The organism is Bradyrhizobium niftali (assembly GCF_004571025.1).
Classification (GTDB): Bacteria; Pseudomonadota; Alphaproteobacteria; order Rhizobiales; family Xanthobacteraceae; genus Bradyrhizobium; species Bradyrhizobium niftali.
In genome coordinates this window covers 1-57,671 of the sequence record NZ_SPQT01000025.1, presented here as the reverse complement: position 1 = coordinate 57,671, position 57,671 = coordinate 1, and the positions used below count along the sequence as shown (strand labels likewise).

General features: G+C 57.3%; 46 protein-coding genes (1 of these 46 running past the window's edge). 17 read left to right on the top strand and 29 right to left on the bottom strand.

The features are described 5' to 3' along the window. Window positions 1–1,169, top strand: the 3' portion of a protein-coding gene (locus E4K65_RS33570; RefSeq protein WP_167771360.1) for an undecaprenyl-phosphate glucose phosphotransferase. It extends 292 nt beyond the left edge of the window; the window shows 1,169 of its 1,461 coding nt (coding positions 293–1,461); its start codon lies beyond the left edge, outside the window; the stop codon is at window positions 1,167–1,169. Between the two features lie 147 nt (window positions 1,170–1,316). Beyond that, window positions 1,317–2,501 carry a polysaccharide biosynthesis/export family protein gene (locus tag E4K65_RS33565; RefSeq protein ID WP_235885818.1) on the top strand — a complete coding sequence of 395 codons (1,185 nt, stop codon included), beginning with the start codon at window positions 1,317–1,319 and terminating at the stop codon, window positions 2,499–2,501. A gap of 343 nt (window positions 2,502–2,844) precedes the next feature. On the opposite strand, the gene E4K65_RS33560 is transcribed toward E4K65_RS33565, so the two are convergent. The 12 genes from E4K65_RS33560 to E4K65_RS33505 all read right to left on the bottom strand — a co-directional run bounded on the left by E4K65_RS33560 (window position 2,845) and on the right by E4K65_RS33505 (window position 16,245). Beyond that, window positions 2,845–3,588, bottom strand: a complete 744-nt coding sequence (locus tag E4K65_RS33560; protein ID WP_135177778.1) for a hypothetical protein — start codon at window positions 3,586–3,588, stop codon at window positions 2,845–2,847. A 10-nt stretch (window positions 3,589–3,598) separates the two neighbouring features. Next, the gene (locus E4K65_RS33555; RefSeq protein WP_135177777.1) at window positions 3,599–6,004 is read right to left on the bottom strand and encodes a polysaccharide biosynthesis tyrosine autokinase; all 2,406 of its coding nucleotides are present in this window, start codon (window positions 6,002–6,004) and stop codon (window positions 3,599–3,601) included. 106 nt (window positions 6,005–6,110) lie between these two features. Further along, a complete protein-coding gene (locus E4K65_RS33550; protein WP_135177776.1) occupies window positions 6,111–6,791 on the bottom strand; it encodes a hypothetical protein in 681 nt (226 codons plus the stop codon). Window positions 6,792–6,858: 67 nt separating this feature from the next. Then, complete coding sequence (locus E4K65_RS33545) at window positions 6,859–8,331, bottom strand: O-antigen ligase family protein (protein ID WP_167771359.1); 1,473 nt, start codon at window positions 8,329–8,331, stop codon at window positions 6,859–6,861. Then, the gene (locus E4K65_RS33540) at window positions 8,331–9,314 is read right to left on the bottom strand and encodes an NAD-dependent epimerase/dehydratase family protein (RefSeq protein ID WP_135177774.1); all 984 of its coding nucleotides are present in this window, start codon (window positions 9,312–9,314) and stop codon (window positions 8,331–8,333) included. Before E4K65_RS33540 ends, E4K65_RS33545 begins: the two co-directional genes overlap by 1 nt. A gap of 4 nt (window positions 9,315–9,318) precedes the next feature. Beyond that, window positions 9,319–10,389: an ABC transporter substrate-binding protein gene (locus E4K65_RS33535; RefSeq protein WP_135177773.1), complete on the bottom strand. Its 1,071-nt coding sequence runs from the start codon at window positions 10,387–10,389 to the stop codon at window positions 9,319–9,321. Window positions 10,390–10,482: 93 nt separating this feature from the next. Next, window positions 10,483–10,935, bottom strand: a complete 453-nt coding sequence (locus E4K65_RS33530; protein WP_135177772.1) for a hypothetical protein — start codon at window positions 10,933–10,935, stop codon at window positions 10,483–10,485. Continuing rightward, window positions 10,932–11,408 (bottom strand): VOC family protein, encoded by a 477-nt coding sequence (locus tag E4K65_RS33525; RefSeq protein WP_135177771.1) that lies wholly within the window; start codon window positions 11,406–11,408, stop codon window positions 10,932–10,934. Before E4K65_RS33525 ends, E4K65_RS33530 begins: the two co-directional genes overlap by 4 nt. Window positions 11,409–11,417: 9 nt before the next feature. Further along, entirely contained in the window at window positions 11,418–11,657 is a 240-nt protein-coding gene (locus tag E4K65_RS33520; RefSeq protein WP_135177770.1) for an acyl carrier protein, read from the bottom strand. A gap of 49 nt (window positions 11,658–11,706) precedes the next feature. Then, window positions 11,707–12,840: a hypothetical protein gene (locus E4K65_RS33515; RefSeq protein WP_135177769.1), complete on the bottom strand. Its 1,134-nt coding sequence runs from the start codon at window positions 12,838–12,840 to the stop codon at window positions 11,707–11,709. Between the two features lies 1 nt (window position 12,841). Then, window positions 12,842–14,281 carry an MBOAT family O-acyltransferase gene (locus tag E4K65_RS33510; RefSeq protein WP_135177768.1) on the bottom strand — a complete coding sequence of 480 codons (1,440 nt, stop codon included), beginning with the start codon at window positions 14,279–14,281 and terminating at the stop codon, window positions 12,842–12,844. Between the two features lie 44 nt (window positions 14,282–14,325). Next, the gene (locus E4K65_RS33505) at window positions 14,326–16,245 is read right to left on the bottom strand and encodes an HAD-IIIC family phosphatase (protein ID WP_135177767.1); all 1,920 of its coding nucleotides are present in this window, start codon (window positions 16,243–16,245) and stop codon (window positions 14,326–14,328) included. A gap of 187 nt (window positions 16,246–16,432) precedes the next feature. Between E4K65_RS33505 and E4K65_RS33500 the strand changes: the two genes are divergently transcribed. Next, a complete protein-coding gene (locus E4K65_RS33500) occupies window positions 16,433–17,533 on the top strand; it encodes a glycosyltransferase family 2 protein (RefSeq protein WP_135177766.1) in 1,101 nt (366 codons plus the stop codon). 34 nt (window positions 17,534–17,567) lie between these two features. Here E4K65_RS33500 and E4K65_RS33495 read toward each other — a convergent pair whose 3' ends face one another. Further along, on the bottom strand, window positions 17,568–18,827 hold the full coding sequence (locus E4K65_RS33495; protein WP_135177765.1) for a hypothetical protein: 1,260 nt from the start codon (window positions 18,825–18,827) through the stop codon (window positions 17,568–17,570). A 92-nt stretch (window positions 18,828–18,919) separates the two neighbouring features. Beyond that, window positions 18,920–20,089, bottom strand: coding sequence for a glycosyltransferase (locus tag E4K65_RS33490; protein WP_135177764.1), 1,170 nt, complete (start codon window positions 20,087–20,089; stop codon window positions 18,920–18,922). A 200-nt stretch (window positions 20,090–20,289) separates the two neighbouring features. On the opposite strand from E4K65_RS33490, the gene E4K65_RS33485 reads away from it, so the two are divergent. Continuing rightward, window positions 20,290–21,111: a glycosyltransferase family 25 protein gene (locus tag E4K65_RS33485; protein ID WP_135177763.1), complete on the top strand. Its 822-nt coding sequence runs from the start codon at window positions 20,290–20,292 to the stop codon at window positions 21,109–21,111. A gap of 3 nt (window positions 21,112–21,114) precedes the next feature. Here the strand turns inward: E4K65_RS33485 and E4K65_RS33480 are convergent, their stop codons facing one another. Continuing rightward, window positions 21,115–21,924, bottom strand: coding sequence for a glycosyltransferase family 25 protein (locus E4K65_RS33480; protein ID WP_167771358.1), 810 nt, complete (start codon window positions 21,922–21,924; stop codon window positions 21,115–21,117). Further along, window positions 21,921–22,211: a hypothetical protein gene (locus tag E4K65_RS47745; RefSeq protein ID WP_167771357.1), complete on the bottom strand. Its 291-nt coding sequence runs from the start codon at window positions 22,209–22,211 to the stop codon at window positions 21,921–21,923. The genes E4K65_RS33480 and E4K65_RS47745 overlap by 4 nt, the downstream gene beginning before the upstream one ends. 27 nt (window positions 22,212–22,238) lie before the next feature. Here E4K65_RS47745 and E4K65_RS33475 point away from each other — a divergent pair, with 27 nt between their 5' ends. Next, entirely contained in the window at window positions 22,239–23,585 is a 1,347-nt protein-coding gene (locus E4K65_RS33475) for a glycoside hydrolase family 16 protein (RefSeq protein WP_135177761.1), read from the top strand. A 72-nt stretch (window positions 23,586–23,657) separates the two neighbouring features. Here the strand turns inward: E4K65_RS33475 and E4K65_RS33470 are convergent, their stop codons facing one another. From E4K65_RS33470 to E4K65_RS33425, 10 genes are all read right to left on the bottom strand, one after another. Further along, window positions 23,658–24,341: a class I SAM-dependent methyltransferase gene (locus E4K65_RS33470; RefSeq protein ID WP_135177760.1), complete on the bottom strand. Its 684-nt coding sequence runs from the start codon at window positions 24,339–24,341 to the stop codon at window positions 23,658–23,660. 130 nt (window positions 24,342–24,471) lie between these two features. Then, the gene (locus tag E4K65_RS33465) at window positions 24,472–26,586 is read right to left on the bottom strand and encodes an acyltransferase family protein (protein ID WP_135177759.1); all 2,115 of its coding nucleotides are present in this window, start codon (window positions 26,584–26,586) and stop codon (window positions 24,472–24,474) included. Between the two features lie 30 nt (window positions 26,587–26,616). After that, the gene (locus E4K65_RS33460; RefSeq protein WP_167771356.1) at window positions 26,617–27,462 is read right to left on the bottom strand and encodes a glycosyltransferase; all 846 of its coding nucleotides are present in this window, start codon (window positions 27,460–27,462) and stop codon (window positions 26,617–26,619) included. A gap of 127 nt (window positions 27,463–27,589) precedes the next feature. Then, window positions 27,590–29,041 (bottom strand): lipopolysaccharide biosynthesis protein, encoded by a 1,452-nt coding sequence (locus tag E4K65_RS33455; protein WP_167771355.1) that lies wholly within the window; start codon window positions 29,039–29,041, stop codon window positions 27,590–27,592. Window positions 29,042–29,402: 361 nt separating this feature from the next. Then, window positions 29,403–30,113 (bottom strand): class I SAM-dependent methyltransferase, encoded by a 711-nt coding sequence (locus tag E4K65_RS33450; protein WP_135177756.1) that lies wholly within the window; start codon window positions 30,111–30,113, stop codon window positions 29,403–29,405. A 16-nt stretch (window positions 30,114–30,129) separates the two neighbouring features. After that, on the bottom strand, window positions 30,130–31,296 hold the full coding sequence (locus E4K65_RS33445) for a glycosyltransferase (protein ID WP_135177755.1): 1,167 nt from the start codon (window positions 31,294–31,296) through the stop codon (window positions 30,130–30,132). A gap of 163 nt (window positions 31,297–31,459) precedes the next feature. After that, window positions 31,460–32,794, bottom strand: coding sequence for a glycoside hydrolase family 16 protein (locus E4K65_RS33440; protein ID WP_135177754.1), 1,335 nt, complete (start codon window positions 32,792–32,794; stop codon window positions 31,460–31,462). A 78-nt stretch (window positions 32,795–32,872) separates the two neighbouring features. Beyond that, entirely contained in the window at window positions 32,873–34,081 is a 1,209-nt protein-coding gene (locus E4K65_RS33435) for an acyltransferase family protein (RefSeq protein ID WP_167771354.1), read from the bottom strand. A gap of 179 nt (window positions 34,082–34,260) precedes the next feature. Continuing rightward, window positions 34,261–35,247, bottom strand: coding sequence for an NAD-dependent epimerase/dehydratase family protein (locus tag E4K65_RS33430; protein WP_135177752.1), 987 nt, complete (start codon window positions 35,245–35,247; stop codon window positions 34,261–34,263). After that, the gene (locus E4K65_RS33425; protein ID WP_167771353.1) at window positions 35,244–36,461 is read right to left on the bottom strand and encodes a glycosyltransferase family 4 protein; all 1,218 of its coding nucleotides are present in this window, start codon (window positions 36,459–36,461) and stop codon (window positions 35,244–35,246) included. The genes E4K65_RS33430 and E4K65_RS33425 overlap by 4 nt, the downstream gene beginning before the upstream one ends. 310 nt (window positions 36,462–36,771) lie before the next feature. Between E4K65_RS33425 and E4K65_RS33420 the strand changes: the two genes are divergently transcribed. Beyond that, window positions 36,772–37,185: a hypothetical protein gene (locus E4K65_RS33420; protein WP_135177750.1), complete on the top strand. Its 414-nt coding sequence runs from the start codon at window positions 36,772–36,774 to the stop codon at window positions 37,183–37,185. Window positions 37,186–37,231: 46 nt separating this feature from the next. Here the strand turns inward: E4K65_RS33420 and E4K65_RS33415 are convergent, their stop codons facing one another. Beyond that, window positions 37,232–38,254 carry a glycosyltransferase family 2 protein gene (locus E4K65_RS33415; protein ID WP_135177749.1) on the bottom strand — a complete coding sequence of 341 codons (1,023 nt, stop codon included), beginning with the start codon at window positions 38,252–38,254 and terminating at the stop codon, window positions 37,232–37,234. Window positions 38,255–38,388: 134 nt separating this feature from the next. On the opposite strand from E4K65_RS33415, the gene E4K65_RS33410 reads away from it, so the two are divergent. The 7 genes from E4K65_RS33410 to E4K65_RS33380 all read left to right on the top strand — a co-directional run bounded on the left by E4K65_RS33410 (window position 38,389) and on the right by E4K65_RS33380 (window position 45,435). Beyond that, window positions 38,389–39,360 carry a UDP-glucuronic acid decarboxylase family protein gene (locus tag E4K65_RS33410; protein WP_135177748.1) on the top strand — a complete coding sequence of 324 codons (972 nt, stop codon included), beginning with the start codon at window positions 38,389–38,391 and terminating at the stop codon, window positions 39,358–39,360. Continuing rightward, window positions 39,357–40,355: a UDP-glucose 4-epimerase GalE gene (gene galE, locus E4K65_RS33405; RefSeq protein ID WP_135177747.1), complete on the top strand. Its 999-nt coding sequence runs from the start codon at window positions 39,357–39,359 to the stop codon at window positions 40,353–40,355. Before E4K65_RS33410 ends, galE (E4K65_RS33405) begins: the two co-directional genes overlap by 4 nt. Window positions 40,356–40,475: 120 nt before the next feature. Beyond that, window positions 40,476–41,495 carry a glycosyltransferase family 2 protein gene (locus E4K65_RS33400; RefSeq protein WP_135177746.1) on the top strand — a complete coding sequence of 340 codons (1,020 nt, stop codon included), beginning with the start codon at window positions 40,476–40,478 and terminating at the stop codon, window positions 41,493–41,495. 104 nt (window positions 41,496–41,599) lie between these two features. Then, entirely contained in the window at window positions 41,600–42,376 is a 777-nt protein-coding gene (locus E4K65_RS33395) for a class I SAM-dependent methyltransferase (RefSeq protein ID WP_135177745.1), read from the top strand. Beyond that, complete coding sequence (locus tag E4K65_RS33390; RefSeq protein ID WP_135177744.1) at window positions 42,373–43,344, top strand: polysaccharide deacetylase family protein; 972 nt, start codon at window positions 42,373–42,375, stop codon at window positions 43,342–43,344. The genes E4K65_RS33395 and E4K65_RS33390 overlap by 4 nt, the downstream gene beginning before the upstream one ends. Next, the gene (locus E4K65_RS33385; RefSeq protein ID WP_135177743.1) at window positions 43,341–44,192 is read left to right on the top strand and encodes an ABC transporter permease; all 852 of its coding nucleotides are present in this window, start codon (window positions 43,341–43,343) and stop codon (window positions 44,190–44,192) included. Before E4K65_RS33390 ends, E4K65_RS33385 begins: the two co-directional genes overlap by 4 nt. A gap of 1 nt (window position 44,193) precedes the next feature. After that, entirely contained in the window at window positions 44,194–45,435 is a 1,242-nt protein-coding gene (locus tag E4K65_RS33380; RefSeq protein ID WP_135177742.1) for an ABC transporter ATP-binding protein, read from the top strand. Window positions 45,436–45,457: 22 nt separating this feature from the next. Here the strand turns inward: E4K65_RS33380 and E4K65_RS33375 are convergent, their stop codons facing one another. Both E4K65_RS33375 and E4K65_RS33370 read right to left on the bottom strand, forming a co-directional pair. After that, window positions 45,458–46,486 (bottom strand): glycosyltransferase family 2 protein, encoded by a 1,029-nt coding sequence (locus E4K65_RS33375; RefSeq protein WP_135177741.1) that lies wholly within the window; start codon window positions 46,484–46,486, stop codon window positions 45,458–45,460. Between the two features lie 91 nt (window positions 46,487–46,577). Next, window positions 46,578–47,639: a glycosyltransferase family 2 protein gene (locus E4K65_RS33370; RefSeq protein WP_135177740.1), complete on the bottom strand. Its 1,062-nt coding sequence runs from the start codon at window positions 47,637–47,639 to the stop codon at window positions 46,578–46,580. 213 nt (window positions 47,640–47,852) lie between these two features. On the opposite strand from E4K65_RS33370, the gene E4K65_RS33365 reads away from it, so the two are divergent. From E4K65_RS33365 to E4K65_RS33350, 4 genes are all read left to right on the top strand, one after another. Continuing rightward, window positions 47,853–48,773, top strand: coding sequence for a glycosyltransferase (locus E4K65_RS33365; protein ID WP_135177739.1), 921 nt, complete (start codon window positions 47,853–47,855; stop codon window positions 48,771–48,773). 24 nt (window positions 48,774–48,797) lie between these two features. Then, window positions 48,798–49,775 (top strand): UDP-glucose 4-epimerase GalE, encoded by a 978-nt coding sequence (gene galE, locus E4K65_RS33360; RefSeq protein ID WP_135177738.1) that lies wholly within the window; start codon window positions 48,798–48,800, stop codon window positions 49,773–49,775. Between the two features lie 677 nt (window positions 49,776–50,452). Beyond that, window positions 50,453–52,036 (top strand): ArnT family glycosyltransferase, encoded by a 1,584-nt coding sequence (locus E4K65_RS33355; protein ID WP_135177737.1) that lies wholly within the window; start codon window positions 50,453–50,455, stop codon window positions 52,034–52,036. Between the two features lie 317 nt (window positions 52,037–52,353). Beyond that, on the top strand, window positions 52,354–57,671 hold a 5,318-nt coding region (locus E4K65_RS33350), incomplete at its 3' end, for an Ig-like domain-containing protein (RefSeq protein ID WP_135177736.1).

The following is a 57,671-nucleotide window of genomic DNA, read 5'->3' as shown; positions in this document are numbered from 1 at the left end:
ATGCGGGTCGGATCTTCGCACAATGGACCCTGGTTATTCTTTTGCTTACGTCGTTGGCGTTCTTGATGAAGAGCGGTGCCGTCTACTCCCGCGGCTCTGTCATCTGTTTCAGTCTGCTTGCGCCTCTTCTGCTGGTCGGTTGTCGGCGGTTTGCCAAGCGCATCGTGGCCGGTGTGGTGGCTGACGGGCAGGTCGAGGGCCAGCGTGCCGTTTTGCTGGGCACAAGCGAGGAACTGGCCGCACTTGGTCTCGCAGAATTGCTGGAAAAATTTGGCTTAACCGAAGTCGAGCGCGTGGCGTTCCCGGCCGGACGAGGCGGGTTTGCGATGAGTGCGGGCGAGGCCGCCACGCTAGAGCACGCGATCGCGGTTGCACGCATTCGAGGGGCCGAAGCAATCGTTTTGGCATTTCCTTGGAGCGATACCCGCAAAGTCGAACTCGTGCGCGATGGGCTTAGGATCTCGCCGCTTCCGGTTCGATTGTTGCCGGACCGGCGAATCCGCTCGCTGGCAGGAAATCCCTCGTTCAGATTGCAGAACTCGCTTTCGGTGGAAATTCAGCGGGGACCGCTGTCGCGGGCGGAACAGGCATCCAAGCGCCTGCTCGATGTCGTCGGAGCCTTGGTCGGGCTGGTCGTGTTCGCTCCCTTGATGATTCTGAGCGCGATCGTCGTCAAGCTGGACTCACCTGGACCGGTCTTCTTTCGGCAGAAACGCAACGGCTTCAACGCGAAGGAGTTTTCCATCTTCAAGTTCAGGACGATGACCGTCATGGAGGATGGTGCCACGGTTGTCCAGGCCAAGCGGTTTGATCCGCGGTGCACCAGGTTTGGACGCCTCCTCCGTCGAAGCAGCATCGATGAGGTTCCCCAACTCATTAATGTCCTGATGGGGGACATGTCGCTGGTGGGGCCGAGGCCGCATGCGCTGGCGCATGATAGCCACTATGGCAGATTGCTGTCGGAATATGCGTTCCGGCACCATGTCAAACCGGGCATTACCGGCTGGGCCCAAGTCAAGGGCTATCGAGGCGAGACCGCCCTCGTGGAGCAAATGAAGGGACGCATCGATTGCGACCTCTGGTATATTAACAACTGGAGCCTCGCGCTGGACTTCAAGGTTCTCTTGCTCACCTGTCTGGAACTTACAAACCGCCGGAATGCGTATTGAGCCTGTGTGCCGAAGTGGCCTTGCGCCCTGTAACTGCAATGCAACAACTTCCGGGTTTCGTCGTCGCGACGGGCCTTTTCAGCCCTCTATTCGTTGACTCACTTGAGGAATTCACTGAGTTTGCGGGCTGATAAATTGGGGACTTGGGTGTTGTTGAAACGGGGCTTCGTTCTGGTGAGTGTGTATACCGCGGTCCTGCTCAGTTCGGCGGGGTGCGCGATTATGCCGATGTCGGGTCCTGAGGACCACGTCATCAAGAGCGAGCAGACGGTCAACGGCCCTGACTACGGGCTGGTGAAGCTAACCCCCACCGTCGTCGACATCGTCAGGGAATACGGTCCTGGGGCCATTGCTGGGTCCTTCCCGGACAATCGTCCGCCGCCCTCCATCAAATTCGGCATCGGCGACGTCGTATCAGTATCGATCTTCGAAGCGGCCGCAGGCGGCCTCTTCATTCCGGCCGAGGCTGGCGTTCGCCCGGGTAACTTTGTTTCGCTGCCCAACCAAAATGTCGATTCTGCCGGATTCATCACGGTTCCGTATGCGGGTGCGATCAAGGCGAATGGCCGTACGCCAAGCGAGATTCAGCAGGACATCGTCAAGGCGATCGGGAATCGTGCCATCGAACCGCAGGTGGTGGTGTCGCTGATCACCCAAAATACGTCGCTGATCAGTGTCCTCGGGGAGGTCAACACTCCGACGCGTCTCACCGCAAACGCGGCCGGCGAGCGCATCCTGGACGTGATCTCCCGGGCCGGCGGTCCGAAGGGGCAGGGATGGGAAACCTGGGTGACGCTTGAGCGTCACGGAAAGCGCGCAACGGTTCCCTTTGGAGCCCTGGTTTACACCCCGGCGAACAACGTTTGGGTGCATCCCGGCGATACGATCTACGTCTATCGCGAACCGCAGATCTTCCTGGCCTTTGGCGCGTCGGGATCACAGGGCCAGTTCCCGTTCGATATGTGGAAAATCAACATGGCCCAGGCCATGGCCAAGGCCGGAGGCCTGCTGGACGCTCAGGCCGAGCCCAGTGGTGTCTATGTCTACCGCCGGGAGCCGCGTGAGCTCGCGGAGCGGCTGGGAGTGGATTGTTCCAAGTTCGTCGGTCCCACCGTGCCGATCGTCTACAACGCGGATTTCAGGGATCCGGCCGCCTACTTCCTTGCGACCAAATTTGACATGCGGGACAAGGACGTGCTCTTCGCGGCCAATGCGGCGACGGTTGATACGGCCAAATTCCTACAGTTCGTTCGTGTCGTGATCGCGACTGCTAACGATACGATCGTTACGGCGAATAACGCCCAGATCCTCAAGCTCAACTTGCGGCAATAGTGAGCCCCGCGCCACGTACCATTTACGTGGCGCTTTGGCTGGCAAATATCCGCAAGCGAACTTGTTGCGGTTGACAGGGGGCAGGTCACGCCTCAAGCCAGCAGTTGCTGGGTAACCCGACTGGCTGCGCGTCTATACTGGTTACCTACGATCGCATAGGTCCACGCGAACTCGCTTCTTTGCGGCTCCGTTTCTCCGGCTCCGTCCAAACGTCCAACAGCTGCAACGTCCCAGTCGCATTCTTCGTCAGGCTGCCGCTCTGTCAAAATTTCTTAGTTGAGGGAGTGGCCGAGTTTTTATTGGCGCCTGAAATCGGCACAGATCAGGCACGGTTCGAGCGCCGCTAGTATCGCCAAGGCCTGAACTCGCGGGGCTCCACGCCCGGAATATCGGCGATCAGCCCTTCACCCCTCAGTGCGCGGTCTAGTTGAAGGCGAAAATCCAGTCTTACTGTTGCAAGGCCGGCCAAGAGCACATCGTGGTGTCTCCATCCGGCCCCTTTCAGCACCTTGACCGCGTCGCGGATCAAGCCCGTTCGGACCATGGCGACAAATTCCTTGCGGGCACTCTCCTGCAGGTCAGCTGGAAGCACGTCATAGATTGCCTGCACATATGGGCTGCGCAAAGCAATCCAGCCCTCATACGGCGCAAGGCGATACGACATCCGCAATTCGTCGAGATGCTCGCTGACCTGGCCGCCCTGATTGATCGCGCTCCAATACTCAATGAACCATAAGAGCCCATCGGTCGGGACGCAGCCTAGGGCTCTTCTTACAGACGAGCGAAGCGAGCTTAGGCGCTCATTCGCAAGGCGCGCATCAAGGGAGCTTACAGCCATCTCATAGAGACGCAGGCGGATAATCGCCGCTGCCCTGATTTCGCGAGGGTTACAGGTTGCCCGATTTTCGGCGGCAGCCAATGCAGTTTCGGCAATCGAATTCCGCTCAAACACCGTCCCGGAGAGAACCGCGTTGGCAATGTTGTCCAGCTGCACGTCCTGAGCTGGACCCAAAAAAAACATTACGGCCCAGCCTGCTGAAACTAGGGCGATCAGTACGAGGATTGATCTGCCAACGGCATTGGCCATTCGCTACCGGTTAGTCCACGTACCCGTATCGCGAGTAATATCGATTGCGGTAATAGCCTCCGCTGTGCGTATCGTAACGGCTCATGGCGGCGACGTTCACCTTGTTGAGAACCGCGCCCATAAGGCGCTCACGGACCATTGGGGTTTCTTGGATGACACGCTCGACGACGTCGACCTTCGATTTCGCCCATTCAATAACCAAAATGTACGAGTCGGCCAACGTACCTGTCGCGCGCACGTCGATAACCGGCGCTAACGGACTGAGGTCCAGGATGATGCGGTCATATTGCTCGCGCAGATCCTGAAAGAACTTTTGCATTTGCGCGGAGGCCAACAGGTCGCTCGAGTTCGAGAACCGTGATGCTACCACGCACGGCAGGAAGTGTAGATTGGTCTGCGGATCGACCCAGAGCGCGTCCTTTAAGCCTACCTTCCCGAACACGACCTCGATGAGACCAACGTCAGCCGAACGACCAAGACGGTGGGTTAGACTTGGATTACGAATGTCGCCATCAATGAGAAGGGTGCGCAGTCCGCTCTGCGCCGTGGTTTGAGCCAAAGCCTCGCTCACCGTCGATTTCCCTTCGTTGGGAAGAGCTGAAGTGATCGCGACGACCTTATGAGGTGAGCCGTAGTTGCTCAGATCGGTCGCCAATTTGATCGAACGGAACGCTTCCGCGAACCGCGAAAATGGCGAATTGATCGCGAAGCGCCCAACGCTGTCGTCGATTCTAAGCTGACGATCGCCCGGGCGGGTCCCATGAGCCGGTCCCGCCTCCATGGTCCAGCTCGGCTGACCCGTGGCAACGGTCGGGCGAGAGCCCGGCATCCTCCAATCGCGCGCGAACGGCAACCATCCCTTGAGGCGGCTCAGCGAGCCATTTGCGCCCTGGTCTGCTCCGAAACCAACGATCGGGACAGAGGCGAGACAATTGGTCTGGATCAGTCTTTCGACCTGATGGACGGTTCGGAATACGCGGTCGAGCATTTCAAGGAAGATCGCAACCATACCTGCGAGAATGCCGCCACCGACGATACCCGCCAAGAGAACCAAGGCCGTCTTGGGGGAAGTCTTCGGCGAAGATAGCTCAGAGGCCTGAGTGATGACCCTCGCCTCCGTCATCGGGAAGGATTGCTGCTGCACCGAGACCATGTAGAGCTGCAGGAAATTATCCGACAAGGCGCGGGCACTTTGCGCGTTGCTTTCCAAATCCCTCAACACGATCTGCGCTTGGCTCGTATCATTTGATACGGCGATCGTATCGTTGAGGCTCTTCTGGCTCGCTGCCTCGCGAGCGTTAGCGATCGCAAGGTCGCTCTTGTAGGCTTCAGCGGTCCGGCGAAGCTCATCTAGGATGGAATGCCGGATCTCGCGCATCTGATTGCGCAAATTCACCACAGCAAGGTGGGTTGGGCCGTATCGGTTGGACCAGTCGGACGCCTTAGCTGCGTAATCAAGATAAGTTCCGCGCAGTTTCGTAATGACCGGATTGGCCATTGAATCATTGACGGTTGCCAAATCATTCAAAATGACCTGAGAGTCGCTCTCATCGGCATTGAGAATTGCGGTGATCCGCTGCAGCTTGGCTTCGGCCTCCGCGCGCTTTCCGCGAGCCTCTGTCAGTCCGCTGTTAATCTCAGCGAGTTGTTGCTCAGTCAGCAGGCGCCCGCCGGCGTCCACGATATTATTCTTGGCCTTATAATCGGCCACCGCGCGTTCGGCAGAGGACGCCTGAGCACGAAGCTCCTTCAAACGATCTTGGAGCCAAACCGCGGCGCGGCGCGAGGCCTGGTATTTTGATTCCAAGGTATCGGTAATGTAGTTCTCTGCGACTGCATTTGCTATTCGAGACGCCAGATCACGCGAGAGTGATTGGTATGATATTTCGATGACGTAACTTTGGGCGACGCGCTTGATGGTCAGCCCGCTTACAATCCGCCCGATCGCCGTTCGCATGAGTTCGTTATCGGAGGGCTTCTCTTCCGGGAAGAGGCTTGCGAAGAGCTGGGTTACTCCGCTTAACAAACCCGCGTCCTCGCGCATAAACTGCGGAGAATCCAAGAGCCGCAAATCCTTGATGACCGCCGAGGCAATGGTCTCTGATTTCAAGACCTCGACCTGGCTATCAACCATGGCGGTGTCGATCGGAATGTCTCCTGACGCTCCGACCTGCGTTTGCAGCCCCTGCATCTTGCGGCTATCCATCAGAAGGACGGCGGTGCCGGTGTAGCGCTTGGGTGCGGTCAACAAGTAAACCCCCGCCATGCCAAGGCACAACAGCACCGTGATGATCATCACCGGGTATTGCCGACTGATCAGGCCAAGGGCTACAGAAACGGTGTGCTCAAACGACGCCGTGTCGTCGCTTTGGATTTGCGTCGAGGCATGAGCATTTGGGATTCGTGTTTGAAGCATCCGGCCGGTCTATCCTGACTGATATTCGTCGCGGCTACTCAAAATCAAAGCGACCGCATCCGAACGCCGAAAAATTCGGATGGATCGTTGGAGGAAGGCCAAAAGCTCAGCACGAACCTGATACGGTACAGACGATCGCCGTGGTCGTTCCGCCCGCTGAGCCCGCCCCGCTAACGCTTGAACTGAAATAATTTGTCGGATTGTTGGACACGCTGTTGGCGACAAAAGTTTGAAAGGACGAGCCGGTAGCCGATGTTCCGCCCGTCGCTGACGTTTGGCCGCCCACGCCGCCCGAGGAACCGGTTGTGGCGCCTGAGAGAGCGACGCTTCGGGTTGGATCGTTTCCGGTAAGCGCCGCGTATTGCGCGTTGGCATCAGCCGATCCTGCGGCACCCAAGTCACCCTGGATCTCCAGGGAAAACGTCAAATCGGTCGTCTTGCAGACGTTCGCCGCCTTTCCGAGGCCGGTGCCAATGGCCTTCTGCAGCGCGGAACTCGAAGGCCCCTTGTTTTCCAGATCCTTCAAAATGGCCAGCACCGCAGGAAGCGCCTGAGGATAGGACGCCACGAAGGTTTGTACATCGGCGGCTACGTCATCTGGGCTACGAGGTCCATTGGGTCCTTCGAGCAACGAGGACGGATTAGTGGTAAAGGCAGCTGCCTTCTGGGCGGTATCAGGATCGTTCACGCAAGCGGCGAACGCGCCTTTGGGCAGACAGAACGCAAACGCACAAAACATGGCCGAAAACATCAGCTTTGACGACAACCGGCGTCCCGTAATGCTCATAATTCCAGCCTCTTCCGACCTGCTAATTTGGTGTTTTTAAAAGAATATTAGGCAAATGTACAGCCGCTCAGGACCTATTGAAAGGATGGGTTAACGCGTTGGCTCTACTCGAAAATGATTGAGCCATGCCCATGCCCAAAATGGGGCAGATTGCCAGAGCAAAGCCCGGAACTTGCAGCGGAAAATCAACCTGCGAATGAAGGATCGCCAATAGGCCAATCCAAAAGGCCGCGGTCGGGAGGATCGCGTCACGGTTACGCCCCAACATTCCTCGGACCAGGACGACCAAGGAAACGAGCCAACCGATCCCCAAGAAAAGGGCGAAGGGAATGCCCATTTCGGCGGCCGCTTCGAGCGTCGAATTATGCGCCTGATCCCAGACCCCATATGACGCAATGTCGCCGCTTCGATATTCTGGAAAGACCCAGCGAAAGGTGCCCAGGCCAGAACCGAGCCAGGGAAAGTCTCTGATTATTTCCATCGTCGATGCGTAGGCCTGCCAGCGACCCGAATCAAAGAATCCTTGCACGCCGAACCTTCGGTTGACCATGGGCGCGAGGATCGAAATGACGCCGACAATCAGAAGCATGGCCGCAATCGGAAAAATCCAGAGCAGCCCCCGTTTCTGCAGCCCCCGGCGAAAGTAGGTTCCAAGCGCACCGGCCAGGCACAGCAGCGCTAGGACCGAGCCCGCGCGCGATCCCGTCAGCATCGTTGTGGAGAGCATTGCAAAGCATGCCAGCAGACCAAGAGTTCTTAGCGGCGAGAAGGTGTGCAGGCGAGACCTGACCCACTCGCGCCACGGAAGCGGCGGTTCGCTGGGGCGATCTCCTCCCATTGCAGCGAAGACAAGAACCCATCCAATGGTTGCGGCCCCGAAATAGCAAGCTGCAACATTCGGATTGATGAAGGTTGCAGTGAGCGAACCCAAATAGTTGTACTTCCGGTGCCATAGCAAATAGTCCGGCCAGAAACTATGGGCGATCAGTCCATAGATAGCATAGGCCAAGGTCGAGCCCAAAAATGACACCAGCAACAAGCGGGCGGTGTGCCGGTTGCGGCCAACTAGATACCCGCACAGCATGGACAGGAGGCAAGCGATCTGCGATCCGGCCGAGAAGAAGGGCTGATTGAGGGCTACAGAAATCGAGCCGCTCAATTGCTCGCCCAGGACTGCGGAAGTCTGCCCCCAAATTGGGGCCGCCAGTCGGCGAGATAGCAGCGACGTTTCACTCAATTGCTCGCTGACGACGAATACCCAAGATAACGAGATCGCGGCGAATCCGCACAGGAAAGCAAGGTCTCGCGAGCCAATCTCCTGCGGGACCGTCAGCAAAAGCACCCCGGAAAGCAACAACACCCAAACCGCGATAATTCGCATATCCATGGATGCGAAGGGAAGCGGTGCCAAGGCAATCAGGGTACAGAGACCCGATGCTGCGAGCATCGCTGGATAACTAGGCTTCTCTTCATCGCCGATTGTACGAACATCCGCTCTGCTCTTGATCAAGGATTGTTGATCGCGACCAAGTAACGACATCAATCGAAGTCCCTTAGAGCCGACTCGCGCTTCCATTCGACAAGCGAGCTCTCCAGATCGTACGAAAATTTGAAGCCGCTTTCGACAAGTCGTTTAGGCAGAATGTTCGTCGAGAACCATAGCTTCCTTACGCGGTCCCGATTGATGCCCGTCTTGAGGCCAGCCGAATGCAGGGCTTCAAAGGGAAGTACGGCGAGATTCATGAACCAGATTGGAATGGTCAGCCGCGGTTTTCTGTAGGCAGCGACGCACGAGAACGCAGCGCAGATTTCGCTGATTGTATATCTGCGCTCAAAAGAGAAATTATAGATGGACACACCGTCATGCTGGTTCGACATGTGCATCATGGACGAGACGAGATCTTTTACGTAGCCGCACGATTTGATCGTGTCTGTCCGCCCCGGATAGACAAAGGAGTTCCTTTTCAGCAGCCGCGAAAGCCTGGTGAAGTTTCCCCGCTCGTGAAGTCCGTAGATGACGGCGGGGCGAACGATCGTGAGCCTCCGATCAAGGGCTTCGGATTGCCAGAGCAGATGGATTTTCTCGGCTGCGAGCTTTGAGCGCCCGTAAGCGCTCACGGGCGCGGGCGTGGCCTCTTCATCAAGGGCTGCTTCGCTTGGTCCGTAGATCGAGATGGAACTTGTGAAGACTATGTTGCTGCAGCCAATCGCGTTGGCGAATCTGCAGACGTTCACGGCTCCAAGAACGTTCGTATAATAGTAATCACCGTCCGGGTGCCCCGGGGTAACATGGATCGCAGCGAGGTTGAAAATGTCGGTGGGGCTCCCGTCCGAAATGCCGGAATCGATGGTCTGCCGCACATCATGGTGCAGGTATTCGACGCCGGCTACATTGGCCCTGGGCTGGCCGATGTCGACCGATACGACGCGCTTATACCTTTGCGATGCCACGAGGCATGTTGCCAGATGGGTTCCAATAAAACCTGCGCCGCCAAAAATGATAGCTTGAGTAGCGTTAGACATCTGATCAGGGCTCATCGCGACTTAGGTTATTCGCCTCGCTACGATAGGCCTCTTTCAGAATGTCGTAGTTGACCGCGCGGGTCAGATCGACCGGTTCTTGTAGGAGACGTCGCTGCAAAAGCTGTGCATGAAGCACGTGAATGCGCCTCTCGTCCAGCTCACCAAACCTTGTCCCATAGGGTCGCAAGAAACCACGCTGCGCATCCATGAGTCGAGCAATCAACGGCCGCGAAAGAGGCGTATCAATAGAGTTGGCGATGATGGGGATTGTTCGCTCGTAGTCGGCGTATGCAGCGTTCCAGCCCGCAGCGGTCGCGATGACGAATTTCTCGAGACTGCGCCGCTTACCGAGGGTGCGCTCTTGAACAAAGTAGACTGGTCCTGCTGCGCGCACGCCATAGGAGGCGGGACTTAGCGTCTTGTACCCTATGTTCCTCCGCGCCAACTCCTGACCTTCAATGTCGAGGCGACCAAGAAGCACGTCTATTCTCCGGTCCAGCAGATCCTGCAAAGGGTCCTCACTTTCGATTGGGAGGAGCTTGCTTTGTGCCAGGGAGTTCTTCGCGACAAACTCGTAGAGAACGACAGAAAGCTCGGGTCCCCTCTTGTACCCTATTCGCTTTCCCTCCAGATCCGATGGCCGCAGCAGCGTGGTGTCGGGCAGGGTAAAAAACTCGACTGGACTCGCCGCATAGCATCCGGCGAAGGCGACTATTGCGAGCCCTTCCGATCGCGCTTTGAGGAACGCCGCAGCCGATGCGATCCCAATGGTATTCTCGTCGACCGCAACTGCACCTATTGCGTCAGCGTCTCCCGAGCCGGCCACCACGCGCACGCTAAGCCCTGCCCGCGTGAACAGACCGTCAGAGGCGGCCAGAATCGTTCCGCCCGACGCGGGCGATATGGCGCGATTGAGTTGGAGGGTATACTCCGCGGCCGGAAGCTCTCCCCCTTGGCTCGGGGAGGAAGTCAGCGACATGAAAATGAACGCGGCCAATACGCAGGCAAGACTAAACCCGGCAACGCCGCGCGACGTGAAACGAGCCGTATAGGCTTTGGGTCGAACTCTCTTCATCAGTGTGCCCGTGCTCGGGGACCCGAGCCAGTGGATATCGCGCGCCACGTCTTAGGCATGCAGGCGAGCCTGAGCGCTGCGGCTGCAAGAAGTTCAGTATAGCTCACGATATTCATATCTGAAGGAAGTTGAGCCGGCCCCAACGCCCAACGTTCTCTGTAACCTCTCATATCCCCCCAAAGGTACATTAATGCAATCGTTGCTGCCGGCATAGCAGACTCGGACTTTGATCGACTGGCCGCATATGTTGTTGATGATAACGATCTGATCAATGATTCTGGGGTTGACGATTTGCGCGCGCGTCATGGGGTGGACCGTGATGCAGGCTCGGCCATCCGGCGTCTTGTGTGGCGGCGCGTACGTTCCGGTCATTCCCTGAAAGGCATTGGGAGGTTGCGAAGCAACTCCCGTGCCACCGGAAACGGGCGCGGTCGTTCTTCCGAGTTGAGCTTGAGCCGATCTGCCGGAGATCGCCAGCGCGATCAGCAGTGCTCCGAAAACAACGCTGGCTTGCGTTGGAATTCTTCGAATGGTCTTGCTTGTCATCGACTGTCCATGCGCCGGACATTTACGGTCCCAGGCGAGCCAGTATGCAAAATCTCGATGAGACCGAAACCTGAAATATGGTGAAACGAAACGTGCTGGCCACCGAACAAAATGGCTGGCGTGGGGGGGCTAACCGTTAGGATCTCCATGCCAGCGGCCGAAAGGGCGGTAAGCGCCGCGTCAGCGTCGGCACATGCGTAGCATAAATGGTAGATCATCGTGCCTGTTTTCTTGATCAGCCTGTCGATCGGAGAGGGGCCATCACCAGGCCAAATCACCTCAACGTCAGGCATCATCGGATGGTGGCGCATGGCAAGGTTGACCCGCTGGAGTGGGTCAAACGCCGAATTCCCCGCGCGATAGCCAAGCGACGCCAGATACCGAAATGCGTCATCCGGAGAGGCGACAGCCAAGCCGAAATGATGAAAGGCGAGGTTAGCCAAGGCCGGAGCAATCTCGCTGGATTCCGACAACTCGGTCTCTCAGCTCTTCTTCTGGATCAGTTCGACGAACTCGCCAACGTTCTTCAATCCGCCGATCTCAGATGCGGAGAACTTCACGCCAAAGGATTTCGAGACCGCCAGAACGAGACGAATGTGAGACAAGCTATCCCAGCCGTCAACGTCATCGGCCGTGGTTGCCGCTGTCAGGGCGAGGTCGTCCTCATCGAGCACGTCGCGGAAGACAGATGTGAGCTTCGCGTAGATTTGAGCTTGATCCATAGTGAATATCCTTAACGTCGATGTTCGCGCATTGACCGTTGGTGACTATTCAATGATCGGACGAGGCTGCCGTAGCCTGTTCGGGAGCTCTCGATGAGACCTTTGGCTTGTTAGTCTTCTCCTGACAGGCAAAAGAACTCAAGATGCCAGCCAATCTTTCCGACCAGATGTTGGCCAAGTGTCGCTTTGCATGCACCTCGTCAGAGTAATCCAAATTTCCGTCAAGATCGCCCATCGATATTGAGATGAAATTTGATCGTTCCTTGAACTGCCCGGACAATTCCTGAAGCTTTTGTTCGTAGCCGAGCTGATACGGACTTGCGTCGCGGTGCCACGACGGGATCGGAAGATCGACGAGTACGACCCGCTCTCCCGAATCAAGTAACGACGCAACCGTGCTGCTCAGCAGGTTGAACTGCGTCTCGGAAATCCCACTCTTGAACCCCATGCTTTCCTGCCAATATTCCAGGGCCTTTTTCTTGTCCTGTTCCGACATCACCGCAGCCTCACGTTCAACCTCGGTCCGTTGTGCGGACCGGCGCCCGGTCAGGAGCAGATTGACGCCCGTTCTGGCTTCGCGTGCAGCCTTCTCGACAAGGAGAAGCGGGCGAATTGCCATGACGCCGGCATCCAGCCACTTGGAAGGTAGGACCGCGACGGGGCCATTGGCGGTCCGGCGGTAGAAGCCGTATCGGTACTTCTCAATATCGAGGTCGGATTCTCCGCGATTCCGATCGGGATCAGCAAATCTGATGTCGGAATCCGCAAACATCCCATACCAGACGCCAATGACGAACGTATTGGGCGCAGCACTGGGCCTGCTCTGCGTCTCACGCACAAGATCGATGACCTGAGCAACCTCCGATATGTTTGCGCCGCCCATCGCGAGATTGCTAACCTTGGCGCACGCCAGTTTCGGCTGGATGAGCTTCTGGATGAAGCCGACGGCCGTGTTGGAGGCTCCTACGATAAGCACCTTGCTGTCCGGCGTGTCGAGCACGCTGCGCCCGAGGAACACGTACTTCGGCACTGTCATGAACAGTGTGCGCTCTGCCACCTGAAAGTCGCGAGGCCCTCCGTGCGAAGGGTCTGGGAACACCAGGTAGGACAGGCCGCCAATCAGAACATAGAGCAACGCGAATGATGCAAAGGTCAGCGCGGTCTGTCGAAGGATATATCTCAACTTAGAACGCCTTGTAGACGAAGTCGGGAGACTTATGGAGCAACGCGGTGACCGCGACGATGACCATCATCTGGCTCGCCAGCGTCAGGTTTCGGCCGACAAGGCTGTCGCGCGCGGTTGCCAGAAAGGCTGGCGCGGCCAGGCGGGGGGCGACCCGATCAGCCAGCCACCAGAACAGTCCAAACGCAAACGCAATCCCGGCAAACGCAGCCGACATCCCGGCAGGGCCAAGCCGGCCAATCAAACGCGTGAAATCGGACAATTCAGGCGTCCACAGGCATGTCAAGGCCAACACGAAATAGCTGATTGTGACGCCGCGCGCAAAATAGACGTAGCCCAAGGTCTCGGTCATCGTCCTGTAGCGCTTCTTTCCAAGGCGTTCCGCGCAGGCGACCTGCCATAGCTTGTTGATGCTAGCGCCAGCCCCCATCAGCAATCCGTAGACGACGAACACGGCCGTGGTCCCGTGCCAAACGCCCATCACGAGAAACGTGACGAAAAAAGCGAAAACGCCAAGATAGGCCGTGAGCGCGGGCGCAGGAAAACAAGACATCAGGAGCATGACGAGCGGATTAAACAGATAGAACTTGAACCACTGTGAGAGCGTCATGTGCCAACGCTGCCAAAACTCGAGGAAGCTGCGGGCAGAGAAAGGTCTGTCGAAGTTTTCCGGCAGGGTCTGACCGAGTAGCACCCCGCTGGCGAGAACTATGTCCATGTATCCGGAGAAATTATAGTACAGATACACGGTGTAGAGCGAAGCGGCGGCAGCATAGAGCATGCACAGCCTCGCGAACGACGGGTCGCCAGCCTGAAATAGCTGCGGCTTCAGGAACGAGAACGCGTACTCTGCCACAGCGGCGATGATCACAAATTTCGCGTAGCCGGCAACCACTCTGGAAAAGGCCCGGAATACGGCGTCTGCGTCGAGCTTGACAACGGCGATCCCATCTGCGGCGCGAAAGTCCTGATAGCGCTGGATCGGACCGGACACAAAGCACAGAAAATTGCACGTGTAGCGGAAGAATGCGGTCGGCCCGATTCGCTCTTCGAGGTCCCCCGAATGGACATCGACCATTATGTGCAGGATTCGGAACAGGATATAGGACAGCCCGATCGTCAAATATGGAAAGGGGAGACGACCGAGATCATCGAAGAAGGAAAACCGCTTCAGGAAGACATAGCAGGCCAGAACGCCAAGGACCGCGAGACCCAGCGCAAGCGAAGACTTCCAGACGGAAAGAATCGAAACGCATGCATAGCCCAAGAGCAGAAAAGCAAGCAGGGGCAGGATCTGGATGTAGTCGGTGAGGTAACTGGCGATGAAGATTGCATTGCCGAATCCGAGCACCAACCTGCGATACGGAACGGACTCGCTGATGTGATAGGCGAGAATGACTCCGGCCAGGAAAGCGAAAAACAGTGGAGATGTGAGGCTCATCGACGATCAGCTCGGGCGTAAAGGCTTGCGGGAAAAGGATTGGCTTAAGCAGGCTGCAGCTGCAGTTGTTCACGCTCCACAGTCATCGGCAGGTCGCCGAGTTCTGCATCGGTTTTCAGCTCCCATCGGCTGCTGCCGTCGGAAGCGGTTTCTATCCGCGTAAATCCAAGCTTTCCATAATGTTCGGCGACCATCTCGTTTCGCTCGGTTGGAACGTAAAGGCCTTCCAGGGTCGAGATGCCTGCAGCGCGTGCACGGAACAAGATCTCAGCAAGCACCGCCTGTTCGACGCACCGTCCCAGCACTCGGCAGCTCATTAGCCAGGTGTCGATGGTCCAGGTGCCCGGGCGGGACGGGCGGCATATGACGACACAAATGATCCCGTTGTCGCCGAACTTATCAAGCAGCCGGACGTGCAGCGTCATCGCATCACCGTCGTGCTCGAGCTGTTCGATCTGGGGCTCGGTATAACGGCGAGTGGTCAGATTGAACTGGTTGCTCTTGTTGATCAGCTGTGTAACGCGCGACCTCGTCGTGCGATCGAAGGAGCCGAACACGATACGCATCTCCAGCGACCGCAGATAGGACTGAAGGTCCGAAGTCTGTCCCTGCAAATTCAAGCGGCGGGCGTTTGCCTGATACATGTCGGCCCGCGCGCGATCTTCATCGGAAAAGGCGATTGCCTCAAAATAGCCTGCTGCCGCGAGGGTGCGGGCGTAGCTGGCGGGATCGCTGTCCAGTTCGGGAACCGCCACTTCAGGGATTTCGCGCCGGATCAGGCCGCGCTCGACCGGATTGTCGTCGAGGAAAACGAAGGAATCCAGACCAAGCGCCAATTCCTTTGCGATCGCACGTATGTTGGTTGCCTTATCATCCCAGTTTGCCTGGAACACGGCGATGTGATCCTCCTTCAGGAGCATGTCCGGATGCTCCTTGAAGGGACGCCGTGCGATCGCATCCGTATTTTTCGAACTTACGGCCAGAACGACGCCACGTGCACGCAAGGCGAGGGCAAGCTGCTGGACCGACAAGAACGCTTCGCCTGTGGCGTCGCCTTGCGCGATCTGAATTCCTTCAAGTCCATCGTCACCGATGATGCCGCCCCAAACTGTGTTGTCGAGGTCGAGCACGAGGCATCGGCGACTCTTGCCGCGCATCGCTCCAATGATCCGGCAGATGTGATCTGCGTAGAGCGGAACGTAATCATCGGAAAATGGCAGTTTAGCCAAATTCCATTGTGCCGGGGAATGCCAGTTTGCAAGGCCAGCCGTTTCAGCAACGCCTGCAACGTCGAGGAGCAGATCATTTGACTGGAGGACCGCCTCGCACACCTTTTGGTTGAAGCGATCAACGAGGTTTCTGCTCGTTCCGCCCAGCGCGCGATCGAAGGATCCGAACAGCCCTTCCGGAGGAGCCGCAAGTGTCTGGACGATGCAGACAGCGCCGCTGTTGCGCGCAATCGCCGCACGAATGGTGTTGAGGAGGCCGATTGCGGCGTCGATGGTCTGAGCGGCAACCTGTTCGTTGCCAGGGCTGGGTTGAAGCGCAAGGCCTCTGTGATCGAGCGCAACCAGGACTGCATCTGGTCGGGATGTGTTGAGACGTGAGTCCGGCTGCAAGGCGTCCTGGAGGAATTGATCGTACGCACCGGTGATGCATTCGAGGGCAAAGCCGTGGCGCGCGGCCGTCGCAATCAGGACGGGGACCATGAGATCCAAGGTGCCGTTTCCGATCAGGCCAAGCCGAAATGGAGCCAACGGTTGCAGGGACCGTCCCTGCTCGCGGGCCGAGACAATCGCGCGTCCCAATCGCGAAAGCTGCCGCTCATCCAGCGCATGGGTCGCGAGAAACCGGATTTGGTCTCCCAACTCGGTCCCGGTCATCAAAAGGTCTTTGCAGCGAGAAGAGAAATCCTCGGGCGGTCTTGGAAGCCAAGACAGTTCCCGATACAGTTCAGCGGACATCGTCACTTCCAAGTCTACTTCGTAGATTTGTAGTTGTGCTAGCAAATCGCGTACCATGCCAGTTAGGTCAGATCCGTGAACACAATTAGACAGTTTCGTGGCACGGCTCTTCACCACACGCGACTCTCCTTCGCCTTGGTTGGGGTGTCCTTATCACAAGACAGCATGAAGGAAGCTGGCGTGGAAAATGGACCGACCAGAATGTTCGTCAGTCAGGATCGAAATGCCCCGGGACCCGAGTGAATTAGCTCTTTCTGTCGTCATCCCGAACTACAACTATGCAAAGTTTGTAGGCGCGGCGATCAGGAGTGCGTTAGGAATTCGATGGCCTAAGGTGGAAGTGGTCGTTGTCGACGATGGATCGACAGACAATTCGCTTGAGGTGATTGGAAAGTTTGCGGACAGAATTACGCTTATCGAACAGGCAAATGCCGGCCAAATGCCCTCGTGCGTGAATGGATTCCGCCGTTCTTCAGGCGACGTCGTCATCTTTCTGGATTCCGACGATGCGCTACATCCCGACGTAATGACCGAAATTGCGGCGGTTTGGTCTGAAAAAGCCAGCAAATTCCAGTTTCAAATGCGAACAATTGATGCAGATGGAGATGCAACGGGCAGTATTCTGCCACAGTATTTTGTAACCCCTACGCCTCAACAAATTCGTGAGTGGGCAATTACTGCGGGCGTCTACCCAACCCCGCCGGGGTCTGGCAATGCTTATCCACGCGAGGTCGTTGATCAAATTTTCAGTTTCAAGACCGACTTCGTGGACAGAGCGCCCGACAGCTATTTGGTGACGGCTGCCCCCGCGTTTGGTGATGTGATCACAATCCCCAAACCGCTCGTGGATTACCGCGTCCACGGCGCAAATCACGGTGCATTTTTGGAATTGGAAGACACCCGCTTCGCCCGAGAAGTGGATGTCACCCGGCGACGGATTGGGTATTTTCGCGAAATTGCCGCCAGTGTTGGGTTGTCTGTCGCCCCTGAGGCGTTGAACAGAAACATGCTGTTTCTTTGCCTGCGCGCTGCGTCATACGCATTGCGGCCCGACCGTCATCCGATCGCGAAGGACAGCGCAAGACGCATCATTGCTGACTTTCTCCGAGCCCTGTCCTATCCGCAGGGTTTTTCATACTCCCAGCGAATGTCGTTGTTATTCTGGACCATAGCGGTGGTGGCTGGCCCCAGGCAGCTTTCCCGCTCCCTCGTAAGTTGGCGCTACGCACCAACAAGCCGCCCCAGATTGATGAGGGTCGCCCTCAACGTTCTTAGGGTGGTGAGGTAGTGCGTTCCACGGTGGGATATCGGCACAAGGGGCGTCATGGCCTGGACAGCCGACGTGCGTTCGGCACGAGGGTCAGAAGCCAGATCAAGAGACAGTAATTTGGCTTGAGCAGAAACGAAAAGCCAATCCAACTCACCAGAAAAAAGTGGCAAGCCTCGACCCTCAGGGAACTCGAATACAGCCGGATCGTGACCAGCGTCAGCAGCAGAACAAATCCAAGCAGGCCGTATTCGTAAGTTACCTTGGCCCAGGTCGGATCGGCCACTTCATAGGTAAATCGGGCCAGCGAGAGGTCCCGGAAGAAGCTGCCGGCGCCCTTGCCGAGCCACGTGTTCAATATCCCGCCGTCGAGGCTGTTTTGTACCATCTCCATTGGGGCCACAAATCGGGCATAAGCGCTCGTTCCGGACTTTCCAAACTCAGACAGGCGGTCAAACCACGGGGCGAGAAACGGGAGCTCCAGATTGTAGAGAATGACGAGCAATAGCACCGCGCCGACTGCAGTGACGATGAAGGCAGGAATGCGATTCGCCGTTTTGGGCAGTAGCAAACCGGCGAACACTGCGATCAATCCTGAGCCGGAGAATGAGCACAGCAAGCCTGCCGCAAGCAGACCCAATACGATCGATCTCTTTCTGGTACGATATTCGATGAGGAGGGCGAGCCCCGTTACAAGCGACAGATCGGCCGCTTCACGAAGAAAGAACCCGTTGGCTTTTACGATGCCTCCTTCTTCACGGAAGAAAGTATAGAAGCCGGCGCCGCGCAATGCTTGGGGTAATACAAAGTAAATGTTCGCGAGTGCCTTGAGGTGAAGGCCATTGACCAGCGCGATTTGCACAACGGCCGTTGCTGCGATCGAGGACGCTACCAAGACATAGGCGTTCAGCGTGTAATCCTGAACAGGTTCAAGTCCGGGGCGGCATTTGAAACGGAAGCACAATGGTAGGTAGAGGACGGTCAGAAGCAGAAGCGAGCTCCAGGACGTGCCGGAAGTTGCGAAGGGAATACGAAACGCGGCGAGCGCGATCACGCTTATGAACACAAACAGGGAAGGAACGCTCGGCGCGGCGTATCCGGAGGCTAACAGGTAGGCTGTCAACAGAGCGTAACAGACCAAGTCGCATGCGAGCGGAAATTCTCCGATGTTGTAAGCAATTTGGCCAAGGAAGAGGACGGAGAAAATCGAGATCGAGACCAGGCGCTTTCCGGTCGAGTTCAGTTCGAAATCCGACTGAAGTTCCGAGATCGGGCCCGACGCCGAGTCCATGGTGCTGGCGGTGGTTGAACTCATCTAGCGTCCGTCGACAGTCTGCGGGCCTCGAAGCCCATCCATTTGGAGCGGCCCCGCTGCGACTTGCCGGCGAAGATACAATGCCGTTCCCCTCACAGAAAGACCTTCGAAAGATAACGGGTTCCGGCTTCCAGGCCGAACCGGGCGGAAAGCAACTCGAATAGTGAATCCTGGTTTCGATTGAGCGTGGCAAGGTCATCGATGTTGCGAATGATGGTCTCGGCGAGGCTGTCCAAGCCGTCGGCAGGGAACATTGCTAATTGTTCCGTGACGGTGGTGCCGGCCAGCGCATTGCGTAAACCGAATATCGGCAGCCGCTGGAACGCATAGTCCAAAACTTTGAGTTTGAACCCGCCGCCAAGCAAATCCGGCACCAGCCCCCCGCGGCAGGAGGCGACAAATGGCGAAACATCGTCGACACGTCCATGGAACGACAAATGCGGGCGGAAGCTGGTGAAACGATCGCGAAAATGCTGCGGGACTGTGCCGACGACGTTGAGGGTAACTCCATTCTGTTGAAGAGCCGGTAGCAGGCTTTCCACGATTAGCTCTAGGTTCCTTTGCTTGGCGCCCCACTCAAAAGAGCCCAGGAGGAGCAATGAGCGAGGGCAGTCGGATTGGATCTGACGGGCAGGGCAGACAGAGCCAAGATAGACCGGTGGAACAATGTGGACCTGCCTCGAGAACCGCTCGAAGTAGGATGCATCCTCGGCAGAGATACACGTGACAGCATCTGCAGTTTGCAGAATCATGTTCTCCAATCTGCGATATTTTTCGGCATCCAGCCGCATGAGTGTCCGGCGCAGCGGGTTGTTGAAGCTGCTAGCGATCCGCGGCCGGATGGCCCCCTCGGCGTTATGCGAGATATAGCAGATCGATGCGCGTTTGCGGTTTTGCAGAATTGCGGAGAGCGGCCCTGCGGAATAGGCGTGATCGATCACGATCCAATCCCAATTTTGCTGCAGTAGTTTTGCCAGAGACCGACTTAGTTCGGGCGTACTCAGATTGAACGCATCTCGCGGAAGGGGCGAAAGCAGACTCCGGAGGCCTGACGAGCGGGTGGGGGGAACGTCGACACAAGTGGTGTTTGGCAGGCTCAGGATATGGTCGCCCACCGGCTCGTCAGTCCTGCGGGTCCCAACCAGAGTGATTGCTGCTTCATTGGTCTGCGCCAACGCTTTCAACAGGCCCGCAGAGTAGAGCGCGTCGCCGGTGAATAACGGTGTAGGCAATCGTCCGCAGATCCAAAGGATGTTCTTCATTGCTCAACCGTAAGGGATTAGCCGTCGAGGCTCCATTGTCCAATATAGATTAGGGCACGGTCATGTCAGCGGCAAGATTTCGAGATTTGCTGAGCCCGCTCTTGGCAACTGGCTGCCTGACCTCTAACTAGCACTCGCCGCATGCTTGGTCTACAGTTCGACCGTCGCACGATTAAGACCCCTGCGTTTTCGGAAGCACGATGGCAAACGAGACCAATATTCCGATTTTCATCATTAATCTAACGCGTGACATGGAGCGTTGGGAGACTATCCGGAACTTTATGGTTCGGGCTGGGCTGCCCTATTGCCGATTTTCGGCAATCGACGGAAAACGCAAATTGTCGTTGATCCGCTCCGTCATCAGAAGGGATTTCATTAATACGAAGATCGGGCGTCCGCTTACTACTGGCGAGATCTGTTGCACGCTGTCCCATATGGGTATTTTGCGTCGGATGGTGCGACAAAACATCGATCGGGCAGTCATCCTGGAAGATGATGCCGAGTTTGCGGACAGCTTTCTGGAGTTCTATCGCACTGAGCTGCCGCATTATCTGGCGCGTTGCGACGTAGTTAAGCTGGAAGGCATTTTCTATGATCACACCTCCCGCACCGGCCCGGTCATATCCAGTGGGAAGTTTACAAAACTCATTGTGCCTTTGAATCCTACGCTTGGTTCGGCCGGATACGCGGTCAACCTGCGTGGCGCGAAAGCATTGTTAAGCCGCCTTTCCATCCTCGATTGGCCGACCGATCACCTTTTGGTTGGCTATGAAGGATACAATGCTACGTTTGGAGAGATCCGGCCCTTGTTGGTTCAGCAAGCGTCCGTTGTCAGCAACATCGAGATCGATCGCCGAAAAGAGTGGAACCAATCCAAGGCTGACACGTCAATGATCAATAGGTTGCGTCGGCGGGCAGGCTGGCTGGGGCGTGCGTTGCACAGGCCAATCGTCATGGCGCGCAATGTCCTGATTGCCAAAGTTGGTCGAGGCTTTCGGCGTACGCCCGCGCGAGCTTTGTGATTGTCAGGCGAGAGACTCTCGCCTCGGCGTGCGCAGCCGGCGCTTGATCAGGAATTTTGCAATGTAGGCAAACCGCAGCGCGGCACGGCTCGGTGCCTTGAGTTTATTCTGCAGTCGCCGAAGCCGCCGGGAGGCATCAACGTCCAGATCGAATACCTTGCGTTCGTGCTCGAGATTGCTGGTGTAGTCGGCTTGCCGCGCAAGAAAGGGTTCCGTCTCCGCGTAATCGATCCAATGGCGATCATAATATGCGAGCTTATGATCAAAGGGTCGGTCAGCGACAGAGAATGCCTTGAGCAAGGCGATGGCGCCCTCTTTGGTTACGGCATAGGCCGCAGCGCCGAGGGTTGGTTTCACGCGAATAACGAGCTCGCTGGTAACGCCTTGCGCAATCAGGAAGCCGGATTTCGATGTGTGGGGGTAATGAATGCCTTCAAATTTGACGATATCGCTTACCGCCAGGAATTTCGGCAGATCATTCTGGTAGAACTGTCGAAACTGGCTGTCGAAAACGACATCATCCTCGAAGATCATCGCGGCCGGGAGATTCTGCCGCACGACGCGCTTCAATGCGGAGATGTGAGAGAGGTAGCAACCGATCTCGGCATCGGTGAGATTACGATTTTCAGACGGATAGACGAACTCGCGATGAACGATGCGGCGAATGAGGTTGATCTTTGTGCGGGCGTCGACGGCGCGGACCTTCTGATAGGCGATACCGAGCCCGCCGAGGGCGCCCGAGAGGCTTCGCCATCGAACAATGTCGCGATCAAGATTGATAATGAGCGCGGGTGGGGCAAATCCGGTCGTCACGGGTTTCCTCGCCAATCTGCAGCAAGCCTAGCGGGTAGCTGATGGAACGAGCGATGGCAACTATGTTCCGCCGTTGCCAGCCTCGCTTCGTCAACACGGACGAGAAGCATCGTTAAGGCAGCCTCTATCGCTTTGGGATGGTTGACGACCGCAATCATGGAAGGACCCGCAAAATGTAGAATATTCGCCTCACTGACGTCGACATCCCGGGCAACCTGAACGCCCGCCCGGAAGCTGTCAATGCGTAGCATGATCTGGACATCGATGGCGCCCTGATCGTAATTCACGCCGGATTTGAGAAAGGTATCTCAGGGATGATGACTCCCGGAATTCGTAAGTCAGCGCTGCTGGCGCTGCTGTTTGTTGGTGCGGTGTTGCCCACAAAGGCGGCATGGTCTGCCGGTTGGGAGCTCGTGTTTTCGGACGACTTCAACGGCGACAAGCTTGACCGGACGAAATGGGCCACTCGCTATATCTATAACAACGAAACGATGGACCATTTTAAAGACGAGAACCAGCGCTATCGCGACAATCACGTCGTCTCCGGCGGTGTGCTCAGCCTGGTGGCCAAAAAGACGGAGGGAACGAACCTCTTCGAGTCCGCGATGATCCGAAGCCATCGGACCTTCTATTATGGTTACTATGAGGCGCGGGTGTTTCTGCCGAACGCGAAGGGCGTGTTTCCGGCCTTCTGGCTCGAGGCCGACTACGACCTCGACGGCAAGACTTGGCATCCGCCCGAGGCGGACATTTTCGAGTTCGTGATCAACGGGGTCGAGGATAAGGCAAACTCGCTGCATTCCAACGTAATCGGTCCGTTCAACGAAAAGCAGTATACTTACGTCGACAGGAATTTCCTGGCCAAGTTTCAGAATCTGTACGCGAGCGAGGATCTCAATCTTGGCTGGCACACCGCGGGCTATCTCTGGGCTCCCGACAAGGTCTCGCTGTTCTGGGATGGCAAGCTGATCTACACCCGCAACTATCAATGGCTGCGCAAGGATGGCCAGCTCGGGCCGCCCGCACATGTTGACCTCAATTTCGCCGTCGGCGGCAGCGAATGGGCGGGCCGGCATGGGATCGATGAGGCCGCATTTCCGCAGGCCTTCAAGATTGACTATGTCCGCGTCTGCCAGTTCACCGAGTCCGACAAAGGGGCGCGCCAATGCGGGCCGAGTGAAGTCACGCCCGACCCCAAGCAATTCGGTTATTCGACGACGATCAACGACATGCCGAAGCCGACTTTCCTGAAGGTCGGCAACGTCGCCGGCAAGCCGGTCAGTGCCGGTGCGGCATCTCTGGGTGCCTCCCAGTCGGTCACCGTGGAAATCCCGATCAGGCTGCCCGAGGGATATCCGTCGAACAGGACGCTTCAGGCCTCTCTTGTTGACCAGGCGAACGGGACGGCCGCGGCAACAGCGAATGCGAAACTGGAGCCGGCATCTTTGAAGAAGCGATCCGACGGCGCCAATATCGTGGAACTCTCGCTGCCCGCAGTCACGCGTACCGGATCCTTCACTCTGACGGCGAAGCTGATATCAGAGGTGAGCGGCGACAAGGGGGCCAGGCAGGTGCTGCCGAGCCCGGTGGCCTGCAGCACCGACATTGTGCAGCCCGAGAAGGCGCTGTCGTGCCGCCTGCTGTCGCTCCAGGTGCGCTGATCGCGAGTATGCCGATCCCCAGGCCGTTCATTGAAGTGCGAGCGGACGGCCGAGACGACGAAAGCCTAGGGATCAGCTGGTGCGCCGCATCTTGCCGACATAGATGCCCGGCTGGTTTGGAACGTAGGGCAGTTTTGATAGAATAGCGGCGTGCAGATTGTGATCCTCGGGCGTGCCGAACAATTCTTCGTGCACTGGCTCGAATTCAGGAGAAAATGCGCGGAGCTGATCGCGCGTAATGGTGATGGGCTCGGCCGGCGTTGGCGGATGATCGAGTTCGACGCTTAGGAGAAAGAGCCCACCCGGCTTCGTCACGCGCTTGATCTCGGCGACAGTGCCTTCAAAATCATCGACATGATCGAGCGCATTGAGACACGTCACAATGTCGAAATGCACGTTCGGGAAGGGAATTTTATGCGAAGGCGCCGCACAATATTCCATCTTGTGCCGATCGATTCCGAGCCTGCGATAGTCGGGCACAAGCGGGTCGAGCCCGACGCGCTGGGCCGCTACGTCTGCCCATTCCAGGCTGCCCCGGGGGCCGCATCCGACGTCGAGAATGCGCTTTCCCGAATAGACACTGCGATCAAGCTCAAAAGCGGACGTGTAGAGCGGCTCGTAATGCGTGTTTGATAGGAACTGATTTTCCGCGGAATGGCGCTCGCGCCAGTACTTCAATTCGGCACGCCGCTTCATCATGGAGGGCAAGATGGTTTGCAACAGCGGCCCGATCAGGCTTCTCGCGGAGTTGGGCATCGACGTCACCTCCCAATGACAAGGATATCTGATCGGTATGACCGAAAAATGTCCTTCAGGCGGCCGCCTCGCACAATTCGATTGGTCTCTCAAACCGCGATAGCGCGCGCCGTCTTTCACTGCGACTAGTCTAGGTCTCCTTGAGAGCCGATTGAAGCTCTCTTGCAAGGATTGCCTCTAGTCGAAGTGTAAAATCCACGGTCAAATGATTGGCATCTCGATAGACGACGGTTCCATCACGAATTGCGGGGCATCTATTGCCAGTGCAAATCTCCGGTGTAAGGTCCACAAACTTGGTATTGGCGAATATTGATGCCACTCGTTGCTCGGAGTTGGTGACGGCATTGATCACCGCGACCTCTCTGTCTCTGCCGCATCCGTCCAAAGAGAGCCCTCGCCACTCGGCGCGAGCCAGGCAAATACCAACGGGAAGGTACGGCGTCGGATTATCTCGGAGCAGTAGCATAGCCGAATGTGCCGCCTGGAGACTGAGGAAAGTCTGATACAGACCGGCTTCCCAGGCGTCCAGTTCGACAGCATTCGGCCCAAGATTGGTGAGATCGCCCTTGATATAACCGCTCGAGAACTGTGAAACGATGATCAGGTCCGGTCGATCAGCCACGATTTGGTCGATTGTCTCTCGGCGCCACGCCCGACACTCTGGCGAAAAACGCCTCAATCGCATGTTAAAGACAGCAATATCAGACGCCGAGCAGGAAGACTTCAGGTACGTGATCAGCCTCCACTGCTTTCGTTCGGCTATTCTGGCCAAGGCGGTGGTCCATTGGTCGGCGTGCGAGTCGCCAAACAGAACGATGGTGCGCATGTAGTTGGAAGGACCAAACACGCACCGTACCGGTTTGGCGACCGTGAAAGCCGCAAGGCAGCCGTTTTCGGTAGAGATGGAATATTTGAACGTGCTCGCCTGTATCGCCATCTGCTCCGGACGATTAACAAACTTGGCTTCTAAAAAAAGTCCCACTCCTGCAACTAGTCCAATTATCGTTAGCGCAGACCCGACCGCGGCCGATCTGATCGAACTCTGTACGAGCCACGAGTTTGACCTTACCGGATGTTCAAGCCAGACGAAGCTCACCGCTGAGAGCGTCACTGTCAGGATGAAATAGGCGAGAGTCGTTGCCGCTGTTGTTCCGAACATCGCTGAGCCAAGCACCAGAATGGGCCAGTGCCAGAGATACATCGCGTAGGATCGGGTGCCGGCGAACTGAAACATCCGCTGTTTCAACAACAGATTCGGACCAGCACCGTTCTTGCCGGTCATCAGCACGGCCGCTGTCGCAACCACCGGAGCAGCGGCACAATACCCCGGAAACGCCGAAAACTCGTCAAGTAGAAAGCAGGACAAGATCAGCGCAATCAATGCAATCCAACCGACTACAGCGGCAGATCTGGTGTATGTCGCCCATTTGGAGAATGGAAAGAGTGAGGCAAGTGCACCCAGACCGAATTCCCAAGCTCGAGCTGGTGACAAATAGAAGGCCCAGGCCTGCTTCCTGTACGTCAGATAAATGCATAAGACGAAAGATAGTGAGGTTATAAGGACAAGTCCGAATTGCAGGGTGCGCCCCTTAGCCCGCGACAACACCAATAGAAGCGCCGGCCACACGAAATAGAATTGTTCTTCCACCGAGAGCGACCAGGTGTGGAGAAACGGATTTAAGGAACTCTCCGGACCAAAGTAGTTTAGTGCTTGCGAGAGCAAGAACAGATTGGTCGCAAACACGGATGAAGCCGCAGCCGATTTGGCAATTTCCTTCTGTTCGAGAGGCGACAGGACAAAATAGCCGACGATCAAGGTCGCCACGGTCACGAGCAGCGCGGCAGGCAACAGGCGTCTCGCTCTTCGTCCGTAGAACGCGACAAAGTCTATCGCTCCGGTTCTGTTGAGTTCTCGCAACAACAGCTGAGAAATCAGGTAGCCGGAGATCACGAAGAAGGCGTCGACGCCGACAAACCCGCCTGTCAGCCATGGCACACCATAGTGGAAGCCGATGACGGATAGCACGGCGATGGCTCGGAGGCCCTCAATGTCTGGCCGAAAATCAGCGGTGGCCTTGTTCTGTTTCGAGGCAGTCTCCGATGACGAATTGAGCATGTCTGGCAAGGCCCGTCTTGTTTGGGGGAACGATCCAGATGCCGCGCATCCGCCAGCCGATATCTGTTCGGCTTCATGATCAAGAGAGCCGCTGAGAATGCAAGCCTGCTCTTGCGTTTTTACAGACATCTCGGAACCAACTGTCCTCGAAGAGGTTTTTCAGGACCAGAGCATTCGCTTCGATAGAGTTGCCCAGCCGCGCGGCCAAAATCCCAGGGCCGCAAAGCGAACGAAGTCCTTCGGTGTCGGCCTGATCCCATAGAATGAGGAAAAAACCTGCAACATCAGTTGCTGTCGCGCCTTGGCGTTGTCTTGGAAGTGAAGGTTTGAGACCAGCTCATATGCCGTCCTCACCTTGTCCTGCTTGGTCGAGATTCGATTCCGACTAGGCGTGACGTCGAAGCGGTAGAGGGGCATGTCCAGCAGGCGGGCCGGTCCGAATTGTTTGACAATTCTGATGAAGAACTCGAAGTCCTGCCAGGCGGGCAGCTTCTCGTTGAAGAGTCCCGCCTCCCGGAAAATGGTGGTCGGGGCAAAGACCTGATTTCCGATATGGTTTGCTTTGACGAGATCGGCGAGTTCTACGGTTCCCTGCTTCTTCGTGACGAATAGCTCCCTGCCGCCACTGAGGATGAAGTCCTGCGTATAGAGGCAGGAAATGAGCACGTTGTGCCGCGCGTACGCGGCCCAGCAATCGTGGAGCGCGCCTAATCTTTGCGGTTCGAAAGTGTCGTCGTCGTCCAGGCCTGTGATGAACTCCCCCGTCGCTTCCAGGATGGCACGGTTTCGCGCACCCGGTGCACCGCGAGGGCTGTCGTTGCGCAAGGCGCGGACCCTCTTGTCGTCGCGCGTAATCGACTCCAGAAACGAGGCCGTGCCGTCTGTCGAAGCGTCATCGACGACGATGAGTTCGAGATCGGTGAATTGCTGCCCAAGAACCGATTTGACGGCTGATGCCAGCAGGTCAACTCGATTGTGGGTCGGAATGTAAACGGAAATGGTCAATGTTGTCACCGGGCGAAATTGGCGCGCACACCGCGCTTCGCTGACGGCTTCATTACCACTAGGCGGGGCGCTTGGTAAATTGAGCACGCCAGATCTTGCTTGTACATCAACGGAAGTCTTTCCCTCTTCATGACGGCTTGGGCCTTAGCATACGTAATCCACGCCAGAGGAGCTCACGCTTGGTTCCGAACAGCAGAATGACGCAGAGATATACAAGGTACGAAACGCCAAAAAGGGCGACCATCTGGAGAGGGGTGATCGCCGCCACCGTGAAGCGAATGGTTTCCAGCACCGCGGCGGCTCCCAGGGTGGCAAGGACATGTGGAATGGCGAGGTTGATCAGATCCTTGCAGCTGACCGGGCCGCGTCGTCCCGCTGCGATCCATATCAGAGGGACTAACGCGATGTAGTTCGCAATGGTATATGACGCAGCTACGCCGACGGCCCCCCAGGGGAGTCCGATGACGAACGAGGCGACGGTCATAATTGCGCTATAGGTACCAAGCCTGAAGAGATCAGCGCCACGTCCCTGGCTGAGGAAGAGCCAGCCTGTCGTGGACGACATCACTTGATGCAGACCTGCTATTCCCAGCCACTGGAAAATCGGGGCGGCAGGCATCCATTGCTCGCCGAACAAAAGTTCGAGCAACTGTGGTGCGCATATCACGGCGCAGAGGATACCAGGTTGGGCCGTGAGCATGATCAGCGAGACCGCCTCGGCGTACGTGCTGCGGTATCTAGTCGCGTCGGATCGGATTCGTGACATCAGCGGCACGAGCACCTGGCCAATGGGGCCATTGAGCTGCCCGATGGGAAACAGGAGCAGCCGATATGCCCGGTCGTAGAGGCCAAGTTGATCGCTCCCAAGGAAACGCCCGATCAAGATTTTGTCCGCGTTACGCGACAAGTAGTTCACTAGGTTGAATCCGGAGACATGCCAGCCGAAGCGGAGCATCTGCATGGTACTCGAATCGAAATGGGGTAGGCCCGGTCGGTACCTCGCCGACAACCAGACGCCTGCCGCAGAGGCGATGGTGCCGGCAGCGGCTGATGCATACAGGGCCCAATAGCTTTGCCACAACAGCGCCCAGGTCACGCCAATGCCGAAGGTAATCGTGGCGCTGACGATGTCGACTACGGCCAGCAGGTTGAAATGCGAATCCCTGTTGAGGATAGCTGTCGGGACGGCCTGTGGTCCACTGATCAAAACCAGCAACGCGAATGCGACCGTGACCAGCTCAACTCGAGGTTCGTCGAAAAAGCTGGCAAGCAAGGGAGCGCTGGCTCCCAGGGCGACAGCAAACCCGGCCGACGCCAGAATGGAGACCCAGAACAAGGAGTTGAGCTGGCTGGGGCTGGTGGTGCTGCGCTGGATGATCGCCTGACTGATCCCCAGGTCCTTGACGAGACTGATCAGGGCGGTGGTCGTCGCGACCATAGCGAGAATGCCGAAATCCGATGGCTTCAAAAGACGGGTTGTGACGACCGTGAGAAGAAAGCCGGTAACGAACCGCCAAGCCTGCGCAATGCCAGTGACGACAATGTTTTTGGCGGCGCGCGATTTGCTGTTGGTGTCCACCTTCGAGCCACTACTTTCTTGAGCGATATAGCGCCTGTTTAGCCTTTCGCGCGAATTCGGCCATGGGGCCAGAGAGCTCGACTGCGATACCGAACGGAACGCGAATTAGGCAGCTAATTCCAGTAGCCTATTTCGAGAAATTCTCCGAGATCATGGCTGGGGATGCATTCGAAAGGCGGTAACGACGCAAACGCCCTCCCGCACAATCGAGCCGGTATCGAGAGGTCGAGCCGGTATCGAGAGGTAATGTGACTCCAATAAGTAAGCCGTCGACCGAGACGCGCGTTCCAGCTGCGCGCACGGCGCCAGCGGGTTGCATCGGATCGTCGCCGATCGCATTGGCGTTCAAGCTAGACCTCGCTTAAGACTTTTGAAAAAAGTAAAAGTCGGCCCACGAGGTTTCATGGGGGATTGCTGGATCCTCGGGAAAAGGATTTTCGATCTTGGAGATTAATTTCCAAGCCGGGGCCTTTTGCGCCATCCAATCGGTAAAGACTCTGTGTCGGACGTGTTTGTCCGGCGATTGTCTGGGAGTATTGCTGCTATAGATGCAGATGTACCTTTCGGCCGCTGTGATAAGGCGCATCATGTATTGGTCATACACTGAATCCTCAACGAGGTGGTATATGACGTCAAGCGACATCGCAAGCTCGGCGCGAATTGCATCAGCTTCAGGGCTTGACGCCAGGACAAATCGCTTGGACGGATCTTTTCTAAATCGATCCTGGCAGAGCTGGACGGCTCGCGCGGAAACGTCAACCCCAGTGTAGGAGGGATAGTGGGCTTGTTCGAGCTGCGCGCCATCTCCTGAGCCGAACTCGATAACGGTTTTGACTTCGTTATCTGCAACAAACTTATTGATGACGACAGCTTTGAAGTCCGCAAGTCGGCCGTACGAACCGGCGCCAGAGTTGCCTCCGAGCTTGTACCGATCTTCCCAATATTGGCTGGAAGATGAGAACTGTGGACTCGCTGCGCCCGGGACAATGGCCCGGTAAACGGATTTGGCAATCGGACCTATGACCGGAAGTTGAGCGATTACCTGTCGGATGTTCTGGAGATTGGTTGTCACGATTTATCCTTTGGCATCATTGCGGCGAAACAGCGTGGGCATCGTACAGTTCTTCGAGAAGTCTCGCGCGATAGGACAGATTGAATTCCTCGGAAACGAATATGGGGCCCTGTTCGGCCATTCGCTGCAAGACATTGTCCTCCTTCAAGAGACTGGTTAACCGTGCAGCTAGCGCTCGGACATCGCGTTCTGGAAAGGCATGCCCGGTCACACCGTCCAGGACTCCCTCGGCTGCACCGCCGCGCGCAGAAGTTACGACGGGGACGCCCGATGCCTGAGCCTCCAATAGCACGAGACCGAAGCCCTCAGCATCCCCGTTTTCGGCCGTTACGCTTGGAAGGCTCAACAGGCGAGCCGCGTGAAGTTCCCGCTTAACATAATCGGCCGCCTGCGCTCCACGAAACTCCACGTGAGTACCTAATGTCTGCGCTAGCCGCTCGAGATGTGGGCGAAGCGGCCCGTCACCGACTACGATTAGGCGAGCAGTCGGTATCGCCTTCTGCACCGAGGCCATCGCCTCAATTAAGTATTGACAGCCCTTTTTTTCGACAAGTCTGCCGACAAAGACGACGTTTGGCGGTCGTTGCGTGATTGGAATCGGGCCCGGTGTATATGTATTGACGTCAATACCAATGTAGTGGACCGCAACTTTCTCTGCCGGAATGCCATATTCGATAGCCCGCCCACGAATGGCGTCCGAAACTGCAATGAATCTCACGCGTGGCTGCGCAGAAAGTTCCAGCAGCCGCCTAGGGTAGGATTGCATTTTCGATCCGCCGCTTCCGGCTTCCCACCACTCTCTATACGTATTTATGTCATAGCCATGTAATGTCACGAGCATGGGTATGCTTAACGCCTTAGCAATCGGCCACGCATCCAATGCATCAGGTCCGAAATGAGCATGGATTAACGAGGGTTGCTCCACCTGCAGAGCGCGCTTGATATAAGGTGGCACTGTGCCGAAGAGCTTGTTTGCTTTCCACAACAGTCTGCTCTGAAGACTCCGATTTTGCGGCTCGACAATCCGAACGTCTAGATCCTCCAACGCCAATTGCTTCAACTTTCGGCAGCCAACCAGCACAGCTCGCCATTCAGTGAGAGCGAGAATCTGCTCTTTGATAAAGGTCTCGGAAATGGGCAGGAGCTCATTTCGATAGATAAGCACGGTTTTCCTGGTCGGCATGTGCGATCAACAAGGCGAGATGAGTGTCGCGCGAACTTTCGGCGCCAACTTCGATGAGAGGAATGCCACTCGCCAATTGTAGATAGCGCAGCAAGTTTCTTTGATCGGCCCGTGGTTCTGCCAATCGGATTTGCGACTCACCAAAATAGTCAGCTGGTTGGTCCTAGCCAAACTGAATAACCTTTACGCTTGCTATGTACATTCGGGCAGGAAAGATGCTGGCGTCGGGTGGTTGGCCAACAACGCCTCCCACCGTCACATCGATCAACATATACCACGGGCCAACGCCTACAAGATTCGGCATCGCGCAGAATGGCTTGCCGTTGAAGTAGTAAGTGATCTGCCTTTCGCTAAGAAAGCAGCCAAAGCGATTGAATCTGGCGAAGATGTCCGCGCCGGGCTCAACATGAGTGAGGGGCACCGATGCGCCATATGTCCGGTGTCCTTTATCGCCAAGCCAATGGATGCTCGAGGTCACGGCGTCCGCCGGATAGGCAGACGATTTGATGAAGGCTTCGAGGATATCGATCTCCGGTGGCCAGCCGTCACCTACTCGCTTGAGCCACAGTGCGGGCCAGCTTCCCGCGATCTTCGAGAGCTTCACGTCAAATTCGACATAGCTGCCCGTGGTGATGCGGTTGAACAATGTCCGTGAGGTGACGATCGCGGCCGTATACCTGAAAGGGACGTTTTTCTGCCAGCCGAGCAACAGCTTTCCGCCCTTCCCATCGGATAGTCCGTTCTCCACGTACTCTGCCTGGATGAAGCGATGTCCGGTCGAGGGATCGCTCCCCCACACTTTGGCTTCAGGGTTTAGGGTGGGATCCGCGTAGTATGCCAGCTCCTGGTTGCTGTCGTGGCGGCGACCATGCGAGTAGCGGGATTGCCAACACGGCCTCCCGTCCAAACGGAATCCGCTATCGCTCGCGAAGTCAGTGTCGCGAAGGTCGTCCGAGAATACAACGGTGCCTCGTGCCGGCAATGGCGGGAGCTCAAATAGATCGTCGCGGGGTGTCGGGTGAGTCGGTGTGCCATCGTCCGTGGTTACCCGGCCGACCCTGCTGGCGTATACGTGTTGAGGGTAGATGAAATAATCCGCCAGTTCGACCTCAAGCGATCGTCCGGGCTGAAGCGGACGCGGGAGCGGGACCTCGATGGTCTTTTGCTGTTCGCCAGGTTGAAAAATCAGGTATCCGCGGGCGATCGTTTGCGAGGTGTTTGCTTGAGGCCCGGGACGATTGCTTTCATTCGCTCTTTCGCGGGCAAAATACTCGAGGGCAATCGTGCGGTTGGTCGGCACGCTCAATGCCACGGGGACCCTGGCCACGCGGTCTTCGCTTCCAAGGGTTGCATTGTCGATTGAGACGGCGATTTCGGACTCGGTTGACTGCACCACGTTGGCAGGTGTGTCGGCTCGTGAGCGCGTGGCGTAGAGATCGCCAGTAAGGCATACAACACTAGCCGCGCCGGCAAGCACTTGGCGTCGCGTCGCTGACATGGGATCTATCCGGGTTCGAAGGGCGATTGATGCTGCCACCTATCGCCTGCGCGTGCATCGGCGGCTGGATATGCCCTCTCATGTGTTCCCTCCTTCCGAGGTGCGCAACTCGGCAGTCAAGGGCAGGGTAGCAGGGGCGATCTGTGGTTGAACGCCGGCTTTGCCAAGCAGGAACAGCGCCTTCCAGTCCCGCCGATGGCCAAACTCAATATAGCGGTAGCTCAACGCGCTTAACGCCAAGATCAGCGCGGTGAACGGAGCCAGCAGCCGCAGCGTATCTGCCAGCAGTGAAGTGTCAGGCGGTATCATGTCGTTCATCACGATCCCGTGCCAAGCGTAGATGCTGTAGCACATGCAGCCGAGCAGTTGCAGCGGCCAGTTTTCGAGAAGCGAGCGGAAGAGGCTGCCGGCGAACAGGCTGCCGAAGAGAAAGAGAGAAAAAGCCATCGAAAACGTCATGCCGCCCAGAACTCGCACCGCGAGCCAAGGCGCGTAGTGAGTCAGATAGAGCCCGAGCCCGCCCAGCACGAGGCCTGAGAGCAGCGACGGGAGGCTCGATGCAGGCCGTTTTGAATTTTCGAGCTGTCGCACGTAGATATCACAAGCCAACATGCCCAAGACGAACTGATAGCAGCTTCCAAATATGCCGTTGGTGAATGGACGGAAAGAGCCGATGTTCGCGACCGGAATCGAGCCGCCAATGAAGTTGAATATTGAACATGCCGCCAGCGCCGCAACCACGACAGTGCCAATGCCCCAGCGGCGGATAGCGATGATCAAGACAGGAAACAGCAGGCTGAACCAGATCTCGACGGCGACGGACCAGAGCACCATGTTGGACGGCGGCATGAACCCGTGAGGCGAAAACACGAACAGCGTTGAAAGAAGCCCGCCAGCCTCGAGATACCATCGCAGAGAGCCGACGCCGGTCTGCGCATGTAGCGTCAGCGTTACAAGGACGACGATATAGTAGAGGGGCAAGAGCCGGTGGGCGCGATGCAGATAGAACGACCGAACATCGGCGAGGCTCTGTATATTGCGACGTCCGAGGCGGTAGGGGAGATAGAGCACAAAGCCGGAAAGGACAAAGAAGAGAGGAACGCCGAGCCAGGCATTTGCAATGAAGGCTGCGAAGATGCCATTCGGGTCGAGCTGCCCGGTGTGCAGTGGGTCCTTTGCCGCGTAGGGGATAAAGAGATGGTGGAGAACCACCATGAGAATGGCGATGCCGCGGAAGCCATTCACGACTCCGATCTTCGCGTCTGTGCCGGTCGGGTGCTGCATCATGAGATCCCTCGTGCCCACAGAACCAGAAGTCTGGGCGAATGTTTGCATGGTCGCAGGCATCCTCTGTCAAGAGTTCACCAGCCCCACTGCATCGACGACAATTCGCCGCCAACAATGAAGCGCCGCCAGCGGGCTGGCTGCGCTTCATCTCCTTTCAAATGGTCAGATCCGGAGGCGTTTTAAGCCGCTTTTGCCCGCTCCTTGTTCCCGCGCACCTGCCGCTCGATCCATTCATAGGTCTTCTCAAGGCCAGAGCGTAGCGTAGCACTAGGTTTCCAGCCGAGCTTCTGCCCAATCAGCCGGTTGTCCGAATTGCGGCCACGCACACCGAGCGGACCCGGGATGTGCTTTTTGTGAAGCTTCTTGCCCGCAATATCGGCGACGATGTCGACAAGCTGATTGATCGTGACCATCTCTTCCGAGCCAACGTTGACGGGGCCCTCGAAGTCGGACCGGGTCAGGCGGATCGTGCCTTCCAGGCATTCTTCGATGAAGAGGAACGAGCGCGTCTGGGTGCCGTCGCCCCAGATATCGACGTCGCCACCGTTGGTAGCCTGGGCAACCTTGCGGCACACCGCGGCTGGTGCCTTCTCCTTGCCGCCGTCCCAGGTGCCTTCCGGCCCGAAGATGTTGTGATAGCGCGCGACGCGATTGCGCATGCCATGGTTGCGATTATAGGCAAGGTAGAGGCGCTCCGAGAACAGCTTCTCCCAGCCATATTCGCTGTCGGGGTTCGCCGGATAGGCGGAATCCTCGGCACAGTTCGGATTGTTCGGATCCATCTGATTGTGTTCGGGATACATGCAGGCTGAAGAGGAATAGAACATCCCGCGCACATTCCGCTTCTGGCAGGCATCGAGCATGTTGAGGTTGATGGTGGCCGAATTGTGCATCACATCGGCGTCATGCTCGCCGGTGAAAATATAGCCAGCACCGCCCATATCCGCGGCGAGCTGGTACACCTCGTCGAACCGCCGATCCGTAATCTGGCGACAGAAATATTGATCGCGGAGATCGCCAACGGCGAAGTCATCCGCCTCGGTTTCCGCAAACGGCGGAAATTTCAGGTCGACGCCGCGGACCCAAAATCCTTCCCGCTTAAGCCGTTTGACCAGGTGCCCGCCGATGAACCCACCCGCGCCGCACACCAGGGCAGTCTTAGTCATGAAGTTCCCTTTCTCACATCTCTCGCATCGATAGCATATTGGAATACAGTCTCAAAACGATCGGTCACCCGTTTGATGTCGTAATTGTTCAAAGCAAATTTCCTACCACTTTCGGCCGCTCCGATGCGAAGGGCATCATCCTTCATCAATTGGATTGCGGAACGTAGAAAACCTCCCTTGTCGGTCGGATCGACGACGATGCCCGCTCCGTTCTTGCGGACCACTTGGGAAGCAAGGTTTTCAGCTGGCGCCGCCAGCAATACCGGGCGTTGGGCGCAGAAATATGACTGCACCTTGGAGGGAACAGAAAACATGCCGGCATCCGGTTCGATCGTTGCAACTGTCACGTCCGACGTTGCAAGAACTTTGGGCAGATCAGCGAACGGTTGCAGCGGCAGCAGGATCAAATTGTCGATCGATTGCTCGTTCTTTGCTCGCTCGAGCTCGGAGACGCCCACGCCTTGGCTGACGACAACAACATTTGCCTGTCCCTTTACCTGCTTTGCAAGTTCGACGAGCAACTGAGGATTATGCTTCAGTGCGAGTGTGCCCGAATAAAGGAAGTTGAAGGTGCCACCGAGCCCGTGACGGAGTGCCCAGTCATTGTCCTTTGGGAGCGGGGAAATCTCGTTTAGTGTCCCCCAGTTCTCGATGGTGAAGACTTTGTCCTTGGCGCTGACCCACTTTTTTGCAACATCAGCAAAGGAATCGGTGATCACCACGATTGCGTCAGAATTGGCAAATTGCCCACGTTCGAGATACGAATAATAAGCGCCGATCCCCGCGCCGATGGCGCCCATCTTTTTTCGCAGCAGCTTTGAAGCGGCGATGCTGTAGAAGTCCTGAACCCAGAACACGAAGCATGCGCCGCTCTTGCGGGATGCCTTCACGATTGCCGATTGGGCTTCGGTGGGAGTATTTCCCGAGATGACGAGGTCGGGCTTGAGCGCCAGAACCAGTTGTGCGACGGCCTTGCCATAGGCGACGTCGTCAAAACGGCGCTTTACAAAGGAGTTCTTGTCATACGGACGCGGCAGACTTACGCCTTTGAAGGACAGGCCGACCGGGTCAGAGGAGGTGCGGTGAAGGCGCCCCTTGGGGCCATGGTCGCCGTGGAAATAAGCGTGAGTAACCTGGTGTCCTCGCGAGGCAAGCTCGCGGCTCAGATCAACCTGGAAGGGGTGGCCGGCATAGTCGTGAACCAGAATCTTCAATGTACACCTGCCGGACGCGCGAATTCGTTGTTTGCCAATTGGGGGTACATGACCCGTCACCCTTTGATTGTCTATGAGAGACTCGATTAACCGTGAATAGCGGCAGAAATTTTGCATGTTCGCGGCATTGCTCCGGTCCACGAGGGGAGTGCTCTATCATAGCGTTAGGCAAGGCCGCTTTGGTGAGTTCTTTCAGGGCATTTGATGCTTGATCTCTTGTCTTGCTTGCGACTAGCGTCGCCGGCATGATTTTGATAGTCGGGTTGGATTTTCTGCACATGCTACAGCTATTGAGCAACTAGAGGTCATCATGCTCTTCAGGGTCTTGATTTGTGCATTTGTAGCGTGGATCCCCGGGTTCGATGCAGCTTTGGCCGAGCCAATGACCATTGACTTTTCCTGGCAGAGCGCGGGAGGGTGCATCACACTTTTTCCGAATCCCGAGATCCGCTTCAAGAACGTGCCTCCAGATGCCAAACTGCTTCTGCTCACGCTGTCGCAAGGGACCAGGGAAATGGGTGGTCAGGAAATCGCCATGCCGGCAAACGGCGTTCTGCCGTCTGGAAGCATCCGAACATTCGGTCCTTGCAGGTCAGACGTGTATCAATGGACCGCGGTGGCAAAATCCTCGAAGGGGGAAGTCTTGGCCGAAGCTCGCCGAGCTCGTGTCTATCCGACTGATGAGCTCGCGTCCGAAAAAATTATACGAAGTGAAAGCAGATGATTGTGAGGCAGTCGGCATTGGTCTGCCCGGACGTACAATATGCCCTCTAGTTGCTCGATCGGCTGCATCGTGTTTGGTCGTTCCTATGCGGAGATACCGACAGGAATTTGCTAGATGGAGTTCGAGGACCCGTCTGAACCCACCTTAGCACACGTCGAGTTAGGCCGGCCAATAGCCAGATCAGGGACGCGATGCCCGTCTGAAGGCTGCTGCGCGATAGCTTTGTGATTAGCTCCAGTGCATCACGAAATTGCCCTTGTTCGATTGCTCGCAGGGCTAGCGAGCAGGCGAGTATCGCCTCGCCTCGCGCAAACTGGCCGGCAAGCTCCGGATGCGCTTGGCTGAACTCAATTTCTACCATCCGACGCGATCTCATCATCTGCCGAAAATCATCTGACATTGAGCCTGGGGAGATGCGGTAACCAATCAGATATTCCGGCACCACCGCTATCTCGTGTCGCTCCGCAATCTCGAGATACAGCTTCCAGTCTTCGCACCCCTGGCCTCCGCGGGAGCGCAGTGACTCATCGAAGCCGCCTGTGGCGACCAACGCCTCTCGCCTTATGAGCGCATTGCTGCCGCTGATGACGACGTTGCCCAGGCACATTTGGGCAAGGATACTGCCTTCCTGCCGGATTGGCGGGGCACAACCGGTAACGTTGCCGTCATCATCGATCCAGCAGCACCACGCGTACACGAGTGCGGTTTCCGGGCCGCTTGCCTCAAACCGCTCGAGCTGTCGTTCAAGCTTTGTCGGGTGCCAGAGATCATCGGCATCAAGCGTGGCGATGAAATCTCCCTGCGCATCTGCAATTCCTCGGTTGCGCGCCGATGCCACGCCGCCGTTCTGCTTGTAGATATATCGGACTCTCGAATCGCCCCGCATCAGAGTGGTCGCAACCGACTTCGTCCAATCCGAGGAGCCATCATCGACTATGATGATTTCTATATTCCGGTAAGTTTGATTTAGCGCGCTGACGACGGTATCGTGGATCGTGTCCGCAGCATTGAAGGCTGGCACGACGATCGAGACAAGTTTGTTGGTCAGCACACCTTGAGAACGCGCCATACTGTTTTAATGCTTAATCGTAATTGAACTGTACTCTTGAAAGCAATCCAATAAGACTTTATCGGGAAGGCGTTTAAATAGCGACGATTGTACGACAACAGAGTAAATAACGAATAATTACAAAGGGTTGTTCCGTGCCGCGTCAAACGAAACGGATATTGGTCACCGGTGGTACGGGGTTCCTAGGTTCGCACCTGTGCGAGCGACTAGTAAACGCCCAACATGAAGTTCTCTGTGTCGACAACTTCTACACGGGCTCTAAGCAGAACGTGAGTGGCCTGTTGAAGTGTCCTCACTTCGAGCTCATGAGACATGATATTACCTTTCCCTTATATGTCGAGGTGGACGAGATCTACAACTTGGCCTGTCCGGCCAGCCCTATTCACTATCAATACGATCCCGTGCAGACGACGAAGACCAGCGTGCATGGGGCAATCAACATGCTGGGTTTGGCAAAGCGAGTTAAGGCGAAAATTCTGCAGGCCTCAACCTCGGAAGTCTACGGTGATCCTGAGGTGCACCCGCAGAACGAAGCCTATTGGGGTAGGGTAAATCCCATCGGTCCGCGCTCCTGCTATGACGAAGGCAAGCGTTGCGCTGAGACGTTGTTTTTCGACTACAGGCGACAGCACAATCTCACGATCAAGGTCGCGCGCATCTTCAACACTTTTGGTCCGCGGATGCAGCTCAATGACGGGCGAGTCGTTTCAAACTTCATCGTGCAGGCTCTCACTGGCCGGCCGATTACGATCTACGGCGACGGCAAGCAGACCCGTTCTTTCTGTTACGTCGACGATCTGATCGATGGTCTCATGCGGCTGATGGACTCGGGCGATGAGATAACCGGACCGATCAATCTCGGAAATCCCAACGAGTTTACGATGATTGGACTGGCGGAGATTGTCATCGAGCTCACCGCGTCGAAGTCTCTGATCGAGTTCAAGCCACTTCCAACCGACGATCCACGACAGCGGCAGCCCGACATCGGTCGGGCGCGCGATACGCTTGGTTGGTCGCCTTCCGTGCCGCTGCGCGAAGGCCTTACGAAGACGATCGCATATTTCGACGACCTGCTCCGTTCGGAAGGACTTGCTGTGGTAGCATGACAAAAACCGTCCTTGTCACCGGTGGCGCGGGTTATGTGGGGTCGCATTGTTGCAAAGCGTTCGCCAGCGCTGGATGGGCTGTCATCACCGTCGATAATCTTTCACGGGGCTGGCGCGATTCCGTGCGCTGGGGGCCGCTGATCGAATGCGACATCCGGGATGGGACGCGGGTACGCGGTGCGCTGGAGATGTACAAGCCGGACCTCGTTGCCCACTTTGCGGCTCTGGCCTATGTGGGTGAATCGGTGACGGATCCCGCGCTGTACTATGCGAACAATACCGCCGGTACACTTGCGTTGCTCGAATCGATGCGCGCGGCCGGATGCGATCGCATTCTGTTCTCCAGTACATGCGCAAGCTATGGCGTGCCTCAACACGTACCGATCGACGAGGGGCATCCGCAACTACCGATCAATCCGTATGGCTGGACGAAGATGATCATCGAGCGCATGCTCGAGCACTATGGCAGGGCCTACGGGATGGCTTCGGTCTCGCTAAGGTACTTCAACGCGGCAGGTTGTGATCCTGACGGGGAGATCGGCGAATGTCACGAGCCCGAGACCCACGCCATTCCGCTGATGATCGAAGCCGCTCGCAGTCCAGATCGTCCGTTCACGGTCTTCGGAACGGACTTTCCAACGCTCGATGGCAGCGCGATCAGGGACTACATCCACGTCAAAGACCTCGCGCAGGCACATTTGCTGGCGGGCGAAATGTTGATCCGGCAGGGCGGAGTCCACGTCTTCAATCTCGGTACCGGCGTGGGTACGAGCGTGCTCGAGCTTGTGGAGGCTGTTGCACGCATTGCCGGGGCCGCCCCGGCCGTGCTCTATGGATCGCGCCGTGAAGGCGACCCGCCAAAGCTCGTCGCGTCGTTCGAAAAAGCCGCACGCGAATTGGGTTGGCACCCAACGAACTCGCAGATCGATTTCATCGTGGAGACAGCTTTGAGGTGGCGAGATCACCCTTCGGCTGCACGACGTTCATCGCATTGATGGTTGGAGCTTGCCCCACCCGGGGTGCTCTGCATCTGCGGAGCAGAGTACCTCTCCACGGAAGAGATAAAGGACAGCCCTGCCGTGTTTCTGGATAGATTACGTTCCCTTCCCGGACGCGTGAACAAGCTCGACACGGTCCAGTTCGGGCTGAGGGGCCTCCTGCTGCCGTTCCGCGTCAGGCATCTCAGCGGGCCTGTAGAGCTCCTTTCCCATTCTGATGACGTCATTGTCATCAGCGTCATGCGAAACGGCGAGCCTTGGCTCGAATCCTTTCTGACTCATCACCGCTCGATGGGAATCAAGCATTTCGTGATCCTCGACAACGGGTCGACCGATCAATCCATCGAAGTACTTTCCAGACAAGCCGACGTCACGCTGCTGGCGAGCTCTGCTCCCTATCATGCCTATGAAAACACCATGAAGCGCTATCTGGCGAACAAGTACTGCCGCGATCGGTGGTGTCTGTGCGTGGACGTCGACGAACAGTTCGATTTTCCCGGATCGGCTCACGCGTCATTGCGCGCCTTAATTGGCTACCTCGATCAAAGAGGTTTCAACGCCGTGATCACCCAGATGCTGGACATGTTCAGTGACGGACCGATCTCAGAGGCAAGGATCAGGCCTGGCATCGGCCTATGCTTGCAGTACCCCTTCTACGACGTATCGGCCGTCGACAAGACGCCGTATGCGTTCGGTGAGGTTAGCAACCCTGCGATCATGACTCATCATGGCGGCATCAGGAAGAAGGTCTTCGGAACGAAGAATGGTCTTAGCAAGGTTTCTCTCTTTCGAATGGATGGGAAGATCAAGCCCTTCATCGCGTGGCACCACGCGTTGAATGCTAGATTGGCGGATTTCTCCGGTGTTCTTCTCCACTTTCCATTCGTGGACTCCTTTTACGCAAAGGTCGCCGAAGCCGTCAAAAGCGGGCGCTATGGCTATCTGACGAGTGACGAGTATTCGGGCTATTGGGCAGGGCTCCAAAAGCTGCCGGGTCTTTGCCTGAAACTCGAGTCGGCAAGGTTGCTGTCGACGACCGATGAGTTGCTGGACAATGGCTTCCTTGCTGCGTCGAAGGAATATCGGGCCTGGCTGGCCGGACAGGGACGTGCCAAGCCCGTTGTGAGCGATGGGTAGAGGGGGACGGCAGTGATCAGGTGCGATGAAAGGTGCATGCTTGTGTGCCTGACCTGGCTTGACCCACGCCTTGAGTCCGGGCAGCCGATATTGGAAGATCCCTCATGACCGCCTCGTCCCTGCTTCGTGGCGTCGCAAGATTCGGCCGTCGACAATTGCTGCGTCTCATCGCGAAAGCCCCCGCGCCGATCGGTCAGCGTCTGTCGCGTTGCCTCTGGGCGCCGCCGCCAGGCACCATCGATTTCGGGGATTTCGGACGAACCGAGCCGATCAGCGCCGATTTCGGCTTCGACAGGGGAGCGCCGATCGATCGCTATTACATCGAGAGTTTTCTGGCTCGCAACGCCGCCAGGATTCGCGGCAGAGTTCTCGAAATCGGCGACAATGCGTATACGCTCCGATTCGGCGGCAAGCAGGTCGAGAAAAGCGACGTTCTCCATGTCGACGTGACCAACCCGCTCGCCACAATCATTGGCGATATCTCGGTCCCGGGGACCTTGCCTGAACGGGCGTTTGATTGCGTCATCCTCACGCAAACCCTCCATCTAATTTTCGACATGCGGGGCGCGCTGGCGGAGCTTGCGGGGGCGCTCAAACCGGGCGGAACGCTTCTTGTGACGGTGCCCGGAATTTCCCCCGTCGCTCGGGGTGCATGGGGACATACGTGGTTCTGGTCGTTGACGGAGATCGCACTAGGGCGACTGCTGGGGTCTCTCTTCGAGGAAAAGGGTGTTGAGCTCGAGACGTTCGGGAACGTGTTCGCGGCGACATGCTTCTTGCAAGGATTGGCGGTCTCTGAAGTATCGCAGGCCAAGCTTGACGTGCTCGATAAGTCGTTTCCCGTGATTGTATCCGCCGCGGCAAGAAGGCGGGGCGAATGACGCTCCAACCGTTGCGAAGCCTCAAGCGATCGATTGGGCGGCGGATCTTTGGCGCCGATCCGATCATACTGATGTATCACCGTGTCGCGGATATTCCGGTCGATCCCTGGGGGCTTGCGGTGCACCCGGCGCGGTTCGAACAGCAGATCGCGCGTCTCAGGCGCCTTCGACGCGTTGTCCATCTCCACGAATTGCTTGACCTGGAACGGCGCCGCGCGCCTTCGGACAAGCCGCTTGCGGCGGTTACCTTTGACGACGGCTATCATGACGTTTATTCGAACGCGCGACCCGTGTTGCAAAGGCTTGACTGTCCCATGACGTTGTTCGTGACGACCGGGATCATCGGCACGGACAGGGAATTTTGGTGGGACGCCGTTGCGCGAGTCTTCCTCGAAATCGAACATCTGCCCGAGAGCCTCACACTGGACATCGCAGGCAAGGAGTGCCACTGGACGGTGCCGCCGGCCTCGGATCACCAAGCGCGCGATCGGATCTTCCGGGAGGTGTGGGGTCGCTTGCGGGTCCTTCCGCACGAGGTTCTGACGAAGCTCCTGGCAGGGATCGGCGAATGGTCCTCCTGCGACCTCGTCGCTCGGGAGATGCATCGGGCGATGACGGCTCCAGAGGTTCGCAACATCTCCGACGGTCTTATTACGATCGGGGCACACACGCTCACGCATCCAACCTTGCCAGCTCATAGCGCGGACGTTCAGTTCAGGGAGATCGCGGAAAGTCGGCGCGCCTGCGAGAAACTCGCAGGCACCCGAGTGCGGACCTTTGCCTACCCGTTTGGTGATCACAGCGACACGACCGTGCGAGCGGTCAGAGAGGCCGGATTCGATCTTGCCTGCACGGTGGACGCTCGTTCTGTCAGGCGAAACGCCGAACCCCTGACGCTACCGCGAATTTACGTGGGCGATTGGAAGGGCGATGAGTTCGAAAAGAGGATTGAGGATCCTTCGCTATGACCGGAAGCGCGAAGCGAATTACGATCATCAAGCGTCGGAGCGGCTGGTTCGACCTTGACCTGCGACGCGCCTGGGAACACCGCGATCTCCTGTTCCTGTTTGCTCTGCGTGACATCAAGGTTCGTCACAAGCAGACGCTGCTTGGCCCCGGCTGGCTGATCCTTCAGCCTCTGGTCTGGACGGCGGTCTTCACGGTCACGATCAGCGGTGTGGCCGGGGTGTCGACTGCAAATCAGCCGGCGCCCTTGTTCTATCTTTCGGGGCTGATCGTGTGGTCCTATTTCTCGCAGGTCATCTTTGCCACCAGCCTGGTCTTCATCGAAAACGAACACCTCTTCAGCAAGATCTACTTCCCCCGCATTGTGGTCCCCTTGTCGTCCCTGATTTCGACTGGAGTAGCGCTCCTGATTCAGTTCGTCGTCGTCCTTGTGTTCCTCATCGCCTTTCACTGGATGGGAAAGTCAGACGGGCTCTCATGGCGCATTGTCGGGTTTCCGTTGGTGGTGCTGCATCTCGCCGCCGCCTCGCTCGCGACCGGGCTCATTCTAGGAGCGTCAACGGCCAAGTACCGCGACTTGGGCTTCATGACGTCGTTCCTGGTCCAGGTCTCGATGTTCGTAACCCCGGTCCTCTATCCTTTCTCCGCTATTCCCGAGCAGTACAGGGTCATGGCGAGCCTTGCCAATCCATTGGCCGCGATCGTCGAGGAAAGCCGCTGGTGCCTTCTCGGCGAATCCATGCTCACGCCGGGCCAGGTCCTTGCTTCGCTTCTCACGACGGCGATTGCTCTGGCTTGCGGCGTTGTACTCTATCAGCGCGTTGAGCGCACCGTTATGGATACGATCTGAGATGCAGGACCATCTGGCCATCGAGGTTCGGGGGCTTTCGAAGCGATATCGGCGCGGGGCCATCGGAATGAGCTCCCTGCGCGAGGAGGTCGAGCTGTTTCTCGCTCGCCGACGCGATCAGCGGCCGAGGCGAGCGAGCAGGGAGTTCTACGCGCTGAAGGATGTCACGTTTTCCGTTCCCGCTGGGAGCGTTTGCGGAATTATCGGCCGAAATGGTTCGGGCAAGACGACGCTCCTCAAGGTGCTAACGTCGATTACCGAGCCGGAGGAGGGAGAGGCCACACTGAGGGGACGCGTTGGCAGCCTTCTTGAAGTGGGCGCGGGCTTCCATCCCGAACTGGATGGGATCGAGAACATTTATCTCAACGGCGCGATTCTCGGGATGAGCAAGTCCGAGATTACGTCGAAGCTTGATCGCATCATCCAGTTCGCTGACATCGGCGATGTCATGGAGACGCCCGTGAAACGCTATTCCTCCGGAATGTATGTCCGCCTGGCCTTTGCGATTGCCGCACATCTCGAGCCCGATATTCTGTTGGTGGATGAGGTCCTGGCGGTCGGGGATGCCGATTTTCAGCGCAAGTCGCTCGCCAAGATGAAGGATGCCGCAGGAGAAGGCCGAACCGTGCTGTTCGTGAGCCACAACATGGCAATGGTCCGCCAGCTCTGCGATATAGCGGTTTACCTGGAGGCCGGTCATCTGAAACAGATCGGCGCATCCTCTTCCGTCATCGATGCCTATCTGCTGGGCTCGACCCCACGATCCACCCAAGGTGAACGGACGGGGACAGACGAGCTTTGGGGCGAGCTTCGCATTCTCGAACCGTCATCCGAAACCGCATGCGATCATCTCAAATTCGGGGGAGATTACGATTTTGTTCTTCGGCTCGGTGCCAGCCAGCCGTTCAGGCGTGGAGTCGCCGAGATCAGCATTTTCGATCAGGAGGGAGCACGGATCTCGTCCCTCGAAAGCCTCGCGGAAGGCGTCGACCAGTTTGACTTCACGCAGCCGGTCGAAATCGTGTTCAATGTGCGTTCACTCGGCTTGTTGCCGGGGACCTATATCGCGGGATTTTCCCTCTTTGCCTGGGGAGAGGAAGAGCCAAGACTGTCCGTCGAGGCTTGCCTCAGCTTCGAGGTCGTCGCAGCGACCGTCAACGATGCATATTGGCCCTATTTGAGAGAGTACCACGGCATCGTGCGGTTGTCCCATTCCGCCAATCTGCGTGTGCCCGGCTCGTAGCTGCGCACGAACCCTGCGGCTCTCAGACGCGACCGGGTTGACCGGCCGGCCTGACGGGCCTTCTCCGGTGGAGCAGATGATGTTTTCCGACCCGCCAGAGAATCTCCTCGAGCACTCGGTAGGGCAAGGTTAGCAAACGGTAGATTACTGGGTGCGCATAGCGCCACATCGAGCGGTTGATGGCTTCATCGATACGGGGCTCCGCCACTCCCCTCGCATTTAAGTAGCGCTTGAGCCACGACAGATAGTACAGTCGAACACTCGCGTACTGCCCCTCGCGGCGCACCGTTGTGAGACAAGAGGCGCGATGCTGTCGGTACTTCAGCCAGACCGTGCTGGAGAAGAATACGGGGGCTTCGAGGTAGAGCTTGGAAAAGCATCCCTGGTCCTCATAGGCTTGCTTCTCGCCGGTGAAGTGCTCCTCGAAGCCGCCGATGCGCGCCAGGACATCGGCTCGAATCATAACATCGGACGGACATGGTGCATCTGCCGTGCCAAGAGGGTAGAGCGCGAGCAGCGCCTCCGGCTGCGGGACCGGGCGATCAAAAACGTGCCCTGTCGGGATCAGGAAATCATGGTCTCCCGACCAGCTGCCCCAGTAAAGCACCGCGCCACAGACCATGCCGAGCTCGGGATGCTCGCGCATGATCCGCACCTGATCGGAAAGCTTGTTCGGCTCCCAGATGTCGTCCGAATCGATGAACGAGATCAATTCACCGCGGGCTGCGCTTATGCCCAGGTTCCTGGTCGCGCTCATCCCGCGATTTACGTGTCCGGGATGTTCGAGATATCGAATTTGCCCGGGATACCGGCTTGCGAATTCCCTGGCTATCGCGGTGCTCGGATCGGTTGATCCGTCATCGACTAGCAGGAGTTCCCAGTTGGGATAGGTCTGGGCGATGACGCTTTCAATGGCGTCTGCCATGAAAGTCTCAGCGTCGAGGAAAATCATGATGGTGGAAACGAGGGGATCGGGTCGCCCTGTGCCGTTGCCTGAAATCGCCGAACCCATACTCATACTAATACCGCCGGTGGAAACATCGGGCAGCATACAGGAATTGTGAGATGAGAATAAGGTGTGCCGGGCCAGTTGGCCGTCGCTTGGTAAACTTTGCGCAACAGCAAGAGTTCCCCGGAACGATCTACTCGTTTGGACTGCAAATCGGGCACCGCAGATCAGGTTCGATTGCGCTGAAGGGGCGCCCGTGCGCTGCGGCGTCCGCGCCCATGCTCAAACGGGAGGCAGCGCGCGGCATCTGGAGAAGCCGGCGGGCGAGTTCTCGCAGTACGCCGACATTGTGTTGTTCGTTCAGCGGATCACGCGCTATCGAGGCAAGCATGTGTCGGATCGTGGTCGCCCGGCGGCTTGTGTCCCCACACATGGCGGAGATGTAGATGTCGAAATCGTGGCGTGATCTCGCAAACAGCTCATCTGGAATATCCGGCCGTTTCGTCCGGGCGTAACTCATCGTCATCTCGTAGGAGCGCGTCATCTGCCCCACATTTCTGGACATCGCCTGGGGCAGTTGACGGTAACCGACCAAGAAGGCCGGTGAGAGCACGACGCGCGCGCGTTCGGCGATTTGCAGGTAGAGCAGCCAGTCTTCGCATCCCTGGGCGTCGGCTGCACGCAAACCGGGCTCCCAACCACCGATTTCCTCGAGCAAAGCCCTTCTGATCAGCGGAACGCTCGAATTGCCAATGAAGTTGCCCAGGATGAGAGGGCAGTAAATATCTCCCTCGAAGCGGCTCTCGTAGCAGCGGGTGACCAGCGAGTCCGTGTCGATGTCGACGAACCAGCAATAATCGAGCCCGACGTCGTCGGGCGCCGGATGCAGGTTGGCGACCTGCCGTTCGATCTTTTGAGGGTGCCAAAGATCATCGGCGTCCAGCGGGGCAATCAGAGATCCCTTGGAGTTTGCAAGAGCTGTGTTTCGTGCGACGGCAACGCCGGTATTCGCTTGACGTATCAGGACGATTCGGGGGTCTTGTTCGCCGAACCGAGACACGATGTTCGGTGTCTCGTCGGTGGATCCGTCGTCGACCACGATGATCTCGAGCTCGGCATAGGTCTGCCGCTGCGCAGAGCGAAGGGACTCGGCAATCGTTTGCTGGGCATTGAAGGCAGGAATGAGAACGCTGACCAATGGCATCGTGCCAGCCCGCTTGGATGGGTCCCGTTTGGTATTCTGAGCATTATTCATAATGCCTCCAGGCCGTCCCGACCATGTCGCCGTTAAGGTAACCGGACGAAGCCAAGTAGTCTCGTCCCGGTTCTCCGGCTATCAGGGCGAAGCGGCTGCTTGCTTGATCTTATTTTTGAAGGCACAATCGACAATATTTTTTTACGTTTTCGAGGATTTGCGGCTGAGAGAATCCGGGCGTGAACCCGGTGTTGCCGGCCGCGGACGAGTTTCATGACCACTTCAATCGCTCTCGTAATCAATACCTACCAGCAGGCTCATTTTCTTCCCGCGTCGATCGAAAGCGGACTCGCGCAGACCGTGCCGTTTGACGAGATCATCGTCGTGGATGACGGATCAACGGACGATCCGGCGTCCGTCGTTGCCGGTTATCCAGGCGTCCGGCTGGTCACGCAACAGAACGCCGGACTTGCCGCGGCACGCAACACCGGGTTAAAGGCATCGTCATCATCCTACATCGTTTTCCTCGATGCTGATGATCTCTTGATGCCTAATGCGGTGCGGGCGGGCCTGGTCTGCCATACCCTTAGTCCGTGCACAGGTCTCGTCTATGGAGCGCACCGCCGCGTGGGGCCTCAAGGCGAGCCGCTGGGTGGAGACGTCTATTCGGATATCGGTCCCGACGCTTTTCGTACCTTTCTGACGGGTAACGCCATTGGCATGCATGCCACGGTTATCTACGATCGGAAGAAGCTGTGCGATATCGGGGCGTTCGACGTCTCCTTGCCGCGTTGTGAGGACTATGATGTCTATTTCCGCATGGCGGCGAAACACCCGATCCGTTCTCACCCCGAGGTTGTTGCACTCTATCGCTGGCACGGACAGAATATGTCCGCAGATCCCTCCGTCATGCTGAAATGGGTGCTCCGCATCAATGATCGCCAAAGAGCCCGCACGGCAGGCGCTCTCTTGCTGGAGGATGAGCGTCTCCTCGGACGGCGGGTCTGGGTTAGATACTACAAAGATGAGATTGTAAGTGATCTGAGGCGCAGCTGGCGCTCGAGGACTGCTCTTCGCTCCGTCGCGCGAAGTATGCGCTTCGCGAAGATCGCCGTACTCGAAGTGGGGCGGTGGTTGCTTCATCGGTTGGGACGCGCGTACGGGGGCCGCGCAAAATCGCCTTCTCTGAACTGAAGTCCGCAGAGGGGGGCATCGCATATGCCAATTCTGGTGACAGGCGGGGCAGGCTACATCGGAAGCCAAACAGTATCGGACCTGGTTGATGCCGGCGAAACGGTCGTCGTCCTCGACGACCTCTCCACCGGCTTCGAAGCTGCTGTCGCTCCAAATGCCCGGCTGGTCGTTGGAGATGTCGGTGACGCGATGCTCGTGTCCAGCCTCATCGCCGAGCACAACATTGATGCCATCATCCATTTCGCCGGCTCGATCGTCGTTCCAGAATCGATCGCGGACCCGCTTCACTATTATCTGAACAACACCAGCAAGACGCGCAGCCTGATCGAGGCCGCCGTCGGCGGCCGCGTGCCGCATTTCATATTCTCCTCGACCGCGGCGGTGTACGACTCCAAAGAACTATTGCCCGTCAGGGAAGACGATCCCGTTCGACCGCAGTCACCCTACGGACGATCCAAGCTGATCTCGGAGTGGATGCTGGAGGATGTTTCCAGGGTGCATCCGCTCAGATACACCGTCTTGCGATACTTCAACGTGGCGGGAGCCGATCCACAGAAAGGTGTCGGGCAGGCGACGAAAGGCGCCAGTCACCTTATCAAGGTCGCAAGCGAGGCGGCCCTCGGCAAAAGACAATTTGTTGAGGTATTCGGTACGGACTATCCAACGCCAGACGGAACCTGCATTCGAGACTACCTTCACGTCAGGGATCTCGCGGTTGCTCATCGGCTTGCTCTTGCCCGGCTTCGGACCGGCGGATCAAATCTCACGGCAAATTGCGGTTACGGTCGCGGCTATTCGGTCATGGAGGTGCTCCGTGCGATCGAGCGGATCGCTGGAACGAAGCTCGACATCCGCAAGACGGCGCGGCGCGCCGGAGATCCGGTCGCAGTTGTGGCCGACCCGAGCCTCGCGCGATCTGAACTGGGATGGACGCCAATTTTCGGCACACTCGATGCAATCGTCGGAAGTACGCTCGAATGGGAACGAGTTCGGCCATATTGATTGAGGGTGAGCAGTCGTTTTCCCGGAATCCGACAGCCGCGCGGAACGAATTGGTTTTCCTGGTCGGGTCGGCAACTTTGTTTGGAGTGGCTTGCATAACCAGGACAATCGCTTCTGCCATCTGAAGTTAATGCCTCGAATTCTGACGTTCTTCCGAGCAGGAGTCACTGGAGGCCTCATATCGTGGATTGGGGCCGTTGCTATACCTTTCAACGTTTGAGCGCAGCGAACTGGTCACGGGCGAATACTTCCACGTGATACTGCAACCAAAGGCTGCTGTGCGTGTCTGGACCGTTCGCTTCGTCAAGATCTCATTCCTGCTTGGAAACGTCCTGGTGATCGTAACGCTATGGCAAAATCCGAGTCGGTGGCTGCGGGCAAACGGGATCCCTGAGGCAATCCTCATGGCGGGCTGCGTCCATTTAAGCTACCTCGCGACGGCGACTGTCGAGAGTGGCTTAGAGAGGTAGGTAGCTCCAAGCTGGCCGCTGCTGTTAGTTACAACGGCTTGCATCGTCTTGCACAACCTCTCCGGCGAACTCTGCCGACGTCGTCGAGCCGTTGATGGACTCAATGCTCATATTCTATGCAGCGCCGGAGACATGCTTGCGTTGCGGCGAGGCGCCAAGTAAGCACCGGGGACGTATAGGCAATGTAGTGCACGATACGGTGTATAGATGGGCGCCAAGGGCTCGCAGCAAGGTAGGCTTGACTACCTCTTTTTAGGCGGCATCTTGGTCGTGGCCGTAGCCTTGCGCCTCGGGGATTTGACACAGCCGCTCACCGACTGGTTCACGTGGCGCGAAGCGAGCACCGCTATGATGGCCGACAACCTGCCCAAAAACGGTTGGAGCCCTTTCTGGCCAGAAGTGAGTTGGAATGGAGACAGGCCCGGATACCAGGGGCGGGAATTTCAGCTTCTAACATACGTCGCGGCTTACCTGGATCACGTGTTGGGTTGGCGCGACTGGCATGGCCGATTGGCGGCGATGCTGTTCGGCCTAGTAACGCTTACCTCGTTACACAATCTGGTCTTGCGGCTTCGCAATTCCTGGGACGCTCGCGCGGCAGCGCTGATTTATGCACTGCTTCCTGCCGCCATCGTGGTCGATACATCGTATCTGCCAGACCCTGCCATGGTCGCCTTTGTAACGCTTGCGTTGTGGCTGCTCGTCAAGGGCTTACAAGAGCACCACCCTGTAACGCTTTGGACGGCAGCAGGGGCGGGCATTTTAGGCATTCTGGCAAAGCTTCCGGCCTTGGCAGCCCTGCCCGCGGCCTTTTACATCGTGTGGTGCGTACCAACCAAACTCGCCCGCCGAAAGCGGATCGTTCTATTCGGCCTGTGGCTGTGTTTGGCGATCGTTCTCGTTAGTTCCTACTACCGCTGGACCGTCCATCTCGGTCGTACGTATCCGCCTTACCATATCGCTGGCCAAGGATACATTTGGAGCGACGGCTTTACGGAGTTCCTGTCCAAGCGATTCTTCGTCAAAGAAGCGCTCTTCCATGCGAGGACATGGCTCTGGGGCTGGCCAATCATGCTTCTGTGCGCAGTCGCTTTGTGTTCGCCGCCGATCAGTGGCCAGGATGGCGGCGCGGAGCGAGCCAAGACCGAAATCTTGGCCCCCTGGATTTTCCATGTTTGGCTCGGTGGCTTTGCGCTGCTTTATTTCATCGCCGCGCGAGAAATCGTGGAACAGCCGTGGAATTTCCATATAGCCAGTCCAGCCATCGCCGCTCTGGCGGGCATTGGGTTTGTGAAAGTCGCTACCCTCGGGCGCGACAAGTATGAATTGGGCACATTGGCACGGACTATCGCATTGATCGCGGTGCTTCTTGCAAGCAACATCATTGCCGCCAAAGAGGTCAAACAGACCTTTCTTGCAACGGCAGATTACGAGCTTGGGAATGCGCTGGCACGGCTTGCAGGGCCAGAAGAACTAGTGGTCGTGAGCGGCGGCGTCGCGGGAAATCCGGTTGCGATCTATTACAGCCGACATCGAGGCTGGTTGTTTCCGCTTCCAGACGATTATTTCACAGTTTACATGGAAGACGGCGAACCGTCGATCATGGTCATCAAGGATCTGATTCGCCGCGGCGCGAGGTGGTTCGGTATTGTAAAGAGCGCTGCCGATCTGTCTGAGCCACCTCAGACATTTGACCAACACCACGGACAGCTGCTCGCCTATCTTGCCACTGCTCATTCGCTCGAGGCTGACACTCCAAAATATCAGATCTATAGATTACGTGCTCCCTAGATCGGTTCGCGCTGGTTTGAAGAAGTCGCCGGTGCGATCCGCCGCGTGATCCACCAAAAACGATCACGCCGCAGCCCGAGCCAGAGGGTTACTGTATCGTTCCCGCGGCAAGCTCTCAGGCGAATCAGAGACCGTGGGGTGACAGCGCTTTCATCAGATGCGGCAGAGCAACGACCCCGGAAATCTACGGGGCTATCGTGATTGTGAAAGCGTCGTGAAGGGGCAATTTTAGAGCCTCGTTATCGGAGTCGCTCGAAAACCGACCCATATCTCAAATTGTCCGCATACGGCTAAGTCGCCATTGAGGCCCGTCTTCCATGGTCGTCGTGCAACGAGAGCACGCGACCATCATGACCTATGCCTTAACGATCAATGGAACTTCCGGCGCCGATATCCTGTTTGGCGGTACCGGAAACGACCTGTTAACCGGCGGCGCCAGCAGCGACCTCTTCGTTGTTTCGAAGGGGTATGGCTCCGACACCATCAGCGACTTTCAAGGCGGCACCGGTGGGGACGTGCTGCGCGTGCAGAACTACGGTTTTGCAACGCTTGCAAACTTCATGTCCGCTGCAAAGCAGACCGGCACTGATGTTATCGTCACGCTCTCGTCGAGCGAGACGCTCACGTTGGAGAATGTTGCGCTCTCGTCTCTCACGGCGGCAAACGTCGTCCTCGATAATCCGCTGCCAGTGAGTGCTGCGCCGAACACCGCTTGGACGACAATTGGGACTGGAGGGACGCTTACCGGCGGCGCGACCAACGACTCGCTGCAGGCAATGGGTGACGGCGTTACGCTGATCGGCGGAGCGGGCGACGACTCATACTTCATGTACAATCACGGTACGAAAGTGGTCGAGCTCGCCGGTCAGGGGATCGACACGATCTACGATGGCATGATCGACGGCTATAGCCTCGTCAATGCGCCGAATGTCGAGAACCTGACACTGGGCGGAAGCTACAGCTCTCCCGCGACCGGTAACGATCTAGACAACATCATCGTCGGCAACGCCGGCAATAACATGATCGATGGCGGCAAGGGTAATGACGTCCTCACCGGCGGAGGCGGCAGCGACACGTTTGTTATCAAGACTGGGAATGGCAACGACATCATCAACGATTTTCGGACAGGCGCCGGTGGGGACATTCTTCAAATCAATGGCACGAACTTCAAGACGCTCGCCGACGTCACGGCCGCCATGCAGCAGGTCGGCACGGATGTCGTTCTGTCGCTCGGCAACGGCGAGAAGCTAACGCTCGAAAATACGCAAGTTCAGAATTTCACGACCTCCAACATCAATACCGTCACAGCGCCAACAGGACTGGTTCAGACCTTCAGCGACGATTTCAACTCGCTTTCCGCCGGCCAGGACCCGCATTTGACCTGGAAAACGAGTTACGCCTGGAGCGGCGTGGCAAGCTACACACTCTCAGGTGAGCAGGAGGTGTATGTCGACCCGAGCTTCACTGGTCTGCCCGGGACCCAGGCGTCGAGCTCGTTAGGCCTTAATCCGTTCTCGATACAGAACGGCCATCTTGTCATCACGGCAGCGCCGATCCCGTCCAGCGATGCGGCCTATGTCGGCAACCATCAATTCTCGTCGGGCGTGATCACCACCGAAAACAGCTTCGTCCAGACCTATGGCTACTTCGAGATGAAAGCCTCGCTCCCCGGCACCGCGGGCGCATGGCCTGCTTTCTGGATGTTACCGATCAACACGCGCGGCCTCAACACGGAACTCGATGCGCTTGAAGCGCTGGGCAAAGATCCTGACCAGGCCCACTGGGGCTTTCTGTCGTCGACTACGTCGACTCAAGGCTATTGGGCAAATACGGCCAACCTGACGGCCGGTGACCATACTTTCGGTGTGGAGTGGACGCCCTATACGCTGACGTATTTTGTCGACGGCGTCGAGGTCGGTCAGGTCGCCACTCCCTCCGACATGAACACAGCGATGTACATGATCGCCAATCTGGCGATGGGCGGAAGCTGGGCCGGAAACGCGGATCCAAGCGCGACCGCGCAGATGAGCATTGATTATATCAAAGCGTACCAGCTGCCGGAGTACACACTTGCCAACTACACGCTTCTGGCCAGCGGAGCTCCGACGACCACCGTTGCAGGAACGGCAAGTGCCGATACATTAACTGGAACCACCGGCAACGATCTTCTCGGCGGTGCAGGAGGTGCCGATACGATGACCGGCGGGCTTGGTGACGATACCTACATTGTCGCCGATCCCAACGCCAAGGTGGTCGAAAGCTACGGCGGTGGGGTGGATACCGTCATTTCGACGGTCACGTACAAGCTGCCTGACTACGTTGAGAACCTGACGCTGACAGGTTCGGCAGCGATCAACGGCACCGGCAATTCCGAAGCCAACATCATTATCGGCAACGATGCAGCCAATATCATCACCGGCGGAGTCGGCAATGATATCCTAACAGGCGGTGGTGGTGCCGACACCTTCGTCATCAACTCGGGCGACGGCTCGGACATCATTACCGACTTTACACCGGGATCAACCGCCGGGCATGATGTCGTTCAGCTGAACGGCTTTGCGTTCACGTCCTTCAACGACATCAAGGCGGCGATGACGCAGGTCGGCAACGACGTGTATCTCGCGCTGACAAGCCAGGATACGCTAGTTTTTCGCAACGCCACGATTTCAGCGTTCACCAGTGATGACTTCCAGCTGCCGGGAAGCTTGCCGGTTGGAGGCACCATCACATCCTGGATCAACGGATCAACCAGCAGCCATATTGTTTACGGTACCGCTGCGAACGACAAGATTACGGCGTTAAACTACGACGATACGCTGGTCGGGTGGACTGGCGATGACACATACGTTGTAAACAATGTGAATCAGAAGATCACTGAGAATTCGGGCGGTGGCATCGACAGCGTCGAAGCGTGGACATCTTATACGCTGTCCGCAAATGTCGAAAATCTGACCCTTATGATGGGAGGCCTTACAGGCACTGGAAACGAACTGGCCAACCGGATGGTTGGCTCCAGCGGAAATGACGTCTTGAATGGTGCCGGTGGCGATGATTGGCTCTTCGGGGATGCGGGTAATGACACGTTCATCTATGGCATCGGTAGTGGCCACGACACGATAGCCGACTTTCACGTCCTGACCAGCACGACGGCGGAGCACGACAAGCTGATTCTGAAGGGCTACGATGCTAGCGCTTACCTGACGAATGTGGGGGAAGAGTGGACCGTTCATTATGCAGGGGGGACCGACAGTTTTCGAATTGCCGGCGTGACGCAATTGTCATCGTCCGACTACGCATTCGTCTCCGCTACCGGCGCATCCATGACCATGGCCGGACTGACGGCGCCGACGATCTCGCTCGCTTCTGCAAGCACGCCGGGCGCCGGGGGGCTCACCAACGCAGATCATTTGACCCTGACCGGATCTGCACAGGCAGGCGTTACGATCAAGGTGTTTGACCAGACAGTCCAGATTGGTGTGGCGACCGCTGACAGCAACGGTAGTTGGAGCTTCACCACTGGCACTTTGACAGACGGAAGTCACTCATTTTGGGCGGTGGCCGCTGACGGAGTGGGTGATCTCAGCGCTGTTTCGACCAGCATAGGTGTGGTCGTTGATAGGACCCCACCTGCCGCGCCGAGCATTGCGACGTTCTCGCCTGACAGTAGCGTTGCGGGCGATGGCATTACCAGCGCCAATCAGGTGACGCTGAGTGGGACCGCGGAGGCTGGCAGCAAGGTCCTGGTGTTCGATGGAGCGACCCAGGTGGGCATCGCCACGGTCGATGCCGGTGGCAACTGGTCGTTTGCGACCGGCACGTTGGTCGATGGCGCCCATGTCTTCACCGGCCAGGCGGTGGACGCGGCCGGCAACATCAGCGTGGCCTCCAGCGCCTTGAACGTCGCGGTTGATACGGTCGCACCCAATGCTCCGACGATCGTCTCGGACACGCTCGCCGCGTCCAACACGATGGTTGTTGCGGGAGCGGCGGAAGCGGGTAGTACGATCAAGTTGTATGAAGGAAGCAGCTTGCTAGGCACCGCGGTGACGACGTCTAATGGTGTATGGAGTATCACGACCGGATCTCTAGCGCAGGGGGCGCATGTATTCGCGGCGACCGCAACGGATGCAGCTGGCAATTCGAGCGGTCTTTCAGCTGCGTTTGACCCGGTCGTCGGAACATTGATCGAGGCAGCTGGAACGACCAGTTTGATAAGCGCTGGAAACAACTTCTATCTCTCTAGTGCCGGTACAGATGTCCTGCTGAAATTCGGTGGCACAGCATACGTGGCCGGACAGTTCAGCGGCTGGGCGCCGATTGGTGCGGAGGCGACATCGACCGGCTTTGAGGTAGCCTGGAAGAATTCGACGACCGGCGTGTACACGGTGTGGAATACCGACAGCAATGGCAATTTCACGTCCAGCCTTCTCAGCAACGTCTCCGGAACGAGCGCGTCCTTTGAGTCGATCGAGACTTTATTCAATCAGGATCTCAACCGCGACGGCGTGATTGGTGTTCCCAACAAGACAATCGAGACGGTCGGCTCCACCAGCCTGGTTCAGCTTGGTGGCAACTTCTTGCTCAATCCGATCGCCGGAGGAACCGGCCCGACCTTGAAGTACGGTGGCACGGCGTTCGTGGCGGGACAGTTTGGTGCATGGGTGCCGCTTGGCGTAGAAGCGACGTCGAGCGGCTATGACGTCGCCTGGAAGAATACCTCGACTGGGCTGTACACGGTGTGGACCACCGACAGCAACGGCAACTTCACCTCGAACCTGCTCAGCAACGTGTCGGGGACGAGCGCGTCTCTTGAATCGATCGAGACGGTGCTCCAGCAGGACCTTAACGGCGACGGGGTGATCGGCTTGCACACGACGACCGTTGAGGCCTCGGGCGCAACCAGCCTGCTGCAGGTTAGCAGCAATTATTTCCTCGGAGGAAATGGGCCCACCTTGAAATATGGTGGCGTGACGTACGTGGCCGGACAGTTCAGCGGTTGGGTGCCGATTGGAACGGAAGCGACATCGAGCGGCTATGACGTCGCCTGGAAGAACACCTCGACCGGTGTCTTCACGGTGTGGACCGCCGACAGCAACGGCAACTTCACCTCGAACCTTCTCAGCAACGTCTCGGGGACGAGCGCATCTTTGAAATCGATCGAGACGGTGCTGCATCAGGATCTCAACGGCGATGGCGTAATCAACAGCTCATCGACCGTACTTGATATTTCTGGAAAGATCACTCTTGCGCTCGGCAACCTGAGCCAAGCGACCGTCATCGAACCAGGAGCGACGCTCGAACTGACTGGAGCAGCTTCTGGATCGGTCACGTTCAAGGGCGTCACCGGTACCTTCACTCTCGATCATTCCACGCAATTTACTGGCACGATTTACGGCCTTTCCGGCAACGGTGATCCGTCCAGCTCGGATATTCTCGATCTCAAGGACATCTCGTTCGGATCAGGCACGAAGTTCGCCTATTCAGGTGACACATCGGGCGGGGTACTCACCGTCTCGGACGCCCAGAACCATACCGCGCACATCACGCTAGCCGGCGACTACACCCATTCAACGTTCAATCTCTCAAGCGATGGAAACGGCGGCACCCTCGTCATCGATCCGCCAGTTGACGGATT

Bases quoted from the DNA above. Each gene is read 5' to 3' on its own strand.
- E4K65_RS33560 (WP_135177778.1), bottom strand. From the start codon at position 3,588: ATGGCCAATGCCGTTGGCAGATCAATCCTCGTACTGATCGCCCTAGTT.
- E4K65_RS33555 (WP_135177777.1), bottom strand. From the start codon at position 6,004: ATGCTTCAAACACGAATCCCAAATGCTCATGCCTCGACGCAAATCCAA.
- E4K65_RS33550 (WP_135177776.1), bottom strand. From the start codon at position 6,791: ATGAGCATTACGGGACGCCGGTTGTCGTCAAAGCTGATGTTTTCGGCC.
- E4K65_RS33545 (WP_167771359.1), bottom strand. From the start codon at position 8,331: ATGTCGTTACTTGGTCGCGATCAACAATCCTTGATCAAGAGCAGAGCG.
- E4K65_RS33540 (WP_135177774.1), bottom strand. From the start codon at position 9,314: ATGTCTAACGCTACTCAAGCTATCATTTTTGGCGGCGCAGGTTTTATT.
- E4K65_RS33535 (WP_135177773.1), bottom strand. From the start codon at position 10,389: ATGAAGAGAGTTCGACCCAAAGCCTATACGGCTCGTTTCACGTCGCGC.
- E4K65_RS33530 (WP_135177772.1), bottom strand. From the start codon at position 10,935: ATGACAAGCAAGACCATTCGAAGAATTCCAACGCAAGCCAGCGTTGTT.
- E4K65_RS33520 (WP_135177770.1), bottom strand. From the start codon at position 11,657: ATGGATCAAGCTCAAATCTACGCGAAGCTCACATCTGTCTTCCGCGAC.
- E4K65_RS33510 (WP_135177768.1), bottom strand. From the start codon at position 14,281: ATGAGCCTCACATCTCCACTGTTTTTCGCTTTCCTGGCCGGAGTCATT.
- E4K65_RS33505 (WP_135177767.1), bottom strand. From the start codon at position 16,245: ATGTCCGCTGAACTGTATCGGGAACTGTCTTGGCTTCCAAGACCGCCC.
- E4K65_RS33500 (WP_135177766.1), top strand. From the start codon at position 16,433: ATGGACCGACCAGAATGTTCGTCAGTCAGGATCGAAATGCCCCGGGAC.
- E4K65_RS33495 (WP_135177765.1), bottom strand. From the start codon at position 18,827: ATGAGTTCAACCACCGCCAGCACCATGGACTCGGCGTCGGGCCCGATC.
- E4K65_RS33490 (WP_135177764.1), bottom strand. From the start codon at position 20,089: ATGAAGAACATCCTTTGGATCTGCGGACGATTGCCTACACCGTTATTC.
- E4K65_RS33485 (WP_135177763.1), top strand. From the start codon at position 20,290: ATGGCAAACGAGACCAATATTCCGATTTTCATCATTAATCTAACGCGT.
- E4K65_RS33475 (WP_135177761.1), top strand. From the start codon at position 22,239: ATGATGACTCCCGGAATTCGTAAGTCAGCGCTGCTGGCGCTGCTGTTT.
- E4K65_RS33470 (WP_135177760.1), bottom strand. From the start codon at position 24,341: ATGCCCAACTCCGCGAGAAGCCTGATCGGGCCGCTGTTGCAAACCATC.
- E4K65_RS33465 (WP_135177759.1), bottom strand. From the start codon at position 26,586: ATGTCTGTAAAAACGCAAGAGCAGGCTTGCATTCTCAGCGGCTCTCTT.
- E4K65_RS33445 (WP_135177755.1), bottom strand. From the start codon at position 31,296: ATGCCGACCAGGAAAACCGTGCTTATCTATCGAAATGAGCTCCTGCCC.
- E4K65_RS33440 (WP_135177754.1), bottom strand. From the start codon at position 32,794: ATGTCAGCGACGCGACGCCAAGTGCTTGCCGGCGCGGCTAGTGTTGTA.
- E4K65_RS33435 (WP_167771354.1), bottom strand. From the start codon at position 34,081: ATGATGCAGCACCCGACCGGCACAGACGCGAAGATCGGAGTCGTGAAT.
- E4K65_RS33430 (WP_135177752.1), bottom strand. From the start codon at position 35,247: ATGACTAAGACTGCCCTGGTGTGCGGCGCGGGTGGGTTCATCGGCGGG.
- E4K65_RS33420 (WP_135177750.1), top strand. From the start codon at position 36,772: ATGCTCTTCAGGGTCTTGATTTGTGCATTTGTAGCGTGGATCCCCGGG.
- E4K65_RS33415 (WP_135177749.1), bottom strand. From the start codon at position 38,254: ATGGCGCGTTCTCAAGGTGTGCTGACCAACAAACTTGTCTCGATCGTC.
- galE (WP_135177747.1), top strand. From the start codon at position 39,357: ATGACAAAAACCGTCCTTGTCACCGGTGGCGCGGGTTATGTGGGGTCG.
- E4K65_RS33395 (WP_135177745.1), top strand. From the start codon at position 41,600: ATGACCGCCTCGTCCCTGCTTCGTGGCGTCGCAAGATTCGGCCGTCGA.
- E4K65_RS33390 (WP_135177744.1), top strand. From the start codon at position 42,373: ATGACGCTCCAACCGTTGCGAAGCCTCAAGCGATCGATTGGGCGGCGG.
- E4K65_RS33385 (WP_135177743.1), top strand. From the start codon at position 43,341: ATGACCGGAAGCGCGAAGCGAATTACGATCATCAAGCGTCGGAGCGGC.
- E4K65_RS33380 (WP_135177742.1), top strand. From the start codon at position 44,194: ATGCAGGACCATCTGGCCATCGAGGTTCGGGGGCTTTCGAAGCGATAT.
- E4K65_RS33375 (WP_135177741.1), bottom strand. From the start codon at position 46,486: ATGCTGCCCGATGTTTCCACCGGCGGTATTAGTATGAGTATGGGTTCG.
- E4K65_RS33370 (WP_135177740.1), bottom strand. From the start codon at position 47,639: ATGAATAATGCTCAGAATACCAAACGGGACCCATCCAAGCGGGCTGGC.
- E4K65_RS33365 (WP_135177739.1), top strand. From the start codon at position 47,853: ATGACCACTTCAATCGCTCTCGTAATCAATACCTACCAGCAGGCTCAT.
- galE (WP_135177738.1), top strand. From the start codon at position 48,798: ATGCCAATTCTGGTGACAGGCGGGGCAGGCTACATCGGAAGCCAAACA.
- E4K65_RS33355 (WP_135177737.1), top strand. From the start codon at position 50,453: ATGGGCGCCAAGGGCTCGCAGCAAGGTAGGCTTGACTACCTCTTTTTA.